Source organism: Marinobacterium halophilum (assembly GCF_003014615.1).
Lineage (GTDB): Bacteria > Pseudomonadota > Gammaproteobacteria > Pseudomonadales > Balneatricaceae > Marinobacterium > Marinobacterium halophilum.
The window spans coordinates 1-55,561 of sequence record NZ_PYGI01000010.1 but is presented as its reverse complement, the minus strand read 5'-3'; the positions used below and the strand labels follow the sequence as shown (position 1 = coordinate 55,561).

Below are 55,561 nucleotides of genomic sequence, written 5' to 3'. Positions count from 1 at the left end.
CGGCTCCCTGCGCGGTGGTCTGGGCATTTCCGTAACACTGGTCGGCATGCTGCTGGCGGCAAGCACCGGTATCGTCGGCGCGACCGTTGTGACCATGGGTTTGCTGTCCCTGCCGACCATGCTCAAGCGCGGTTACGACCCGGCCGTGGCGACCGGCACCATTTGCGCATCGGGCACACTGGGGCAGATCATTCCGCCCTCCATCGTGCTGGTGCTGCTCGGCGATGTCATCTCCTCGGCCTATCAGCAATCACAGATCGATCAGGGCATGTTCTCGCCGGAAACGGTCACCGTGGGTGACCTGTTCCTCGGTGCGCTGATCCCGGGCCTGCTGCTGGTCGTGGCCTACATCGGTTACATGGTGTTCGTCGCCGTAACCCGCCCGCATGCGGTACCGGCCATTCCCGAGGAGGAGCTGAATGCCATCACCAACCTCTGGCTACGGGCACTGAAGGCGCTGGTGCCGCCAGTGCTGCTGATCGGGCTGGTGCTGGGCTCGATTCTGGGTGGTTTTGCCACTCCAACCGAGGCGGCGTCGGTCGGTGCCGTGGGCGCTATCGGGCTGGCGCTGATGCGCCGTGCGTTCAGCCTGAAAACCCTGAATGAGGTCATGCGCTCCACCACTCAGGTCAGTTCCATGGTGTTCATCATTCTGGTCGGCGCGTCGATCTTTTCGCTGGTGTTCCGTGGCTACGGCGGCGACGATCTGGTACGCGACTTCCTGCACGATCTGCCCGGTGGCGTGGTCGGTGCCATGGCGATCGTGATGCTGATCGTGTTCCTGCTCGGTTTTTTCCTCGACTTCATCGAGATCACCTTCGTGGTGGTACCGATCGTGGCACCGATCCTGCTCGGCATGGGGCTGGATCCGGTCTGGCTCGGGGTAATGCTGGCGCTGAACCTGCAGACCTCATTTCTGACCCCGCCGTTCGGCTTCGCCCTGTTTTACCTGCGCGGTGTCGCCCCGGCCCACATCTCCACGGGACAAATCTACAAGGGCGTTATCCCGTTCATCCTGATCCAGCTGGCCATGCTGGCGCTGCTGGCCTGGCAAACAGGTCTGGCAACCTGGCTGCCGGAGCTGGTATATGGCTAAATAATGAACAAATGATGATTTCATCATCGATGATATTTACAAACGGAGTTTTGTAAACCAAGCTGATAAACGCCTGTTTAATGACCAACCGGTTTGACACAGGAATAAAGGACTAATCGTATGTTGGCAGATGAATTATTTGAATTCAGGCCACCGCTGGCCCCCACAGCTTCACAAGAACCACCATGGAAGGTGCTGAGCGTTGAAGATGACCCGACCTACCAGGCATCGCTGGTTCACGCCCTGGCACAGATTAAAGTGGATGGACGCTCCCTTGAGGTGATCTGTGCACGGTCCGCGGTTGAAGCCGCCCGCCTGCTTCCCGAACACCAGGATATCGGCATTATCATGCTCGATGTGGTGATGGAAGACGACGACTCCGGCTTGCGCCTGGTACGCACCATTCGTGATGTGATCTGTAACAATCAGGTCCGCATCGTCCTGCTCACCGGCCAGCCGGGCATGGCTCCACAGCCTGATGTTCTGCGTCAGTTCGATATCGACGACTACTGGTGCAAATCCGAACTGACCCACGAACACCTGACCTCGGTCATTACCGGTAATCTGCGCACCTGGGATCGCACCACCCAACTCGAGCGTGCCCGCCAGGGGCTGCAGCTGATCGTCGATGCCTCGCAGGCGCTGAGCAAACGCCGCGATCTGGCGAGCTACACCCATACCGTGCTCAGTACCCTGTCCGTGCTGCTCCGGGTCGATCACGGCGGTATCCTGTGCATATTAAGCCCCCCTGGTCAGCCCCTGTCGGCAAGCCGGGTACTGGCCGCCAGTGGCTGTTTCAAGCACTGCAAGGACCGCACCCTGGACAGCCCGGAAATCGAGGCCCTGCACCCGCTGTTTGCAGAGGCACTTGCGACCCGACATCACCTCTACAACGAACACTATACAGTGCTGCATTTCGCGCCTGATCAGGTAGAGGCGCCCGCCTATTTGACGTTGATTAAAACCGATCGGAAACCAACACCGGCCGAAACCAATCTGCTGGAAGTGTTCTGCGAAAATATCAGTACCGGCTTTACCAACCTGTCCCTCTACAACCGCATGTCTCAGCTGGCCTACCGTGACCCGCTGCTGGACATGCCCAACCGCAATTACCTGAAACGCACCCTGCGTAGCCTGAGCACGCGGGAACTGCACCAGCATCTGCTCTGGGTCATCAAGTTCGATGAACTGAACGAAACCGCCCTGCACTTTGGCGAGCCCTTCTGTGACAGCGTATTGCATAGCGTCCAGCACCGCCTGCAAACCCGTATTCAGGGACACTTGCTGCTCGCCCGTATCGACCGCAGCACATTTGCCCTGCTGCTGCCGGCCGACACGGCACCCTCAAAACAACAGGTCGCTGCGTTGCTGGCCGAGCCTCTGACGATTGATGGCAGTGAGCACCAGATCCCTTCAGTCGCCGCCGTACTGCCACTGAGCAGCAGTGACAACCATGAACCGGAACATATGCTGCGTCTGGCCGAGTTGACTGTAGAAGCCGCCAAGCGCAATGGCCTGCGCTTTGTCGAATATGATCGCTCACAGGAACAACAGATGCGTGAGCGTTACATCCTGCTCAATGAGTTGCGTCAGGCCCTGCAGACCGATGCGCTGCATATCGTGTTGCAACCGAAAGTCGAACTGATATCAGGGCGTGCGGTCGGGTTTGAAGCACTGGTACGCTGGCAACATGCCGATGGCCACATCATCAACCCTGACCAGTTCATTCCGGTTGCGGAAACCGCCGGGCTGATCAGCGAACTGGACCTCAATGTTCTGGGCCAGACCTTATCGGTGGCGCGCAGTTTCCAGCAACAGGGCATTACCCTGCCGATCTCCTTTAACACCTCCTCGATCGATCTGCTGCTGCCCGGCTATTTCGACGAAATGCTGAGCATGATCCGGGCCTCCGGCCTGCCTCCCGAGCTGCTGGAGCTGGAAGTGACCGAATCCCAGGCCATGGTCGAGTACCGCAACATTTCACTACAGCTACGGCAGCTGCTGGAATATGGCATCGGGGTCAGTATTGATGATTTCGGCACCGGCTATTCATCACTGGCACATATCACTGATCTGGCGGCTTCCGTGCTGAAAATCGACCGCACCTTTATCTCCCGGCTCGGCGAGTCCGAGAATGCCGACCATATCGTCGACATGATCCTGCGCCTGGGTGACCGCTTCGGTTTTCAGGTCATTGCCGAAGGCGTCGAGACGGAGCAACAGCGCCAGCTGCTTATCGACAAGGGCTGCCTGTACGCACAGGGCTACCTGTTTGCCCGCCCCATGAAACCTGAACAGGCACTGGAGTGGGTACGTAACCGACGTTGACTGCGGCAGGAGGCTGCAATGGAATATGATCCCGATATTGCCAGGGCGGCATACCAGCGGCGCGCCTTGAGCATTTGGTTACTGCTCATGCTGCCACTTCTGCTCACGGTCATGATCTCGGCCTGGGTCGCCTATAACGAGTTGTACCGACTCAAGGTGGATCCGATCATCACTCGCCATGGTGAACTGCTCGACCAGATCAGTCATCAGCTGAGCCAGAAGCTCGGCTACTTCGGACAACTGACGCTGCTGCTCAAGCGCAGCTATGCGCTCTCCAATAGCCTGCACCAAGACGCTCCGCCACAGTTGCACCAACTGGCGCAGCATTTCGAGCGCGTCAGTCGTTCATCCGGCCTGATGTCGCAACTGCGCTGGCTGGACAACAGCGGTCGAGAGCAGGTCCGCACCAACGTCATCCAGGGCAAGCCTCAACAGGTTGCCTCCGCCGAACTGCAGGACAAAAGCCAGCGCTATTATGTGCGCGCTGCCCGACTGCTGGCGGCTGATCATATCTACTACTCGCCGCTGGATTTGAACACCGAGCATGGGCGTATTGCCACTCCGCTGGATCCCACACTGCGCACCGTCATTCGTACCGGCAGCGATAACCTGCATCCCGGCATGCTGGTGCTCAACTTCAGCTTGCAGACGTTTTTCCAACAACTGCGCCAACAGAGCAGCACTCAGACCCAGCCCGGTATGGTCAATGCGAACGGCTACTGGCTACTGCATCAAGACCCTGCTCAGGAGTGGGGGTTTTTACGGCAACAGCCAGACCTGACCGTGCAACAGCAGTACCCGCAGCTGTGGCAACGCATGCAAGACAGCCCCAGCGGCCGAGGTATAAACCTCTACGGCCAGCTCTGGAGCTATACGCAGATCCAGCCCGACACCACCGCTGCCGCGGATACCGACACTTCCAGATGGTACCTCCTGCTGTCAACACCGCCCGGCATGATCACGACCCTGCGCCAGTCACTGCTGTTGCCGGTGACGCTGGGCAGCGTGCTGGTGCTCTTGCTGGGCGGCCTCGTCATCTATCGTGTCGCACGTATCGAAGCCCAGCGCGTCGAACTGCTGCACCAGCTCAGCTACGAGCGCAGCGAGCTGCAAAGTGCGAATGTGCAGTTGAAGCAATCCTTGCACCACCAGCAGGTACTGCAGGATGAACTGGTTGAAACCCGCAAGCTGTCGGCGCTGGGGATGACCGTGGCTGGCGTGGCTCATGAGCTCAACACCCCCACCGGTGGGGCGCTGATGACCCTGAGTACGCTGGAAAATGACCGGCATCAACTGCAGACAGCCGTGGATGATGGCTATCTGACACGGGCCGGGCTCGCTGATTATCTGGCTCGGACACTCTCGGGCATCGCGTTGATCCGGCACCACCTCGACAAGGCGACGGCACTGATCCGCAGTTTCAAACGTCTGGCACTGGAGCGCAATCTGGAGGCGCCGGTCAGCTTTACCCTGCAGGCCTGTGTCGATGATCTGCTGCATAGCCTGCAGGTATCGCTGAAGCAATCGTCCGTGACTCTGGAACAGGTGTTGCCCGATTGCACCCTGTACAGCCATCCGGGCATTTTATCGCAGGTACTGCAAAACCTGATCGACAATGCGCTGCAGCATGCATTTGACGAGGGTAGCCGTGGCCATATCCGCCTCAGCGGCCAACTGACCGCGTCAGGGCAGCTGGAATTGCAGGTCAGTGACAACGGCCACGGCATCCCGGCAGAGATCCTGCCGACCCTGTTCGACCCCTTCATCACCAGCGGACGCGGGCAGGGGCATACCGGCCTGGGCCTGCATCTGGTGCATCAGTGGGTCACCCAAACCCTGCACGGCAACATTCAGGTTGAGAGTTCAGCCCAGGGCAGCTGTTTCACCCTGACCCTGCCACTGGATCTCAGAGATCATCCAGCAGCCCCTTGAGGCCATTGAGTGTAGCCCGGCCTCGGGCGCGGTTCTGTTCAGGGCGATCATCGCCGCGACCCTCGTGTTCGATGTCATCTGCCGGTAGCTCTTCCAGAAAACGGCTGGGCGTACACTCCAGCCACTCGCCAAATTGCCGACGCTGCTTGGCCAGCGTCATGGTCAGGGTTTTTTGTGCGCGGGTGATACCCACATAGGCCAACCGACGCTCCTCCTCAATGGTATCCATCTCGATACTGTTGCGGTGCGGCAGCAGTTCCTCCTCCATACCCAGCAGGAATACATGTGGAAACTCCAGCCCTTTGGAGGCATGCAACGTCATCAACTGCACGCGGTCAGAGTCATCTTCCTCTTCCTGGCGGTTGAGCATGTCGATCAGTACCAGGCGAGCAATGGCATCTTCAATGCCGGTATCCTCGTCCTCCTCCTGCAACCGCTCCAGTGTCGATTGCAGGGATTCAATCAGGAAGTAGACGTTCTGCATCCGCTTTTCGGCCACCACATCGCTGGACGCATTCTGGCGAATCCAGCCGGGGTAATCGATCTCGTCAATCAGCTCATGGATGGCGGCGATAGGGTCGCCATCACGACAGCGGTCATAGAGTCGATCAATCAGGTGGCAGAACCGACGCAGCCGATCCACCGCCTGTGCCGACAGAACCTGCTCCAGCCCCAGCTCGCCACACGCCTCGAACAGGCTGATTTCACGGCCGGACGCATACTCGCCGAGCGCATGCAGGGTACTGGGACCGATCTCACGTCGTGGCAGGTTGATAATGCGCAGAAAAGCGTTGTCGTCGTCACGGTTGATCAACACCTTCAAATAGCTCATCAGGTCCTTGATCTCGGCGCGGGCAAAGAAGGAGGTACCACCGCTGAGCTTGTATGGCACCTGATAGTGCTGCAGCTTCATTTCGATCAGCCGCGACTGGTGATTGCCACGGTACAGTACGGCGAAGTCGCGAAAAGCGATACGCTCACGCAGATGGCGGTCGAGGATATCGGTGGCCACTCGCTCCGCTTCGGCGTCATCGTTGCGTGCATGAATCACCCGCAACGGGTCGCCATAGCCCATCTCGCTCCACAGCGTCTTTTCGAACACATGTGGATTGTTGGCGATCAGCGTATTGGCAGCTTTGAGGATACGGCTGGTGGAACGGTAGTTCTGCTCCAGCTTGACCACTTTCAGGCTGGGGAAGTCGGTCTGCAGCTGCACCATATTTTCCGGCCGCGCGCCGCGCCAGGCATAGATCGACTGGTCGTCATCACCCACCACGGTCAGACCGCTGCGATGGCCAACCAACAAACGTACCAGCTTGTACTGCGACAGGTTGGTATCCTGATACTCGTCCACCAGCAGGTAACGAATGCGACGTTGCCAGCGTTCCAACACATCCGCATGCTCGATAAACAGCTGTACCGGCAACAGGATGAGATCATCGAAATCAACCGCATTGTAGGCGCGCAGATGGCGGTTGTAGGCCTCGTAGGCCCGTGCGGCGAGGATATCCTGCGGCAACTCGGCTTCGGCCAAGGCCTGATCCGGGGTCAACAGGTCGTTTTTCCAGTTGGATATGCGATGTTGAACGTCGTTTATCTGGTCGGTATCTTCGTCGTTCTGCAACATAAGATCACGCAGCAACGCCTTGCTGTCCTGATCATCAAACAATGAAAAACCGGCCTTCAATCCCAGGTGTTTGCGTTCGCGGCGGATGATCGACAAGCCCAGCGTATGGAACGTGGAGATCGTCAGCCCGCGTCCTTCCTTGCCCTGCAGCAACTGGCCGACACGCTCCTTCATCTCCCGCGCAGCCTTGTTGGTAAAGGTTACGGCGGCAATGTGGCGTGCTTCCAGCCCCGCCTCCCTGATCATCCAGACGATTTTGCGGGTAATCACGCTGGTTTTGCCTGAACCGGCTCCGGCCAACACCAGCAGCGGACCACCGATGTAATGCACCGCTTCACGCTGGCGGGGATTCAATTTGCTCATAACACCTCAAAAACATTAAACCTGGCTCAAAACTGGCCGATACTCATTATATGGTCGCCACCGGAGTCGAGTTCAGCTCCTCCGCCCCCCGCCTGACCATACCGTTTTATGGACACTGATAAACCGTGGTAGTCTCACTGGGCGATAAATGTGCATCGCCTATTATGACATGGCCCCCTGATGAAATTCAGTTCCTGCCGAGCAGGATTTATTCAGGTGTGACGGGGAAGCAGCACCATGCTGGCAGATACAGTTCATACAGAATCGGAAGCAAACCGGTCACCACTGGTACTGATCAGTGTTTCAGAAACACTGGAGGCCTGTTGGCAAGACTGGCTGCAGCCCTGGTGGCACGGACGTTTTTGCCGCTGTCATTCCGTGGCGGCGGCACTGCCGGTGCTACAGCACCTGGGCTCGCCCATTGTCCTGCTGGACAGCACGACGCCTGAGCAGGCCACGGTGGCGTTAACCGCACTGCGAGCCCAGCTGCCCACTCTGCCCGTGGTGTTATTGTTGCACCACTCCCCGGAACAGCCTGAGTGGCAGCCGTTACTGGCCGACCTCCGCAATGACCATCTTTATTTGCCCGGCAGCAGTGTCGATACCATCCGCCGTATCCTGCGCTACTGCGAACAGCTGCAGCACCACAATCAGCACGATACTGCCCCCGTCACTGTCGCCGACGCCGTACCTGCAGGCGGCTACGACCCCGAGCTTTGGCGTGCCCTGCAGCGCGAAGAGTTCGAACTGTTCTACCAGCCCCGTATCGATCTGCGCCGCGGTGCCATCTGCGGTGCCGAGGCATTGATCCGCTGGCGTCACCCCGAGCGCGGACTGCAGCAGCCGAACAGTTTCATCCCCGCCTGCGAGGCCTCCGGGTTGATCGTGCCGCTGGGCTACTGGATTATTCAGGAAGTGGGCAAGCGGCTGCCAGCCATGCAGGAGGCGGGTCTGGATGGCCGTATCGGCGTCAATCTGTCCTTCCGTCAGTTCCAGGATCGCCATCTGGCTCCCACGATCGAACGGCTGATGCAGGAACACCGCATGGATACCCGCACGCTGGAGTTCGAGCTGACCGAAACCGCGCTGTGCAGTGATGAAGAGCATGTACGCTCCACCATCCGCCAGCTCAGTGATCAGGGCGTGGAGTTCTCACTGGACGATTTCGGCACCGGCTACTCCTCGTTCAGCCTGCTGCAGAAACTGCCGATCACCACGCTGAAGATCGACAAGTCCTTCGTCGACGGTATCCCCGGCAACATTGATGATGAAGAGATTGTGCGTGCCATCATCAACCTGGCGCACAACCTCAACAAGCAGGTGATCGCTGAGGGCGTGGAAACCCGTGCCCAGCTGGAATTCCTCATCCGCCATGACTGCGACCAGGTGCAGGGCTATTTTTTCAGTCGCCCGGTCTGCCTGGACCAGTTTCTCAACCTGCTCAGCACGAACCGCCGCCAGCAAGCCCTCTGAACGCCAGCGCCTCCAACAGCTGGCCACGCTCGACCCGTTCCTGACCGGCCAGGTCCGCCAGCGTGCGCGCAACGCGCAGCAGGCGATGACAGCCACGTGCCGACAGCTGACTCTGTTGCATCACCCGTACCAGCAAGGCCTCCGTTGCACCGTCCAGTGTACAGACCTGCTCCAGTTCACGACCGGACAGTTCACGGTTCATCCTGCCCTGACGCGCCAGCTGCAACGCCAGCGCCGCCATCACCCGTTCGCGTACCGTCGCACTGGTCTCGGCCACTGCACTGGACTGCAATAACGTGGCCGCCGGCAGGGCCGGCACCTGAACCTGCAGGTCAATGCGGTCCAGCAGAGGCCCGGAGATTTTCATCTGGTAGCGGCGGATCTGATCCGGCGTACACAGGCAGCGATCACTGCCGTCATCATGATACCCGCAAGGACAGGGGTTCATCGCCGCCACCAGCTGAAACCGGGCCGGATAACGGGTTTGACGGGCCGCCCGCGAGATCAGGATTTCGCCGGTTTCCAACGGTTCGCGCAGCACTTCCAGTACTCGCCGTGAAAATTCCGGCAACTCGTCCAGAAACAACACCCCCTGATGCGCCAGCGAAATTTCACCTGGGCGTGGATGACTGCCTCCGCCCACCAAGGCAATGGCTGACGCGGTATGGTGCGGATTGCGGAACGGTCGCATGCCCTGACAGGCAGGTGCCACGCTCTGCCCCGATACCGAGGCAATCGCCGCCACCTCCAGCCGTTGTTCGGTCGCCAGCGGCGGCAACAACCCTGGCAAGCGCGCGGCCAACATGCTTTTACCGCTGCCCGGCGGACCGGAAAACAACAGGTTATGCCCGCCGGCAGCGGCCACTTCCAGTGCCCGTCGCGCCTGCAGCTGGCCTTTGACATCGGCGAGGTCCGGCACCGTTGCCACGGCATCGTCGACATCACCGGGGACACAGGCAGGCAGCTGCTGCTGGCGCGTCAGGTGCGCCACCAACTCCAACAGATGACCGGCGGCAAATACTTCGGTCCCCTCTGCCATCATCGCTTCGTCGGCATTCTCTCGCGCCACCACCAGAGCACGCCCGACCTTACCGGCCGCGACTGCCGCCGGCAGAATGCCGCGTACGGGGCGAATATCGCCAGACAACGCGAGCTCGCCGAGCATTTCCACCGTCGGACTGGCCTTCCAGCCCTTGAGCTGACCGGATGCGGACAGAATACCGATGGCGATCGCCAGGTCGTAGCGCCCCCCTTCCTTGGGCAGATCGGCCGGAGCAAGATTGATGGTGACACGGCGCTGCGGAAACTCGAAACCAGCCGTAATTAGTGCACTGCGCACACGTTCACGGCTTTCCTTGACCGCCGTTTCGGGCAAGCCGACGATCGACATGGAGGGTAGGCCACCCGACAGGTGAACCTCAACGGCAACCGGAGGTGCCTGAATGCCGAGCTGGGCTCGGGTATGAATAACGGCAAGTGACATGGGCCATCCTTGGCTCTTATACAGGGGGTAGAGATCAGCTGTTGCGGGGCGCTTCCTCGGCATCGTCAGCCGCAGGCGTTTCCGCGGCGGCCATGCCCTCGGATTCCAGTGCCGCCAGCCGTGCCTCCAGCTGTTCCAGCGTCTCGCGCGTGCGCATCAGCACCGCCTGCTGGGCATCAAACTCGTCGCGGGTGACCAGATCCAGACGGGCAAAACTGCTCTGCAGCATGGCCCGAATCTGTGCCTGCAGCTCATGCTGTCCCGGCATTTCAGGGCGATTGCTCAGCAGCTGACTAAACTGGCCAGACAGGGTATCGATCAGTTTTTGATGAATCATCCAGTGCTCCACATACAAACAGGTATCAACCGTCACTATAAACCAGAACACCGTGCAGCGTCAGATCGAAACCTGCGCACCGCGATCGAGCATGCACCAATATGATGCACTGAAATCAACCGTGCATGCCCTGTTATCTGCCAACGAAAGGCCCTATCCGGTCACACTTACTCCGCAACTCCATGTTTTATAAACATAAAAAAAAACTGGCACAACCTTCGCTTAAGTCAAGACATACGGCCCGCCACCTCATCTCGCGGATGGCAGCCCGACGCACAGGGAATAGAGGACTTACGCCATGAAACTGATCTCAGCGATCATCAAGCCATTCAAACTCGACGATGTCCGCGAAGCACTGTCCGATATCGGCGTGCAGGGTATAACGGTTACCGAAGTCAAAGGTTTCGGACGCCAGAAAGGCCACACCGAGCTCTACCGTGGTGCCGAATATATCGTCGACTTCCTGCCCAAGGTCCGCATCGACGCTGCCGTCGCCGACGACATTGTTGACCAGGTACTGGATGCGATCAGCAGGACCTCCCATACCGGCAAGATCGGTGACGGCAAGATCTTCGTCACCCCGCTGGAACAGGTGGTCCGCATCCGTACCGGTGAAACCGGCCACGATGCACTCTGACCCCGACCGACTACCGCTTTCGTTTATCTCCTGAGGATAAAATTATGGATACATTGCTGAATTCGACAGCCGGGGATCTGGCCCAGCTGAAATATGCAGTCGATACCTTCTACTTCCTGATGTGTGGTGCATTGGTGATGTGGATGGCCGCCGGTTTCGCCATGCTGGAAGCCGGTCTGGTACGCGCCAAGAACACCACCGAGATCCTGACCAAGAACATCGCCCTCTACGCCATCGCCTGTACCATGTATCTGCTGTGTGGCTACTACATCATGTACAGCTCCGACGCTGGCGGTGTGATCCCGAGCTTCGGCGCACTGATCGGTGACGAAAATGCGACCGATGCGGTCCTTTCCGGAGGCGACGATGCGCCCTACTACTCGGCCCGTTCCGACTTCTTCTTCCAGGTCGTGTTCGTAGCGACCGCCATGTCCATCGTCTCCGGTGCCGTGGCCGAACGCATGAAACTGTGGGCGTTCCTGGCATTCGCCGTGGTCATGACCGGCTTCATCTACCCGACATCCGGCTACTGGACCTGGGGCGGTGGTTTCCTGAGCGAAGCCGGTTTCTCTGACTTCGCCGGTTCCGGTATCGTGCATCTGGCTGGCGCGTCAGCAGCCCTGGCAGCTGTGCTGGTACTGGGCGCCCGTAAAGGCAAATACGGCAAGAACGGCGAGATCAACGCGATCCCCGGTGCCAACCTGCCGCTGGCCACCCTGGGTACCTTCATTCTGTGGATGGGCTGGTTCGGTTTCAACGGCGGTTCCGAGCTGAAACTGTCTGATGTCGGTGAAGCCAATGCCGTTGCTGAAGTCTTCGTCAACACCAACGCGGCGGCGGCCGGTGGCGTCATTGCAGCCCTGATCGTGGCCCGCCTCTGGTTCCGCAAGGCGGATCTGACCATGGCACTGAACGGTGCACTGGCGGGTCTGGTTGCGATCACCGCAGACCCGCTGTCGCCCACCGCTCTGTCATCTACCCTGATCGGTGCCATCGGCGGTACTCTGGTCGTCATCGCCATCATCACGCTGGACAAGCTGCGTATCGATGATCCGGTGGGTGCCATCTCCGTCCATGGTGTGGTCGGCATCTGGGGTCTGCTGGCGGTACCGCTGAACAATGCCGACGCGACCTTCGGCGCTCAGCTGCTGGGCATCGTCTCAATCTTCGGCTGGGTCTTCGTCGCCAGCCTGATCGTCTGGCTGATCCTGAAGGCGGTCATGGGTGTGCGCGTCAGCGAAGAAGAAGAATATGAAGGGGTGGATCTGGCCGAATGCGGCATGGAAGCCTACCCGGAATTCGCCGGCGGCAAGAAATAATTCCACACAATACGTACAACTTTCCGGCTGCGCATATTATGCGCAGCCTTTTGATTATGGGTATACTGGCAGCCATGTTTTCTCCGCCGGCCTTCCGGCCGGAGCGAAGTGGGACTGCCACAGATCTATGAGGACTTGAATGATGAAACTCGTCTCCGCGGTGATCAAGCCGTTCAAGCTGGATGACGTTCGTGAAGCGCTGTCCGATATCGGGATTCAGGGCGTAACGGTAACGGAAGTAAAAGGCTTCGGCCGCCAGAAGGGCCATACCGAGCTCTATCGTGGCGCGGAATACGTGGTCGACTTTCTGCCCAAGGTGAAGATCGAGGTTGCCATCGACGATGACATGCTCGATCAGGTGATCGAGGCAATCAGCAAGACCGCCAATACCGGCAAGATCGGTGACGGCAAGATCTTCGTCATGCCGCTGGAGCAGGTGATCCGCATCCGTACCGGCGAAACCGGACCAGACGCACTCTGATTCACGCCTGATCTGCTCAGGCCGTATCCCGGGAAAAACGGGACTACGGCTTGGGCGTTGCCATCAGCGGTCAACTGTTCGCGTTGCGAGCCGCATCCCGAATCGCTTCCCCCGCCTTTTCCAGATCCTTGCCGGCACCTTCGATGGTGCTGCAGCCACTGACTGCCGTGCCTAATGACACGAGCACCAGCGTATTCAACAGCAGACTGATCAGTTTCTTGCGCATCATGTATTCCTCAATGACGGATCGTTGCCGATCATACCCCCAGGCAACATCGCATGTCATTATGCCACCCCTGCCTATACTGTAAGCTGAATCAATATTGGCAGGAGGCGGTATGCTGCGTGTACGTCCCATCACGGCTGCGGATAGCGGCCTGCTCGAAGCCATCGCCGTCGAGTCCGGCACCGGATTCACATCACTGCCCGATGATGCCGCGCTGCTCAAGCACAAGATCGAGCAATCGATCCATTATCTGCACCAGGCGGTCAGTACCCCCTCTCCCGTTACCTATCTGTTCGTGCTGGAAGACACCGAGAGCGGCGAGGTGCTCGGAACCTGTGGTATCACCTCGGCTGTAGGCCTGGATGCTCCCTGGTATCACTATCATGTCGGCACTATCGTCCATGCCTCCCATCAGCTGGGGATCTACAACGAATTCCGCACCCTGTACCTGTGCAATGACTACACCGGCAGCAGTGAACTCTGTTCGCTCTACCTGCGCCCGGCCCATCGTGGCGGGGGTGGCGGCGGCCTGTTGTCGCGCTCCCGTTTCCTGTTCATGGCCGAACATCGGCAGCGGTTTTCGGACCGCATCATCGCCGAGATGCGCGGCTTTACCGACCAGCACGACAGCAACCCGTTCTGGGAAGGGCTGGGACAGCACTTTTTTTCCATGCACTACCAGCAAGCCGATTTTCTGACCGGCTCCGGCAACAAAGTGGTGATCGCCGAGTTGATGCCCAAGCACCCGATCTATATCCACCTGCTACCCGCCGAAGCCCAGGCGGTGATCGGTCGTGTCCATCCCGATACCGAACCGGCATGTCGCCTGCTCAAGGCACAGGGGTTTCGCTATGAACACTACGTCGATATCTTCGATGCCGGACCGACCCTGGCAGCACGACCCGACGAAGTGGACGCGATCCGGCGCAGTCGTCGGGTAGAGGTGGTGATAGACGCCGTCCCCGCGCCCAAGGACGCACGCACCTATTTGGTCAGCAACACCGGATGTTCGGGGTTTCGCTGCATCCAGGCAGCTCTGCAGCCGACCCTGAACAAGGTCCGGCTGAGTGCGGAAATGGCCGCTGCGCTGGAGGTCAAGGCTGGAGACCCGGTGCGCCTGGTCAGCCTGCCCGGCACCTAGTCAAGTGGCAGGCGGATTATCAGCTCCAGCCCCCCTTGCGGATGGTTGTGTGCGTCAACCTGTCCACCCAGCTGGTCGATGGCGTTCAGGGCAATGCTCATGCCCAGACCAAAACCGTCCGCTGACGCCGCCTGCCCGCGCACAAAGGGCGTAAACAGCTGTGTCAGCAGATCAGGCGCCACCCCCGGCCCGTAATCACGCAAACGCAGTTCAACCGCGTCCGCCAGGCGACGAATGCTCAGCGTCAAGGCTACACCCGGATCCGTATGGCGGACCGCGTTTTCGATGCCGTTCTGCAACGCGCACAACAGCTGGCTGCGCCCGCGCGGGTAACAGAGCCCCTCATCTTCAAGCTGCACACTGAACGGGCGTTCCGGCTGGCGCAGGCGCAGATCCGCCATCAGCTCGTCCGCCACGCCCTGCAACGTAAAACTCTCGTCCGTTACCGCCTGCTGCCCGGCACGACTGTACGCCAGAATCTCACCAATCAAGCTGTTCAGGCGGTCGCACTCGCGTTCGATCCGCTGCAACAGCGGATCATCCCGCGTCAGCCGCTGTTCCAGCAGGCCCGCCGCTGCCTGCAGGCGTGCCAGCGGTGCCCGCAGTTCATGGGAGACATCCTGCAGCAGCTGCTGCCGGGCACTCAGCGTCTGTTCGACATAATCGGCCATGCGGTCGAATTCGCGGGTCAGCTCGCCAATCTCGTCGCGGCGCGCACTCAGACGCCGGTCCGCCCTCAGGCTCAGGTCGCGATGTTCGTGCAGGTCACGGACATGATCGCTCAAGCGCCGGATCGGCCGCACCACCAGCGCACTGAGCACACCACCCGACAGGGCCGAGACCAGCAGGATCAACACCATCTGCAATGAGAACAGGCGTTCCAGCAGATGTTCGGCATGGCGCTCATCCCGTGGCAGCGGTACCCGTGCCTGATAAACGCGCCCACTGGCGGTCGTCAGTTCAAAATCCAGCGTCGGTTCCGGTGGTGGCCGACGCCAATGCGTCAACTGCTCAGCACCGTCAGCCGAGTAGAGCCAGATGCGCAGCCGATGGCGCCCACCGTCGGCACGTTTCCATTCAGGATCCTGCTGCTCGTAGCGCTCCAGCATCAAACGGGCTTGTCCTTGTGCGCGAGCTTCCAGCACTTCCAGTTTATGTGCGCTGTCCAATCGGCTGTTGAGCAGCAGATAGACACTGCTCATGCCCGCCAGGCTCACCAGCCAGATCACCAGAAACATTTTCCAGTACAGCCCCTGATACACGCGCATCATTCACTCCTGACCAGTTGATAGCCCTGGCCACGCACGGTCTTGATCCAGTCGCGCTCACTGCCCAACGCCTGCGCCAGCTTCTGCCGCACCCGACTGACATGCACATCCAACGCGCGATCATAGGCCCCCAGCTCACGGTGCAGTACCCAGCGGGTCAGCTCGGCCTTGCCCAGCACCTGACCGGCATGCTGCATCAGATAGGCCAGCACATTGAATTCGGCGCTGGTCAGCACCAGCGGCTGGTCACCCACCCGGGCTTCCCGCATGCCGGGGTCCAGATAAATGCCACTCACCACCAGTGGCCGTCGGGGAAATACGCCATCCGGGGTGTCGGCCGGAATCTCGGCCTGACCGGCCACAGCAGGCAGGTCCGTGCTGCGACGCAGGATCGCGCGAATACGGGCCAGCAGCTCGCGCGGATTGCAGGGCTTGGCCAGATAGTCATCGGCTCCCATTTCCAGCCCGAGGATACGATCGATCGCCTCGCCACGACCGGTCAACATCAACACCGGCACCTGCCAGCGCGGCCGCAGCTGTTGCAGCAGTTCCAGCCCGCTCTGCCCCGGCATCATCACGTCCAGCACCATCAGCGCAGGAGTGTCCTGTTCGAGCCACTGCAAGGCGGCCTCGGCCGTGTATACGCTATCCACCGCATAGCCCTCATGGCGCAGGTAATCGGCCAGCAGCGCGCACAGCTCGATATCGTCATCGACCAGCAAGATCGGTTTTGTTGGCATGATTGCGTCCTCCTGAGGCCATCATAACGCCCTGCCATCACCGCTGGCGGGGGCTTTACCCAACTTTACGCTTTGTGCGCACAACTTTGCCCGGCCCAGCGCCATACTGGGGCCAACTGAATGCAACAAGCGGAGCAATACCATGAATACACGTCGTTTGATCAGCAGTCTGATTGCCGGTTCACTGGTGCTGGGTGGCAGTGCTGCCGTATTTGCCGGCCAGAAAGCCGGCTGCGATACCGATCATGAACAGCGAATGCAGCAGCGGCTGCAACGGATGAGCGAAACGCTCGCACTGACCCCAGACCAGCAGGAGGCCGTTCAAGCCCTGTGGCAACAGGATAAACCGAAGCGACAGCCGCAGCACGACCGTGGTCTAAAGGCATTGGACCCCAATGCCGCCGACTATCAGCAGCAGGTGCAGCAACATATTGCCAAGGCACAGCAACAACTGGCCGCACGACTGCAGGCCCGTGCCGACCACAAGGCCGCGCTATATGCGATTCTGACCCCGGAGCAGGAACAGACATTGGAACAGATGCGTGAACGTAAGCCTGAACATCGTGGCAAACACGGCGCTCAGCATCGGGGCACGAGTCCACTCTAAGCGGACTCGGCCGTTGCCTTTTGACGGCATCTGGCGTTCTGCGCCAACAGCGCGCGAGCCGTGCGCTCGCGCCGCTGGTTCAGCAGTGCCTGAGCGACCCCGGCTCCCATGATCAGGGCACAGCCGGATAACTGCAGCGTATTCAGGGCTTCACCGAACAGCACCCAACCGAAGGTCACCACCGCAATCGGCTCCATGTAAGCCAGCGTACCGAAGGTCGCCGCCGGCAGCTCCCGCAGCGCAATCACGGCAAACAGAATGGCCAGAAAACCGGGCAACAGACCGGCCAGCAACAGCCAGCCCCACTGTGCCGAGGCGATGCTTTCGCCCTGTTGCCACATCAACGGCAGCATGCACAGGGCTCCGGCCAGCAACTGGTACCAACAGCGGGTATAGGCATGCACACGGGCCGGCATGATCCGGTTCATCAGGATAAAACCGGCATACGCCAGCATCGCCAGTGCCGCATAGGCCATGCCAGTGGCATCACCGGCACTGTCAAAGCTGAGCTGGAATTCCATCATCATGGCAAAGCCGAACAGCGCCAGCAGAATCAAACCGACCCCTGCGCTGCTTAGCCGCTCGCCCAACAGGAAATGTGCAACCACTGACGCCGCCACCGGTGACAGGTAGACCATCATGATCGCATTGGCCATGCTGGTATACAGCATCGCCTGCACGTAACAGACAATGAAAGCCGCCAACAACGCGCCATTAGCCAGCACCCGCCAGGACGGCCAGATCAGCAACAGACGTGCCTGGCCCACCAGCAGCAGATAGCCCAGCATCAGCGCGGCACCGAAGCCGAGCCGATAGAAGGTCAGGGTTTCCGCACTGAGACCGACATACTTGGAGATCACGCCAATCGTGCCCATCAGTACGGCCGATGCCACCGCCATTAACAAAAAGGGGGCCGAAGTGCCCCCTTGTGTACTCATGTTCATCTACACACCATCAGGTTGCGCTAACACCCAGTGCGGCCAGCGCAGCTTCCGCACAGGCAATATCCTGTGCCTGAGACGCCCCGGATACACCGACGGCACCGATGCACTCGCCCGCCAGCAGGATCGGCAAACCGCCGCCAAGCATCAGCAGGTCAGGATGCGTATCCAGTGCCGCCAGCAGGTGAACATCATCCGCATTCCGGTCGCGGAAGAAACTGCTGGGCACTTTGAAACCCGCCGAGGTCCGCGCCTTGCGCAGCGCCAGCTGCTGCGTTTGCGGCGGCGCATTGTTGAGGCTCAGCTGGGCCAGCGGCTGGCCGCCCCGACCGACGACGGCAATGCTGACATTGACGCCCAGGGTCTCGGCCTGCTCGCTGGCAGCCGTCGCCGCTTTCAGGGCGGCACGGTAGTCCAGACTCTGCTGGGTTACGGCCAAAGATTCGCTCATCCGGTGCTCTCCTGTCAGCTGTTCAGTCTACGCGTTCAAACATCAGATCCCAGACGCCGTGACCAAGACGTTCGCCTCGCTGCTGGAACTTGGTGACCGGGCGCCATTCGGGCTGCGGTGAATACGCCCCTTCACCGGCATGGTTACGATAGCCTTCGGCGGCGCTCATCACTTCCATCATGTGCTCGGCATAGTTCTCCCAGTCGGTCGCCATGTGGAAACAGCCACCGATCATCAATTTCTGACGGATTTTCTGGGCGAATTCCGGCTGGACGATACGGCGCTTGTTATGACGCTTCTTGTGCCAGGGATCGGGGAAAAACAGCTGCAGTGTCTCCAGGCTGGCATCGGGGATGCACTGGGCCAATACCTCGACGGCATCATCACAATAGACCCGAATATTGGTCAGGCCGGCTTCGGCAGCACGTGACAGCAAACGGCCTACGCCTGGCGGATGTACTTCAATGCCGATGAAGTTCTTCTCCGGTGCCTGTCGGGCCATCTCGATCAGAGAGTCACCCATACCGAAACCGATCTCCAGCACCAGCGGTGCCGCACGCCCGAAGGCCTGGGCCGGATCGATCATGCCATCTTTCAATTCCAGGCCGTACTGCGGCCAGTTGTCGTCCAGCGCACGCTGCTGGCCTTCGGTCATACGCCCTGCGCGCACTACAAAGCTGCGGATCCGGCGCACCGGTTTCTGTTCGTCTGTCATCATCACATCTGTCTGTCGACGGGGCCTTGGCGACCCCGGAATTTGCATTTAGCGAGCGCTGATCACGCCATCCAACGGCGAGGAAGCACTGGCGTAGGCCTTGCGCGGCATGCGCACGGCACGGAAGGCTTCACGGCCAGCCACAACCGCTTTCTGCATCGCCTGCGCCATCAATACCGGATGCTGGGCACCAGCAATCGCCGAATTCACCAGCACGCCAGCACAGCCCATCTCCATCGCCATCGCGGCTTCAGAAGGCGTGCCGATACCGGCATCCACCAGAATTGGCACCTTGGCCTCTTCCATGATCAGGCGGATGTTGTGCGGGTTCTGGATGCCGAGACCGGAGCCGATCAGTGAGCCCAACGGCATCACCGCGACACAGCCGATCTCTTCCAGACGCTTGGCCACAATCGGGTCATCGTTGGTGTATACCATCACCTTGAAACCGTCCTTGACCAGCGTTTCAGCGGCCTTCACCGTTTCGATGATGTTGGGGTACAGGGTTTTCTGGTCGCCCAGGACTTCCAGTTTGACCAAATCGTGGCCATCCAGCAGTTCACGGGCCAGACGACAGGTACGCACGGCATCATCCGCGGTATAGCAGCCGGCAGTGTTCGGCAGCAGGGTGTAGCGGTCCGGGCTGATCACGTCGAGCAGGTTGGGCTCGTCCGGATTCTGGCCCAGATTGGTGCGACGCACGGCCATGGTAACGATCTCGGCACCGCTGGCTTCGATGGCAGCGCCGGTCTCGGCCATGTCCTTGTATTTGCCGGTACCCACCAGCAAGCGGGAGTTGAAGGACTGTCCGGCAATGATCAGCGGGTCGTGGTTCTCTAGCTCTGACATCATCTGTACCCTGATAGGAAATTGGTTATACGGTGCGCAACAGCAGGGTGGCCTCAGCCACCACCGATCGCGTGTACGATCTCGACCTGGTCACCGGCGTTGAGCCGGGTTCCCGTGTGTTCGCTGCGCGGGATGATCTCCAGGTTCAGCTCAATCGCGATGCGCTTGCCGGTCAGTTCGAGCTGTTCGATCAGCTCGGCAAGGGTGGCGTCTGCATTGATCTCCCGAGCCTCACCATTCACCTGAATCTGCATGTTATTTACCCTGTTGATAGATCGATACGGCCAGACTCAACCAGCCGATGATGAAAGCGATGCCACCCAGCGGCGTAATCGCGCCCACCCAGTGAATGCCGCTCAGCGCCAGCACATACAGGCTGCCACTGAAGACACAGATCCCGAGCATGAACGCCGCCGCACTCACCTGCAGGCCACGACTGTTACTGCGCTGCTGCAGCAGGCCTGTTACCAGCAAGGCACCCACATGCCAGAACTGATACTGGACGCCGGTCTGGAACACCTCCAGCAAACGTTCACTGAGCAATGTCCGCAGCCCGTGGGCGGCAAAGGCACCCAGCGCCACAGACAATGCGGCCAACAATGCAGCGGTTACCAACGTAAAGCGGGCAGACATCGGGCCTCCTGGGCAGACATTATAACGATTTTACCGGCTGTGCCGAAAATGAAAAAAGCCGCCCTGCGGCGGCTTCAGTCTTACGGTAACAACACTCCGGCTTACGCCGCCAGCATCGCTCCACGAATTTTTTTCATGGCGTTCTTTTCCAGCTGGCGGATACGTTCGGCAGACACATCGTACTCGGCGGCCAGCTCATGCAGTGTCGCCTTGTCCTCGGACAGCCAGCGACGGGCCAGAATGGTCCGGCTACGCTCATCCAGCGTTTCCATCGCGCTGAGCAGGCGCTGCTGGGAATCCTGCTCCCAGTTGGCGTCTTCCAGCTGCACGGCCGGATCGGCAGAGTGATCTTCCAGATACGCCGAGGGCGACAGGTAGGTACTCTCCTCGTCTTCACTGACCGGCGCATCAAACGCGGTATCGTTGGACGCCAAACGACCTTCCATCTGCCGCACAACCTTGGCATCAACACCGAGATCACCGGCCATGGCCTCAACCTCGTCGTTGGTCATCCAACCCAGACGCTTCTTCTGCGAGCGCAGATTGAAGAACAGTTTGCGCTGTGCTTTGGTCGTGGCGACTTTTACGATACGCCAGTTGCGCAGAATGAACTCATGCATCTCGGCCTTGATCCAGTGCACGGCAAAGGATACCAGCCGCACGCCCATGGTCGGGTCGAAGCGTTTGACCGCTTTCATCAGACCTACGTTGCCTTCCTGGATCAGGTCACCCAGCGGCAGTCCGTAACCGGAGTAGCTGCGGGCAATGTGTACAACAAAACGCAGGTGCGACATGACCAGCTGACGCGCCGCTTCAAGATCGCTCTGGAAATGCAGGCGGTCGGCCAGTTCCCGTTCCTCTTCAACCGTGAGGATGGGAATGGCACTCACAGTCTGAACATAGGCATCGACATTGCGACCCGGTGACAGATGTTCAATAACTTGCAAGCTTGTGCCCATTCAGGAATGACCTCGCAGAACTCTGGTACCCACGAAAGTGAGCACCGTAAATAAACTCAACAATGAGACGTCAGACCACCACAAAAGTTCATTGCGATAGGCCAGCACGTCACCAGCCGACTGAAAAACTTAACGTGAAATAGTCTGCAGGGCAAGTGTTGCAGACGCTTTACACCTCGCCAGGCTCAATCTCGCGCAAATGCCGCGACACCGCCAGCCATGAACCGGACAATCCCAGCAATGTCGCCGTTGCCAGCATGATCAACGATCCTTGAAACCCCAATCCCTGCAACACAAAATCGTTCAAATAGAGGCTGGCCAGCGTCTGTGCCGGTTCAGCCACCATCAGCAGCGCCAGCTGCACCAACACCCAGGCCAGCACACCGCCCAGTAGACCGAACCAGAAGCCACTATACAGGAAAGGACGGCGCACCCAGGCATCGGTAGCACCGACCAGCTTGCTGACCAGGATCTCGTCGCGGCGGCTTTCGATGGTCATGCGGACCGTGTTACCCACCACCAGCAGTACCGCCAGCGCCAACAGTCCTCCCAGCACGTAACTGCCACGCTGGGCGAGCGCAAGAACGGCATCCAGCCGCTGCACCCATTCCATATCCAGCTGGGCTTCATCGACACCGGGCAGTGCCGCCAGCTCGTTGCGTACCAGCGGCAGCTGCAGAGGGTCGGTATCCCGTGGCAACACCATGATCACCGCTGGCAACGGGTTGCTGTCGAAACGGTCGAGGAGGTCGGTAAAGGCGCTGTACTGGCGGAAATCTTCCAGCCCCTTTTGCCGACTGATCAGTTCCACTGAGCTGAGGTCGTCACGCAACAGCAGCTCACGACTGAAGCTGTCGATCGCCTGATCGCTCAGTTCCAGCTTCATATACAGCGCAATACGGGGCTGAGGGTCCCAACCATTGGTCAGACCCTGCACATTCCCCAATGCCGACAACAGGAATCCCGGCAACGCCAGTGCAATCGCCAGTACTGCCAGTGTCATCAGGGACGCCACCGGCGTCTGTTGCAAGCGTAGCAGCGCTTCCTTGGCCACGCTCAGGTGGTGCCGCCGCCAGCTGCGACGACGGTCGGCAGATTGGATACGGTGTTGCTCCGCACCGCGGCGCGGAGATGCCGGTTCTTTGCGTGCAGGCTTAGTCATCGGCCACCAGCCTCCCCTGTTTCAATGTCAGTCGGCGATGCCGCATGCGGTTGATCAGCGACAGATCATGACTGGCAATCAGTACGGTGGTACCAATGCTGTTGAACTGGCCAAACAGACGCATGATGTCTTCGGACAGCTGCGGGTCAAGGTTACCGGTCGGTTCATCCGCCAGCAGCAGTTTCGGCTTATGCACGATCGCCCGCGCGATACCGACCCGCTGCTGCTCCCCGGTGGACAGGGTAATCGGGTTCTGTTTTTCCCGGGTCAGCAGGCCGACCTTGTCCAGTGCCGCACGAGCTCGACGCGCCGCATCCGCCGGATCATAACCACTGATCTGCAGCGGCAACGCCACGTTGTCGAAGATCGAACGGTCGAACAGCAGCTGGTGGTTCTGGAACACCACCCCGATCTGGCGGCGCAGATGGGGGATCTGCGACCGGTGCAGACGGGACAGATCCTGCTGACCGATCCAGACCTGGCCACGACTGGGCCGCTCCATCAGCATGATCAGTTTCAGCAGGGTACTCTTGCCGGCGCCGGAATGACCAGTCAGGAATGCCATCTCACCCGATGCGAGTTCGAAGTCCACCCCCAGCAAGGCATCCTGGCCGCTGGCATAGCGTTTGAAGACATTACTGAACCGGATTGCGGCCATGATTTACCTCAGTCGAACAGTGCCTTGACGAATTCATCTGCCTCGAACGGGCGCAGATCATCCACCTGCTCGCCAACCCCGATGTAACGGATCGGCAGGTCGAACTGCTTGGCAATGGCAAAAATGATACCGCCCTTGGCGGTGCCATCGAGCTTGGTCAGGGTAATGCCGCTGACGCCAACCGATTCCTTGAACTGTTTTGCCTGACTGATCGCGTTCTGGCCGGTACCGGCATCCAGCACCAGCATCACTTCATGCGGCGCCTCCGGGTCCAGCTTCTGCATCACCCGCACCACCTTCTGCAGCTCCTGCATCAGGTTGTCCTTGTTCTGCAAGCGGCCGGCGGTGTCGGCAATGAGTACGTCAACGCCCTTGGACTGGGCGGATTGCAACGCATCAAAGATCACTGACGCCGAGTCGGCACCGGTGTGCTGGGCCACGACCGGGACGTTATTGCGCTCACCCCAGACCTGCAGCTGTTCAACCGCCGCGGCGCGGAAGGTATCACCGGCCGCCAACATGACCGATTTGCCTTCGCTCTGAAATTTCTTCGCCAGCTTGCCGATGGTGGTGGTTTTGCCAACACCATTGACGCCAACCATCAGGATCACCGCCGGTTTTTTCTCCGGCAGCTGCAGCTTGTGCTCCACACCGCCGAGCAAGGCCGCCAGTTCCTGCTGCAATGCTTCTTTCAGCGCATCGGCATCGGTCAGCTGCTTGCGTTCAACGCGTTCGGTCAGACGTTCGATGATCTCAGTGGTCGCTTCGACACCCACGTCCGCCATCAGCAGCGTGGTTTCGATCTCTTCCAACAGATCTTCGTCAATCTCCTTGACTCCCAGGAACAGATCGCCCAACTGCTCGGTCAGGTTGGCCTTGGTCCGGCTCAGGCCGCTCTTGATACGCGAAAAGAAACCGGCTTTCTTCTGTTCAGGTGAAACCTCTGCCGCTTTCGCAGCCGCTTCTTCGGCCGCCTTGCGCTCTGCAGCTGCCAGCGCCTGGCGTTCAGCCTCTTCCGCAGCGGCTTTTTCTGCCGCCAGACGGGCGGCTTCTGCCTCGGCCGCCGCTTTCTCCGCTGCCAAGCGCGCTGCTTCTTCTGCCGCTACACGAGCAGCTTCGGCATCGGCTTCCTCACGAGCCAGACGCTCACGCTCCGCCGCCTCTGCAGCCTGACGCTCAGCCTCTTCCCGGGCCTTGCGCTCCGCCTCTTCTACAGCCAGACGTTCCGCCTCCTCGGCCGCTTTGCGCGCAGCGGCTGCAGCCGCTTCGTCTGCGGCAGCTTTTTCGGCCGCTATGCGAGCCGCCTCGTCCACTGCCGCTTGCTCAGCGACACGGCGGGATTCAGCTTCGGCTGCAGCCCGTTCGGCTTGCTGACGTTCAGATTCTTCACGGGCACGGCGTTCTGCCGCTGCCGCCGCTTCATCCGCAGCCTGACGAGCGCTGGCTTCTGCGGCCGCAATGGCCTGCTGTTCTGCAGCCTGTTGCGCCTGTTCAGCGGCTGCCTCAGCCTGGACGTTGGCTTGAGCCTCGGCGGCTTCACGCGCATCACGCTCGGCGGCCTGGCGCTTGGCTTCAGCTTCAGCTTCAGCTTCAGCTTCGGCTTCGGCTTCGGCCTGAGCATCTGCTTGTGCGGCAGCCTCCTGTGCAGCCTTGGCATCACGCTCGGCCTGCTCACGTGCCTGACGTGCAGCAGCGGCGGCCTGTTCAGCCTGTTCAGCGGCTCTACGCGCCTCAGCTTCCTGTGCCTGACGTGCGGTTTCCGCTTCCGCAGCGGCTTGACGCTCAACTTCAGCCTGCTGCAGCGCTTTTTCTGCGGCGCGTTGCGCCTCGGCCTCGGCAGCTTCCTGCCGTGCAACCTGCTCTGCCGCTTCACGAGCGGCACGTTCGGCGGCCACTTTCTGTTCTGCATCGGCCTGCAGTCGAGCCTGCTCGGCTTCATGCTGTTCGGCTTTAAGGGCGGACTGGCGACGGCTGACCCGTACAATTACCAATAGCAGGAGTACTACGATCACACCCGCCATGTAGGGCAGGATTGCAGGGTCAAGGCCTTGTTCGGTCATCCAGGTGTAGAGCGCTTCCATAATCTGTAATATCCGCTGTAGAGAGCCCTGCATGGCGGGCATCTGGAGTTCAATACTTAATGGGGGGCTATCTTAGCACAGAGCCACCTCGGACAAACCCGGCGATCAATCAGGCGGAGCCCGGTCATGACCCAATCTTTCTTCAGCCGCCGCCAGCTCAGTCTGCTGATTCTGGTGCTGCCCGGCATTATTCTGCTGCTATCGCTGCTGGGCTCCGAGCCGGACCTTCCCGACTGGCAGGCCAGCGCAGACCGGCGGGTCTATCTGCATACTGTGCCCGCACAAACCGGGTACCGGATACACCTGCTGCTGCCGCAGTCTGTACCCACGTCGGCAACCGACGGGCTGCAGCAACAGTTGCTGTTCACCGCTCTGCGCCACCGCATCCAGACCCCGGATGAACTGGGACACTGGCTGCAGCAACAGGGATGGACGGTGCAGCTGGACACTCTGCCGAGCCATGTGCGGCTTATATTGCATAGTCAGCAGACTCCGAACGATCCGACGCTCACGACCCTGCTACAACGTCTGCAACACCCCCCAGAGGTCGACTGGGGCAGTCTGCTGCGCCGCGTTCAAGCCGAAAACTATCTGGCACGCCAACAGACGGATACCTGGCTGAGATTGTCTTTCCCGACCACGACACAACACTCGGCCACCGTGGATCCGCTCGTCGCCTACCGGCAATGGCTGCAACCGGCGCACTGGCGCATGACCCTGTCAGGAGCACAGCCGCCCGCGCTGACATTACCCCTGCCGACGCCCGCCACCACCGTCCCGGCCCCTGCACCCCTGACACTGGCCATCTTGCCGGTGCCAACACCACGGGTCACCCTACCGATCACACTGCACCGCTGGCAACTGCCCGTGCCGGACTCTGTTGACGCCCTGGCCATGACTCTGCTGGCGCGGGAAGCCATTCACCAGGGGCTGTCAGACTGGTTGGCACAGCGCCAAACCGACAGCCATTCGCCGGCAGGTTTCAGCCTCGGCTGGGAACCCGCCGGCAATGCCACGTTGATAATACAGGGCACACAACAGCCATCGGTACGGCCGTGGTTACCGTCACAGGTAACTGCCGCAAATCTGGAAGCGGCACGCCAGCAGGTGCAACAACTTGTGACCGACGCAGCAGGCCAGTCGTCATGGCTCGACCTGCTGGCGCGCCATCAGCTGCCCGCAGACACACTGCAGCGACTGCCGCTGCCACTGGAGCATATCGATAGCACACAGGTACAGCACTGGTTGCAGCAACAACTGGAGACTGATTACTATCACACCCTTTCCCTTCCCGCTTCACCGTAAGGACTGACCGCGATGCCACGCCGCAACAACCACCGCCCACGCCGCACGCCGGCTTCCGCCACCCCGTCAAGCGTTCGCATCATTGGTGGCGCATGGCGCGGGCGCAAACTGGAGTTTCCCGCCATTGAGGGGCTGCGTCCGACACCGGACCGTGTCCGTGAGACCCTGTTCAACTGGCTGCAGAATTACCTGCCCAGCGCCCGCTGTCTTGACCTGTTCAGTGGCAGTGGCGCGCTGGGACTGGAAGCCCTGTCGCGGGGAGCGGCATCAGTCACGTTCGTCGATCAGGCCCCGGAAGTGATCAACCAGCTGCGCAATAACCTGAATACGCTCAAGGCACAGAATGCCGAGCTGATCGGCCGCTCGGCACCGGAATGGCTGCAACAGCGCCCGGTCAATGAGGAGGTACGTTACGACCTGGTATTCATGGACCCACCATTCCGCAAGGGTCTGGCCGCCCCGGTCTGTACATTGCTTGAGCAACGTCAGATGCTTGCAGACGGCGCACTGATCTACCTGGAGACCGAAACGGAACTGCAGCTGGAACAGCTGCCGCAAAATTGGCAGCTATACCGGGAAAAGCAGGCAGGCCAGGTCGCCTACCGCCTATTTATACGGCAAGCCGTCGAGCAACAGGCGCAGTAATGCCCGCCCCTGTGCGACCAGGTCGAAGTCGCTGCCGGAGCGCAACCACTCCTGCAGCAAACCGTTGAGCGCAACCTGCAGGCTGAACGCCAGCGTCTGGGGACAGGCGCTCTTGCGTATCTGCTTCTGTTTGCGGGCCTGCTTGAGGAAAAATCTGAGCTGTTCCAGCCACAATGCCCGGTTGGCATCCAGCTCGACGTCCAGTTCAACCAGATCCGCCCCACTGATCGGGGCCAGATAAAACACCCGGTACAGTGCCTGCGTCTGCCGGTCGCGGGCAAACTCCGACAACACACCCGTGATGTACTGGCGCAACGCCTTCAAGGCATCCTGTTGCACCCCCTGACACTGTTCCAGATACTGGGCTTCGAAAGGCAGTTCATAGGCATGGTGGATCTGCACCAGCAGGTCTGCGCGGTTGCGGAAATGCCAATAGAGAGCACCATGGGTAACACCAGCCACCTGCGCAACCTGTTTCAGGGTCGTGGTATCAATGCCTTGCCGACTGAACAGATCCAAACCGGCAGCCAGCAGGGTCTGCCGCGTTCGGGCCGCTTCTTCACGGGTTCTACGTGCCATTGCGTGGGGGCGCTCCTTTATTAACATGGGCAAACGTATGTAAATAGTAGACCCTAGAACAGGTGATGAAACAGCTCAATGCTGACGGCTGAATTTTCATGGAATTGTCATATTCAATACCGGCTCAAATATAACATATTCAAATAAGGGTTATATTTTTAATAACCTTTTTAATACTTATCATTCCTCTAATCTATTTGTGCCCCTTACACAATTCGGCTACCATCGCGCTCAACAGTGTTGCCCATTAGCCCTAACAAGGTCTGCTGAACTGCTATGAATACGGCAATCTATCCCGGTACCTTCGACCCGATTACCAACGGTCACTCCGACCTGGTCGGGCGTGCAGCGCGCCTGTTCGACCGTGTTGTCGTTGCGGTCGCGGCAAGCCCCAAAAAGCAGCCGATGCTGCCGCTGGAGCAACGTGTCGAGCTGGCACAAACCGCCCTTGCTCATTTGCCCAATGTCGAGGTCATCGGTTTTGACTGTCTGCTGGCCAATCTGGTCAGTGAGCAGGATGCCAATATCATCCTGCGCGGATTGCGCGCCGTATCCGACTTCGAGTTCGAGTTCCAACTGGCGAACATGAACCGCAAGTTGGCACCTCAGGCAGAGAGTCTGTTCCTGACACCGGCCGAGCACCTGTCGTACATTTCGTCGACCCTGATCCGCGAAATTGCGACATTGGGAGGGGATATCGATCCGTTTGTTCATCCAGCCGTTGCCAGTGCGCTAAAGCAGCATCTACGCCAGAAATAAGAACCTGTCAGAGTGAGTGAGGTAGCCAATCATGGCATTGATGATTACTGACGAATGCATCAACTGTGATGTATGTGAACCGGAATGCCCGAACGAGGCGATCGCTCCGGGGGACGAAATCTATGAAATCGACCCGAACAAGTGTACCGAATGTGTCGGTCACTACGACACGCCGCAGTGTGTTGAGGTTTGCCCGGTCGATTGTATTCCGAAAGACCCTGATCATGTCGAAACCGAAGACATGCTGATGGTCAAGTACAAGACGCTGACCGGCAACTGAAGCCGACACTGCGCAGTACTGAAAACGGCGACCCATGGGTCGCCGTTTCTGTATTCAAAGCCGAATATCGAGTGCGCTCAGCGCAAATTCCTGCTCCAGGCGTTCACCAATGACATTGTCACCGTCCGCCAGCCAATGAGCGTACTGCATGTGCAAACAGCGCACCTTGTCCCATTGAGCAATGCCGCCAATCCCATAACGGTCAAACAGTTCACTGAAACCCAGCTGCTCGATTCGCTGCCGATTTTCGGCGCGCATCAACTGCCAGCGCTGCGCCACGTAGCGTTGCTGCTGGGCCAGATACGCAGCGCGTAACGCTGCATCATCCTGCAGCGTTTGTTCAATCTGCTTGACCCAACCACTGTTTTCGATCCCGCCAATCTTACGGCACAGATCACGGCAACAGAGCCAATAAAGCGTCGGAAAGGGGGTATCGTCCACTAACGTGCGCATCTGCAACACCAGCGGCAGGCCCTCTTGCGTGGCACAGGCCACCGCTTCTATCCCGCGGGGCTCACGTCCGATCTGCTGCTCGATCAGCTCCAGTTGCGTTGCCGTCGGCGCCTGACGCCGTGTATCAAACCTGTGCATAGACATCTCCACTGCCCAGCCAGCGCCGGATCAGAGCTTCATTCAAGGCCGGCAGCTGTTCCAGCTCACCCGCCAACTGGTGGATTTTAGGCAGCAGGTCAGCATCCCGCTTCAAATCGGCGATGCGGAACTGCATCATGCCGGTCTGACGGGTACCCAAGACTTCACCCGGCCCGCGCAACTCCAGATCCTTCTCGGCAATGCGGAAACCATCGGTCGTCTCGCGCATGACGGCCAGCCGCTCGCGCCCCTGCTTCGAAAGGGGCGCATGGTACATCAGCACGCAGAAGCTTTCGACACTGCCACGACCAACGCGGCCCCGTAGCTGATGCAGCTGGGCCAATCCCAGCCGCTCAGGGTTTTCGATAATCATCAGGCTGGCATTGGGTACATCCACGCCGACCTCAATCACCGTCGTGGCCACCAGCAGATCCAGCTCGGCGGCCTTGAATGCTGCCATGATTGCAGTCTTCTCGGCCGCTTTCATGCGTCCGTGTACGAGGCCGATGCGCAGATGCGGCAAGGCTGCCTTCAGCCCCTCCGCCGCCACTTCGGCGGCTTGGCACTGCAGTGCTTCCGACTCTTCAATCAGGGTACAGACCCAATAGGCCTGCCGCCCCTGCTCACAGGCCTGGCGCACCCGCTCTACCACCTGGTCACGCCGCGAATCGGCAATCACCACGGTCTGCACCGGTGTACGCCCCGGCGGCAACTCGTCGATGATCGAGCAATCCAGGTCGGCGTAGGCACTCATGGTCAGCGTACGCGGAATCGGGGTGGCGGTCATGATCAACTGGTGTGGACTGCGCTCGCCGTTACGCCCCTTCTCTTTCAAACTCAGGCGCTGGTGTACGCCGAAACGGTGCTGCTCGTCGATCACCACGACGCCAAGATCGGCGAATGTCACTTCGGCCTGGAACAGTGCATGGGTGCCCACCACAATCTGTGCCTCACCGCTGCGAATAAGCTCAAGCTGGCGCTCCCGGGCCTTGCCCTTGACCTTCCCCGCCAGCCAGGCCACTTGAATACCCAACGGCTCGAGCCATTGGGTGAAGTTGATATGGTGCTGCTCGGCAAGGATTTCAGTGGGTGCCATCACCGCCGCCTGCAGACCGTTTTCAACTGCCTGCAGTGCCGCCAATGCCGCCACCATGGTCTTGCCCGACCCCACATCTCCCTGTACCAGCCTCAACATGGGCACCGGTTTTTGCAGGTCACGTGCTACTTCACGGGCCACGCGCAGCTGCGCATTGGTCAACGTAAAGGGCAGCTGCGCCAGAAAGGGTCGGCTCCACTCGCCCGTCGCGCGCAGGGGCGGAGCGCCCTGTTGCTGGATCTGCTGGCGGATTTTCTGCAGCGACAGGTGGTGCGCCAGCAGCTCTTCCAGTGCCAGCCGACGTTGTGCCGGATGCTTACCTTCCAGAAGCAATGTCTGATCTGCATCCACAGGTGGATGGTGCAGATAGGATAGGGACGTCGCCAGATCCGGCAGCTGCCATTGCTGGCGCAAGGTATCTGGCAGCAGGTCGTCCAGACCCTCTTTCTGCATCCATTCCAAAGCCAATGTAATCAATGAACGAACGCGGCTCTGGGTCATGCCTTCCGTCAGCGGGTAGACCGGCGTCAGCTGTTCTGCCATCACTGCGGCCCCTTCGCCCTTCAGTGTCTTGTATTCGGGGTGAACCATCTCCAGTCCGCCGGGACCGGGGCGCGCCTCACCGAAACAAAGCAGCCGCTGCCCGGGTCGCAGGCTGTTCTTCTGTGCCGCGTTGAAATGGAAAAACCGCAGCGTCAGCATGCCACTGCCATCCTGTACCCGACACAGCAGGCTGCGCCGCCGCCCCTGCACGACGTCCGCGGCGCGAATGGTGGCATCAACGACGACCTCATCACCGGGCCGCAGGCTGCCGATCGGTACTACCCGGGTACGGTCCTGATAACGCAGCGGCAGATGCAGGATCAGGTCCTGCACGGTCGCCACCCCCAGCCGCTCCAGCTTGAGCTCCAGAGCTGTGCCGACCCCTTTCAAGGCCGTGACCGGGACACTACTGTCAGTGCTGCCCATCACCCCCGCCCGTATGCTTGATCTGACAATGGTTAATCGCGTCGACCAGTACATCGATCGCCTGAGGGCGGGGGAAGCTGGCGCGCCACGCGACCGCGACGGTGCGCATCGGCTGCGGTTGCTTGAACGGACGAATTTCGATCAGGTCGCTGGTCGGGTGATTGTCGATCGCCGACAACGGCAACACGCTGGTTCCCAACCCGGATGCGACCATCATCCGGATCGTCTCCAGCGAGCTGCCTTCGGTCACCGTATGCTGGTCATGAAACGACTTGTTCAACGTCGGACAGGCTTCCAGTACCTGATCACGGAAGCAATGCCCTTCGCCCAGCAACAACATGCGAATCTCGTTCATCTGGTGCAGTTCGATTTCCGCCTGTGCGGCCAACTCATGGCCCTTGGGCATCACCATCATGAAAGGTTCATCATAGAGCGGGCGGGTGAGCACATCGGCTTCATGAAACGGCAGCGCCACGATGATCGCATCGAGCTCGCCGTTACGGATCTTGGCACGCAGGTTCTCGGTGAAGTTTTCCTCGATATACAGCGGCATATCGGGTGCCAGGCGCTGGATTTGCGGAATCAGCTGCGGGAACAGGTAGGGCCCGATCGTATAGATGGCACCGATGCGTAACGGGCTGGCCAGCTGATCCTTGCCTTCACGCGCCAGCGCCTTGATCGCCTCGGCCTGCTCCAGCACGGTCTGTGCCTGACGCACCACCTTTTCGCCAACCGGGGTCACCCGTACGGCATTCTTGCTGCGTTCGAACAGGGCCACACCCAGCTCTTCTTCCAGCTTCTTGACCGCGATCGACAATGTCGGCTGGCTCACGAAGCAGCGTTCGGCAGCGTGGCCGAAGTGCTGCTCCCGGGCCAGGGTGACAATGTATCGAAGCTCCGTCAGCGTCATCGGGGCGTACCTCTGTTAGGATGGAGAAAACCAAGTGCAAAGGGGTGAACATGCGGGAACTACGAGTGCTGATCGCCGGCTGTGGCGATATCGGAACCCACCTGGGGCTCAGACTCAGTGCTGCCGGGGCACAGGTGTTCGGGCTTCGGCGTACTATAAACCAGCTGCCCGACAGCATCCATGGCATTGCCGCCGATCTGGGCGATCCGGCCACACTGAACAATCTGCCTGCCTGCGACTACCTGTTCTACACGGCGGCCGCCAAGAGTCGCGACCCCGAGGTGTACCGCCGTACCTATGTCGACGGCCTGCGCAACCTGCTGGCAGCTTTGCCCGAACCCCCGCGCCACCTGTTCCTGACCGGCAGCACCGGGGTCTACCACCAGCACGAACATGACTGGGTCGACGAACAGTCACCCACCCAGCCGGATACGGACAGTGGCAAGGTCCTGCTGGAAAGTGAACAACTGGCCCTGTCCTCGGGCATCCCCGCCACCGTCGTCCGCTTCAGTGGCATTTACGGTCCCGGCCGGGACCATCTGCAACGCCAGGTACTGGCAGGCATCGCCGCACCGGCCGAACCGTTGCACTATAGCAACCGCATTCATCGTGATGACTGTGTCGGTGTATTGCAGCATCTCATGCTGCGGGCGGAGGAAGGCGCGGCCCTGAAACCGCTGTACCTCGCCAGTGACGACTGCCCGACCCCGATTCATGAGGTTACGGAGTGGCTGGCCGAGCGGCTGGGGGTCGACATCACCACACGCCAACCGATCCGTCGTGGCGGCAGCAAACGTTGCAGCAACCGCCGGCTTCGCGCCAGCGGCTACCGCTTTATCTATCCGGACTATCGCAGCGGCTACGCCAGTATGCTGCCCTGATCAGGACACGCCGAGCTCACCCAGCAAGACCTGCTGGGCACTGAAACGCTCCTCGCCCTCGGCCGGCTGCACCAGAGTGTAGCTGCCGTCGGAGTGCAGCTCCCACGCTTGGGTGTTGTCATCCAGATAGTAGCCCAGCTCGCGGCGGATACGCTCGGCATGCTTGCCGAACAGCTCAAAGCCGGTTTCCACGCGATTGAGCATGTTGCGCTCCATCCAGTCGGCACTGGAGCCGATCACGACCGGTTTGCCGCCATCATTGGCAAACCAGTAGACACGGGTATGTTCAAGAAAACGGCCGATGATCGAACGCACACGGATGTTGTCCGACACGCCCTCCAGTCCCGGTCGCAGGCGGCACATGCCACGAATGATCAGGTCGATCTGCACACCGGCACGAGACGCGTCATACAGCGCACGAATCAGCTTCGGCTCGGTGAGACCGTTGACCTTGATGATAATGTGTCCCTTGCGCCCCGCCTTGACGTTACGCACCTCGTTCTGAATCAATTCCAGCATCTTCGCATGCAAGGTAAACGGGGCGTTATACAGTTTCTGCAGCTTCTGGATCTTGCCCATACCGGTCAGCTGCTGGAAGATTTTATGCACATCCTCGCCGACATCCGGCTCGGCCGTCATATAGCTGTAGTCGGTATACAGGCGCGCGGTACCTGAGTGGTAATTGCCGGTACCCAGGTGGCAGTAGCGCACCAGCTCACTGCCCTCGCGGCGCACGATCAGCATCATTTTGGCATGCGTTTTGTACCCCACCACCCCGTACACCACCAGACAGCCCGCCTCTTGCAGGCGGCTGGCCAGTTGCAGGTTGCTTTCCTCATCAAAGCGCGCGCGCAACTCGATCACCACGGTGACCTCTTTGCCATTGCGCGCGGCTTCGACCAGCGCATTGACGATGTCCGAGTTGACCCCGGTGCGGTACAGCGTCTGCTTGATCGCCATCACCTGCGGGTCCTTGGCCGCCTGGCGCAACAGGTCCACCACCGGCGTAAAGGACTGGAACGGGTGCTGTAGCAGCTGGTCATTCTTGCGCAGGGCGGCAAACAGGTCGTCGGTGTTCTTCAGCTTGTTCGGCAGCCCCGGGGTAAACGGCTTCCAGCGCAGTTCGGGGCGCTCGACCAGGTCACGCACGGCCATCAGCCGAGTCAGGTTGACCGGGCCGTTGACGCGGTAGACATGACTGTCCGGCAAACTGAATTCGGCCTGCAATACACCGATCAACGCCTCCGGCGTGCGGCTGTCCACTTCAAGACGCACGGCATCGCCGAATTTGCGCGAGTGCAGCTCGCCGCGCAGCGCACGGGCCAAGTCCTCGATCTCCTCGAAGTCGAAGCTGAGATCGGCGTTGCGGGTAATACGGAACTGGAAGCAGCCGTCCACGGTCATGCCCGGAAACAGCTCTTCGGCGAATTCATGGATGATCGAGGACAGGAAGATCAGGTTATCTCCCCCTTCGCACAACTCGTCCGGCAGACGGATCAGGCGCGGCAGCGAGCGCGGTGCCGGAATGATCGCCAATCCGGTTTCACGGCCGAACGCATCCTTGCCATCCAGTTCGACAATGAAGTTCAGACTCTTGTTGACCAGCCGCGGGAAGGGGTGCGAGGGGTCCAGCCCGATCGGGCTGATCACCGGCAGCAGCTGGTCTTCAAAGTATTCCTTGACCCAGGCACGCTGGGCATCGGTCCATTCGGCACGGCGGATGAAGCGGATGTTTTCCGCTTCCAGTGCCGGAAACATGATGTCGTTGAGAATTTTGTACTGGCGCTCGACGTTGATCGCGCAGATCTCGCTAATCCGGTCGAGCACCTTCTGCGGGTGCATGGCGTCCGGCCCGACGGCCTCACGGCCATACTTGAGCTGGCGCAGCTGGTCGGCAACGCGAATCTCGAAGAACTCATCCAGATTGCTGGAAAAGATCAGCAGAAACATCAGCCGCTCCAGCAGTGGATAGCTTTCGTCCAGCGCCTGCTCCAGCACCCGTACATTGAACTGCAGATGGCTCAGCTCACGGTTGATGTACAGTTCCGGTGCCTTGAGGTCGACCGGCACCTCCTCGATGGGGTCAATGGTGGGCAGTATTTCGCGACTTTCCAGTAGCGCGGCGGTCGCCTCGCTCTGTTCCAGACCCACGGTCGGCTCCAGTGTGGTGGTGCTCATGACATAACCTCCTGGTTCAAAACGGTCATCCATCCGAGTATATGCTCTATTTGCGGTTAAGTATCTGTGCCGCCTTGACCGCGAAATAGGTCAGGATGCCATCGGCCCCTGCACGCTTGAAGCTAAGCAGGCTTTCCATGATGATGGCCTCCTCGTCCAGCCAGCCGTTCTGGAAGGCCGCCACATGCATGGCGTACTCCCCGCTGACCTGGTAGACGAAGGTCGGCGCCTTCAATTCGGTTTTTACACGATGCACGATATCCAGGTAGGGCATGCCCGGCTTTACCATCACCATATCGGCACCTTCCGCCAGATCCATGGCGACTTCATGCAACGCTTCGTCACTGTTGGCCGGGTCCATCTGATAACTGTACTTGTTGCCGCCACCCAGATTGCCTGCAGAGCCGACCGCGTCACGGAAGGGGCCATAATAGGCACTCGCATACTTGGCGGAATACGCCATGATGCGGGTATTGACCAGACCGTGGCTTTCCAGCTCGTCGCGGATCACGCCGATACGGCCATCCATCATGTCGCTCGGGGCCACAATGTCGGCACCTGCCTGCGCATGCGACAACGCCTGCTTGATCAGCGTATCAACCGTGCGGTCGTTCAAGACATAGCCGTTTTCGTCGATGATGCCGTCCTGACCATGGGTCGTGAACGGGTCCAGCGCCACATCGGTCATGATCCCCAGCTCCGGCACCGCCGCCTTGAGCGCACGCACGGTGCGCTGTACCAGCCCGTCCGGGTTGTAGGACTCCTCGGCAAACTCGCTCTTGGCACTGGCCGGTGTCACCGGAAAAATGGCCAGTGCAGGAATCCCCAGCGCCGACCATTCGCGTGCCTTTTCCACCAGCAGATCAATACTGTAACGCTGTACCCCGGGCATTGAGGGCACATCTTCAATCTGACCCTCGCCTTCCAGCACAAAAACCGGATAGATCAGGTCATCGGTGGTCAGCACGTTTTCACGCATCAAGCGGCGAGAAAAGTCATCGGCACGCATGCGGCGCATACGGGTTTCCGGGTAGAAACGCTGGCTGTTGGTAAAGGCCACGGCTCACTTCCTTAATTTCGACTGTATTGGACGATAGAATTGTGACGCTTAGATGACAATCACCAGTGGTTTGTCTTAAGCATCACGGCTGCGTTTGATATTGATTTCCATCTTAACGTAATCTGTGACCACGTCGACATGACACATCACAACACCCATTCCACCTTTACCGGTCGGCAACCGAGGAGAAACGAGAGCATGAAAAATATTGCGGTGATCTTGTCCGGCAGCGGCGTCTTTGACGGCTCTGAAATCTACGAATCGGTGCTGACTTTCCTGCGCCTGGAGCATCACGGGGTCCGTTATCAGTGTTTTGCACCCAACATCGAACAACTGCATGTTATCAATCACCTGACCGGTGAAGTAGCCGCAGGCGAGAAACGCAATGTTCTGGTCGAGGCCGCCCGCCTGGCCCGCGGCGAAGTCAAAGACCTCGCCGCTGCTGATGCCGACGCTTTTGATGCGCTGATCATCCCCGGCGGTTTCGGTGCCGCCAAGAACCTGAGCGACTTCGCCGTCAATGGACCCGAGTGCACCATCAATGAAGACCTGCTGCGCTTCGCCCATGCCATCCGGCAAGCCGGCAAGCCGGTTGGACTGATCTGTATCGCTCCCGCCATGACCCCCAAACTGCTCGGCACCGGTATTCGTTGCACCATCGGTACAGACGAAGGCGTCGCTGGCGCGATCAACCATATGGGCGGTGAACATGTGAACTGTCCCGTGGACCAGATTGTCGTCGATGATCAGCACAACGTGATCAGCACGCCTGCCTATATGCTGGCCGGCTCCATTTCCGAGGCTGCATCCGGCATCAATCGCCTGGTCGATGAGGTCATAAAACGCGCCTGAGGACAAAATTAGGAAAAATTCCTATATCCAGAATTTTCCTGATGGGCATAATTACACATGTGGATCTCCTGTTCAGGGAACGAATACAAGGAAGGCCACGCAGCGGTACAGGGACATAAGGATATACACGGGCAGGATGCCTCTCGACCGCACGGATAGGACAGCCAGAGGAAGGAGTATGTTGACGGAACAATGTACTTCTTTCGCTTATCAGATGGCCCCCACCTTCGATTGACTGTCCACGTTTTTTACCATCTTCACACGGCTAATCGACCTGCTGCCAAAGCTCACGCGACAACGCAGTCAACGGCTGCTTGCGCCCCGTGATCAACCAGCTCGCCAATGCACTCGCCACATCCGGCCATGGCTTCGGCACACCAGACGATTGTGTCAGCCAGCGCTCGATCACGGTCACATCAAAGTCCGGCATAACCTCTGCCAGTCCCATCTGTTGCAACACTGCCGCATTGGATGTCTGCTCCTGTTGATGCCCCAACGGTTTCACCAACAGTTTTTTGCCAGCCTGCACCGCTTCGCTGCATAAACCGAATCCGGCATTGGCAATCACGCCAGCACAGGCGCACAGGTCCTGTTGAAAACGATCGCGCGAGAAAGGCTCCAGCGCCAACGAGCCAATGCGCTTCGGCTCGGCAATTGCACAGTACACCCGAAAGCGATACGCACTGAAGGCCGACAGCCAATAGATAATTTCTTCAAGTGATTCAAACGGCAGATAGACCAGAATGAATGCGTCCGCCGCAATAGGAGCCGCAACCGGCTCAACCATTGGCGGCAATATCGGTGCATTGAAATGATGCCAGTGCAAGCCGATCGGCTGATCAACCGGGGCAAACAGGCGCACACCCGCCTTCAGCCAGGGCAGCCGACCGACACCTGGCACCGGATGATGAAACGCGTACTGATGCGCCACGCCGACCGAGGGTATACCCTGGCACCGAGCTGCCCACGCCGTCAGTGGTTCAAAGTCACTCAGCACCAGATCATAGCCACCCAGATCCAGCGATCCGAGATCGCGCCGGAACTGCAGCAGGCTGTTCTCCAACAGGGTGCGCCCACGCCGTATCCGCCCGGCCTGCGTGATAAAGGTGAGGCCGCGACGCACTCGGTAGTCACCGAACGCTTCCATATTGAACAGCTGCTCTGGTGCGCGTCCGCTGAACAACATATCCACCTGGGCACCAGCGGCCTGAAGTGCGGGCAATAGCACCCTGGCACGGGTAATGTGACCGTTTCCGGTTGCCTGTACACCATAGAGAATCCGCATCAGTACAACGCCCAGAGTTGCAGCCCGAGCGTTGCCGTCGCCACGCCCAGCACCGCACCTGCCGCAATGTCGGTCGGGTAGTGTACCCCGAGCATCACCCTGGCCGCGCCCACCAGCGCAGCCAGCAGGAAACCGGGAATAATCAGCGCCGGATAGAACTCGGCAATCAGCATGGCGAATACGAAAGCGGCAGCGGTGTGCCCGGAGGGGAAGCTGAAGGTATCTGCAGGTTCAATCGCGGCTTGAAAGCCTGCGATACAGTGACAGGGACGGGCACGACGGATACTGTTTTTCAACAGCCGGTAGAGTGGCAGCTCAATGGCATATGCCAGCAGGCCCGCTTGCAGAAAGTCGATCCCGCGAGTCTCTTCCCACACCGCGAGGCCGATGCCCAGCAGCAAGTAGGCGCTGCCGTCGCCCAACCGCGAAAGCCAACGGCTACCGGTCAGGATCGGCACCGAACGGGCGTGCAAATTACACCAGTGGAAAGCACGGGTATCGAAAGCACCCAGTTGCTGCAGACGGTTCATGGCACCACCTCCGAATTGGCTTCAACCGCATTGTTGCCAGTTCAGGATGACGGGAGTGTGACCGATCGCTTACACCCCGGTGACAGTGTCCTGTAACCAGGCACTGATTTGCTGCACCAGCAGGTCAGGATTGTCCCAGGGCAACATGTGCCCCTCGCCAGGTACAGGCTGCAGGGCAAACGGATGCACCAGAGCTTCCTGCACTCGCCGTGAGTAGCTCAAGGGCAACACTTCATCCTGCTCGCCATGAATAATCAGACTGCGGAAATCATATGCCTGGCGTAACACGCCAAGGCGATGGGTAAACAAACTGGACAGGGTCTGCAGCGGATAATCGAACACGATCCGTGGATCGCTGTTGATCTCGTCACCGGCAGGATGCCCTGCCAGCAGGCGATCATAGTCGATGAAATTTTTCATCGGCATATGCATGCCCGGCATCAGCAAGGCGCTGCTCCAGATCCATGACCAGCCCAAGTGATGCAGCATATCCGGTGCTATCTCGGGCACCAGCAGAGTGCCACAAACCACCGCATCGACCCGCTCATCCTGCTCAGCGATCGCCACGGCCAGCAATGCACCAATCGAATATCCGTACAGATATACCGGACCGTCGATAGTCTGGCGATAGTGATCAATCACCTGCATGCTATCGGCAACGGCTTGCTTCACCGTATACAGGCCCCGGGTACCGCCGGAATAACCATGCCCGCGCAGATCAACGCCCACCACGTTAAAGCCCTGCGCACAAAAACCGGCCAGCAGCTCGGCGTACAGTTCGCAGTACGTACCGATGCCCGGCAGAAACAATAACAGAGGTGCCTCGGCACCGTGGTGATAGTATTCGGTATGCAGCGGCAGCTCACCGACAGATATACACTGCCGCTGTTGCAACTGCGACTCAATGCCCAGCTGTCGACGCAGCGTCAGGCGTTTCAGTTCGATTTCGATATTGTCATCACGCTTTCGACTCATTGCATATCCCGGCTAGCGCTGACACTGACGGCAAAATACCGTGCTGCGCTGGCTCAACTTGACTTCTGAAAGCGGCGTACCGCACTGATGGCAGGGTTCACCGCCACGCCCGTAGACATGCAGCTCCTGCTTGAAATATCCGGGCTTGCCGTCACCACCGACAAAGTCGCGCAGCGTGGTTCCGCCCTGTTCGATCGCAGCCGCCAGCACCTGCTTGATTGCGGTGACCAGCGGCCCCAAACGGGCGGCCGCGATGCGCCCGGCAGCCCGACGTGGATCTATGCCAGCATGATACAACGCTTCGTTAGCGTAAATATTACCCACTCCCACGACAATGCTGGCGTTCATGATCAACGCCTTGATCGAGGTTTTGCGCCCGGCACAACACTGCTGTAAATACGCGATACTGAACGCCTCATCCAGTGGCTCAGGCCCCAGCGAGGCCAGTAGACTGTGTTGCGTGCCATTATCCTGCCAGAGCACGGCACCGAAGCGACGTGGGTCGGTCAAGCGCAGCAGGTGCCCCGAGTCCAGCACCAGATCCACATGGTCGTGTTTGCCGGGAGGCGTGTCGGCGGCCAATATACGCAAACTGCCCGACATCCCCAGATGTACGATCATCGTCCCGCGGCTGAAACGGAACAACAGATATTTGGCCCGACGTTCGATCCGCTGTACCCGGTCACCACTGATCCAGTCGCCCAGCTGCTCAGGTATCGGCCAGCGCAACCGGGGCTGACGTACATGCAACGCCAGCACGCGCTGCTGCTCCACATGCGGCGCAATACCGCGCCGGGTGGTTTCAACTTCAGGCAACTCGGGCATTTCTACTCCTTCAACAACAAACGCCGGCAGATTACGACAATTCAGCCGGGTGGACGCACGCGCAACACCAGATACACACCCGCTACCGCCAGCACCATGCCACCCAGCGCCATCACTGACAACTGCTCACCGAACAGCCACCAGGCCTCCAGCGCAGTCACTGGCGGCACCAGGTAAAAATAGCTGGCCACGCGCGCCACCTCACCTTCGCGGATCATCAGCATCAGCAGCAGAATGGCGCTGATCGACAAGCCAAACACCAGCCAGAGCAGGGACCCAATCAGTTCGGGATGCCACTCGACATGCTGCTGCTCCACACTATACGTAAGTACGGCCATCATTAGAGCGGTCGACAGATATTGATAGAACGAACCGGTCAGCAGATCGGTACCCGCGCCGAAGCGCTTCTGGTACAGCGTCCCCACGGAAATGCCCACCAGCGCCAGCATGGCTGCCAATACCGCTTCGATACGCAGCTCGAACTGCCCCGGCTGCAGACCCGTGGCCAACACCAGCACAACACCGGCCAGACCCAGCAGTAAACCGATCCACTGCATCCGTCTCAGGCCCTGTCCCCAACAGGCCCACACCATGACTGCTGTCAGTACCGGTTGCAGCCCAACCAGAATCGACGTCACGCCCGCGGGCAACTGCCACTTGATCGCGGCAAACACCCCGCCCAAATAGCAACCATGCACCAGCGCACCCGTCACCATTTGGTGCAACGCCTGGCGCGGCGCAGGCCAGGGTGAACGAAACACCACGATCAAACCGGCAAACACCACCAGCGTCAGCAGCATGCGCAGCAGCAGCAGATAAAACGGTTCGATATACGGCAGCCCGTAGCGGGCACCGATAAAACCGGTGCTCCAGAGCAGTACGAATGCCAATGGCACAAAGCGGATCAAGCCGGGAGGTAATGTCATGTCAGGGGCCCGTGCAGAACTGTAATGAACATTATCCTATACGACCCGCCCCCTTCACCGCCAGACAATAAAAAACCCCGCAATACACAAGGTATGGCGGGGTTTCGGGATCCTGGCAGCAAAATCAATTACTTGATTTTGGCTTCCTTGTAGATCACGTGCTTGCGAACAACCGGGTCGTATTTCTTGAATTCGAACTTATCCGGGGTGTTACGCTTGTTCTTGTCGGTCGTGTAGAAGTGACCGGTACCAGCAGAGGATACCAGACGGATCTTCTCGCGTGCGCCTTTAGCCATGGTTCAATCTCCTCAGACTTTTTCGCCACGAGCACGCAGTTCAGTCAGAACTGAATCGATGCCCTTCTTGTCGATGATACGCATGCCCTTGGAGGAAACACGCAGACGTACGAAACGGTTTTCGCTTTCTACCCAAAAACGGTGCCAATGCAGGTTCGGCAGGAAACGACGACGCGTTCTACGCTTTGAGTGAGAAACGTTGTTACCGGTTACCGGGCCTTTGCCCGTTACCATGCAAACTCGAGACATAATTAAAAACCTTTCTTACAAGGATTAGGTAACCTCTGTTCGATGTTTATTGGCCACGCAACAATGCGGCCTCAGGCGGAGCGTCCCATTCGAATTCGGACAGAATACCGTACCATTAAGGAACAGAAGGCCGCATATCATACAGAAACGCAGGCACAAACACCAGACAGCTGTTGCTTTTTTCACCAGCGAACTAAAGCAGGCCACGTTCGGCGAAGGATGCCGACTCACCGTCCCCTATTACAATGTGATCCAGCACCCGTATATCCACCAGCCCCAGCGCCTGAACCAGGCGATCAGTGATCTGCCGATCGGCCTGTGAAGGCTCCGCCACGCCCGAGGGATGGTTGTGCGCCAGGATCAATGCCGCCGCATTATGTGCCAGCGCCAGCTTGACCACTTCCCGCGGATGTACACTGGCCGCATTGATGGTGCCGTAGAACAGCGCTTCATAACGGATCACCCGGTGCCGGTTATCCAGCAGCAGACAGGCAAACACTTCTCGCGGTTCATGGCGTAATTGGCTCGCCAGATACTGACGCACTGCGGCTGGGCTCTCCAGAGCCGATTCACGTACCAGACGCGCGGCCAGATGACGCCGTGACATCTCCAAGACCGCCTGCAACTGCACATATTTTGCGGGTCCCAGGCCGTGCGCGGCACAGAATGCCGCCTCCTCACATTCCAGCAGCGGCCGCAGACCACCAAAATGTTCCAACAGCTGTCGTGCCAGATCAACCGCACTGCAACCCTGCACTCCGGTGCGCAAAAAAATCGCCAACAGCTCGGCATCCGATAACGCCGACGCCCCGCGCGCCAGCAGCTTTTCCCGTGGCCGCTCTTCAGCCGGCCAGTCCTTGATGGTCATCCTCACCTCCATGTGAGTGTTAATCCGTGCTGAACCCGCTACGTTTTATTCAGCCGAAGTGGTATCTTAACGCCCAGTTCCCAGATGAGAAACTATCGGATATCCAGGGTATGCACAGACTTACTAACCGGCGCATTCTGCTCGGTATCACCGGCGGTATCGCGGCCTACAAAAGCGCCGAACTGACCCGCCTGCTCAAGGGTGCCGGTGCCGACGTGCGCATCGTCATGACTTCCGCCGCCACCGAATTCATCACCCCACTGACTTTACAGGCATTGTCCGGTCATTCCGTGCACTTGCAGCTGCTCGATTCGGAAGCAGAAGCCGGCATGGGCCATATCGAACTGGCCAAGTGGGCCGACCTGATCCTCATCGCCCCGGCCAGTGCCGATTTCATCGCCCGCTTCAGTGCCGGCATGGGCAATGACCTGTTGACTACCCTGTGCCTGGCCAGTGATGCTCCCATCTGCCTGGCCCCGGCGATGAACCAGGCGATGTGGCGTGACCCCCGCACCCAGGACAACGTTCGCCGCCTGAGTGCCCAGGGTGTGACCCTGTTCGGACCCGGCGTCGGTGCCCAGGCCTGTGGTGACACGGGTCCCGGCCGCATGCTGGAACCGGAAGAGCTGGCCGAACTCACCGCCGAGCAATTCCAGCACGGCGCTCTCGCCGGCAAGCGTGTTTTCATCACCGCAGGCCCCACCCGTGAGCCGCTGGATCCGGTACGCTACATCTCCAATCACAGTTCCGGCAAGATGGGCTATGCACTGGCAGAAGCCGCGATTGATGCCGGTGCCAGCGTCAAACTGATCAGTGGCCCGGTCACGCTGGCACCACCGGCCAGAGCCGAATGTGTGCAGGTGGAAACCGCTGAGCAGATGCTGGCCGCATCCATGGACGGCATCGACAGCTGCGACCTGTTCATTGCCGCCGCCGCCGTCGCCGACTATCGGCCGGTGGCGATTGCCGAGCATAAGATCAAGAAGGGCAGCGAAGAAATCATGGAGCTGCGCCTGGTCAAAAATCCGGACATCGTCGCCACGGTCGCGGGCCTGGCCACGTCGCGCCCTTTCACCGTCGGCTTCGCCGCCGAGACGCGCGATGTCATTGGGTATGCTCGCAGCAAACTGGCCCGCAAGCAGTTGGACCTGATTGTCGCCAATGACGTCTCCAATCCGGAGATCGGCTTCAACAGCGACGACAACGCAGTCACGCTGGTCAGCGCCCAGGAGGAGATCAACCTGGCACAAGCCTCCAAGCGCCAACTGGCCCGTCAGCTGATCGAACAGATCGCCCTGTACATTTCACGCAACGATTCGAGCACCACATGAAAGCACTGCAAGTCAAAATCCTGAACGAGCGCATTGGTCGCGACATCCCCCTGCCCGCCTACGCCACCGAAGGCTCCGCCGGTCTCGACCTGCGTGCCTGCCTTGACGAGGCCCTGACCCTGACACCGGGCCAGACCGAACTGATCCCGACCGGGCTGGCAATTCATATCGAAGACCCGAGCCTGTGCGCGATGATCCTGCCGCGCTCTGGCCTGGGCCACAAGCACGGCATCGTGCTGGGCAACCTGGTCGGCCTGATCGACTCCGATTATCAGGGCCAGCTGTTTGTCTCCTGCTGGAACCGCGGCCAGACCACCTTTACCGTCGAACCGGGCGAGCGCATCGCACAGATGGTATTGGTGCCCGTGGTACAGGCCGAATTCGAAATCGTCGATGAGTTCGGTGACTCCGATCGCGGTGCCGGCGGCTTCGGTTCTTCCGGCCGCCACTGATCCTGATATAAAGACTCACTGACCCCAAGGAAGACCGCTGATGCCCTATTCGCTTGAGCAGTTCGATCGTGACATTTTCCGTGCCTATGACATTCGCGGCATTGTTGGCCAGTCGCTGACCGATGCCACCGTGTATCATATTGGTCGCGCCTTTGCCGCCGAAGCGGCTACCCGCAACATTACCGAAGTCGTTGTGGCTGCGGATGGCCGCCTGTCCGGCCCACAGTTGAAGGCGATCCTGATCCAGGGGCTGACCGACAGCGGTTGCCAGGTGCTGGATATCGGCTACGTACCGACGCCGACGCTCTACTTTGCCGCTCATCAGCGTGCTGACCAGACCGGCATCATGATCACCGGCAGCCACAACCCGTCCGACTATAACGGCTTCAAGATGATGCTGGGCGGCGAAACCCTGTCAGGTGACCAGATCCAGGCCTTGGCTGATCGCATCGCGACAGCCGCTTATGTCGACGGTCAGGGCCGCTCCGAAGCATGGGAGGTCGAGCAGGCCTATACCCAGCGCATCCTCGACGATGTTCAGCTCAGCCGTGGCATGAAGATAGTGGTCGACTGCGGTAACGGCATCCCCGGCAAGCTGGCTCCAGCGTTACTGGAACAGCTCGGCTGCGAGGTGATCCCGCTGTACTGCGATGTGGACGGCACCTTCCCCAACCACCATCCTGACCCGGGCAAGCTGGCCAATCTAACGGACGCCATCGCCGCCGTTGCCGAACACCAGGCCGATCTGGGGCTCGCGTTTGACGGTGACGGCGATCGCGTCGGCGTGATTACCCCGAGCGGCCACGTCATCTATCCGGACCGCGTCATGATGCTGTTCGCTGAAGATGTATTGAGCCGCAATCCGGGTGCCGAGATCCTGTTCGACGTGAAATGCTCGCGCCTGCTGCCGCAGGTGATCGAGCAGGCGGGCGGCAAGGCCACCATGTGGAAAACCGGCCACTCGCTGATCAAGCGCCAGATGAAGGCCTGCGGGGCGCAACTGGCCGGTGAAATGAGCGGTCACATCTTCTTCAAGGAGCGCTGGTACGGCTTTGATGACGGCCTCTATAGCGCCGCCCGTCTGCTGGAAATCCTGTCTGCGCGTACGGAAGATGCCGATGCCATCTTCGCCGCGTACCCGGAAGATATCAGCACCCCCGAGATCAACATCGAAGTGCGCGAGGACAATAAATTTGTCCTGGTTGATGCCCTGCAGCAGGCTAAATTCCCCGGTGGCAACGTCAGCCATATCGACGGTGTCCGCGTCGACTATGCTGATGGCTGGGGCCTGATGCGTGCCTCCAATACCACCCCGGTACTGGTGCTGCGTTTTGAAGCGGAAAGCCGGACTGCACTCAATCGAATCAAGACCGAGTTCCAGACACGTCTGAGCGCCATTGATGCCGCGCTCGTGATCCCAGATGCCTGAACCCGCAACGAACACTCAAGGAGAGATTATGCCTCTGTCCCGTGCACAAGCGATGTCCACCGCCCAGGTTCTGTCCGAGGCGATGCCCTATATCCAGCGTTTCGTCGGCAAGACGATCGTCATCAAGTACGGCGGCAACGCCATGATCGACGAGACACTGAAAGCCAGTTTCGCCCGTGATGTGGTGATGATGAAACTGATCGGCCTGAACCCGATCGTGGTCCACGGTGGTGGTCCGCAGATCGGCAATCTGCTGGAACAGCTGAAGATCGAGTCCCACTTCATCAACGGCATGCGGGTCACCGACTCCAAGACCATGGACGTGGTCGAGATGGTGCTCGGCGGCATGGTCAACAAGGAGATTGTGGGCCTGATTAACACGGCGGGCGGCAAGGCGATTGGCCTGACCGGCAAGGATGGCGAACTGCTGCGTGCGCGCAAACTCAAGGTGAAACACAAGACGCCGGAGATGGAAGCGCCGGAAATCATCGATATCGGCCACGTGGGCGAAGTGGAGAAGGTCAACGTCAAGGTATTGGACATGCTGGTCAACTCCGACTTCATTCCGGTGATTGCGCCGATTGGCGTCGGTGAAGACGGCCATTCCTACAACATCAATGCCGACCTCGTAGCAGGCAAGGTGGCCGAAGTGATGCAGGCCGAAAAGCTGATGTTGCTGACCAATATCGCCGGTCTGATGGATAAGGAAGGGACCGTGCTGACCGGCCTGACTACAGCGCAGGTGGATGCCCTGATCGAAGACGGCACCATCTACGGCGGTATGCTGCCGAAGATCGACTGTGCGCTGAGCGCGGTGAAAAGCGGCGTGCGCAGCGCCCATATCATCGATGGGCGCGTTGAGCACGCCTGTATGCTGGAGATCTTTACCGATGAAGGCGTGGGCACACTGATCACCAACAATAGCGAATTGAATCCCGCAGCATGAGCGACAAGGCACAGAAAATATCCCGCCGCGAGCAGATCCTGCAGGCGCTGGCACACATGCTGGAGAGTAACCCGGGACAACGGATTACCACGGCTGCGCTGGCCCGGGAGGTTGGTGTTTCCGAAGCGGCGCTGTACCGCCACTTTCCCAGCAAGGCACGGATGTTTGAAGGGTTGATCGGTTTTATTGAAGAGACGCTGTTCTCGCGTATCACCCTGATCACCGGTTCGGACGTGCCGGCGGCCCGCCAATGCGAGCAGATTCTGACGCTGCTGCTGGCCTTCGTGGACAAGAACCCGGGCATGGCCCGGATCCTGACCGGCGATGCACTGTCCGGTGAGACCGAGCGCTTACGGGTACGGGTCAACCAGCTGTTTGAACGTCTGGAAACTCAGCTCAAGCAGGTCATGCGCGAGGCCGAGGTACGGGAAGGTCTGCGTACCGAAATGCCGGCAGGCCCTACCGCCAACCTGATGCTGGCGGCGGCGGAAGGCCGCATCCGTCAGTTCGTGCGCTCCGAGTTCAAGCGGCGCCCGGTGACCCACTGGCCCGAACAGTGGGCCCGACTCAGCAGCGGACTGTTTCGCCCGGCATAACCACCCACAGCTACAACTGACAAGGGGCCCACCGGGCCCCTTTCTATCAGAGTGTCATGTCGCTGGAGACGTGCGCTGTAGCACCTGCATCGCTTTCAACAGATTCAAGGCTTCATACAGCTGGAAATCCCGTGCCGTCCGCTCAGAACCACCCCCTTGGGCAGGGTCTGCCTCTTCGGTACCGTTTTCCAGATGCCCCGCCAGATCCCGTTCCTTGATCCGCTCACCCGCATCCACCGGTGTCAATGTGGCATCATCCACACGCAGGTCGGGACGAATGCCTTGCGCCTGAATGGAACGGCCACTGGGCGTGTAGTAGCGCGCGGTCGTCAGTTTGATGGCCCGGTCCTCACCCAAAGGTAGCACGGTCTGCACCGAGCCCTTGCCAAAGCTGTCGGTTCCCATGAGTACGGCACGCTGATGGTCCTGCAGGGCTCCCGCAACGATTTCAGCCGCAGAGGCACTGCCGCCGTTGATCAGGACGATCAGCGGTATATCTGCCGCTACGGTCTCTGGACTGGCATTGAAACGCAGCTCGGAGTTGGGCAGTCGCCCTTCGGTATACACAATCAGCCCTTCATCCAGGAAGGCATTGCTGACTTCAACCGCAGCCTGTAGCACTCCGCCCGGGTTGTTGCGCAGATCCAGCACCAGTCCCTTTAACGGCCCGTTTTCCTGCAGCGTATTGATTGCTGAGATCAGGTCGTCGCCGGTATGGGCCTGGAACTGGGAGATGCGCAGATAGCCGTAACCCGTCTCCAGCAATTCATGCCGCACACTGTGGACCTTGATCACGTCTCGCAGGATTTCCAGCTCCAGCGGCTGATCGCGGCCGTCACGCATGATGGTCAGCCGAATCGGTGTGCCCACCGCACCGCGCATCATATCCACCGCTTCATTGAGATCCAGTCCCTGTACCGGCGTGTCATCCAGTTTGATGATCAGATCGCCGGCGCGCACACCCGCACGCTGAGCCGGGGTATCGTCGATCGGTGCAATCACGCGGATGAAACCATCTTCCAGTCCGACTTCAATCCCCAGCCCGCCGAACTCGCCACGGGTGTGAACCTGCAGGCTTTCAAACGCCTCCGGTTCCAGATAAGCGGAATGCGGATCCAGCCCGGCCAACATGCCACGGATCGCATCCTCCAGCAGCTGGCGATCATCCACGGGTTCGACATATGCCTGCTTGATGCGGTCGAATACATCGGCAAACATGCGTAGTTCGGTCAGCGGCAAGGTGTTCTGGTTGTCGGCCATGTCCTCGGCCATTGCCGCATACGGCAGGCTGAGGGTACAGCTCAAGAGGGCTACGGCAAGCGGTGTACGACTGAAAAGCTTCATGATCGGATTCCCTGCAAGTAAGTTAGCGCCGTTCCAACCAGACGATCGGATCGGTGGAGCGGCCCTGATATCGGAGGGCAAAATAGAGCCCGGGTTCCGTACTGCCGCCACTGCTGCCGGCCAATGCCAGGGTTTCCCCTGTCCCGACCCATTCACCGGGCTCGCGCAGCAGGCTGTCATTATGCCCGTACAGCGACAGATAACCGCTGCCATGGTCCAGAATCAGTACCAGGCCATAACCGCGCAGCCAGTCCGCAAAAACCACACGGCCGTGATGCACCGCCTTGACCGGCGTGCCGGCATCGGCGGCAATCAGCAAGCCTTCATAATTGACATTATCAACACGGCTGCCGAAAGCCCGTTTAACCTTGCCAGTCACCGGCCAGTCAAGCTTGCCCTTGCGCTGACTGAATTTAAGCCCATCCTGCTTCAGCCGAATCTGTTCCAGCGAGCGGCGGATTTCCGTCAGCACCGCTTCCAGTTCGGTCTTGTCAGCCTGTAAGCGACCCAGGCGCGTATTGTCCTGTTGGTGTGCCTGTTTCAGGGTAGCCAAAGTGCGAGCCTGACCTTCCCGGGCCTGAGCCAGTATGCCGTGCTGCTGCTGTAATCGGGTACGTGTCGCCAGCAATTCTCCGTCCGTGGTCGATATGGCGGTCTGTGTGGCTGTCAGCTGTTGCAGCCGGCTCCGGTAGTCTTCAAGTTCGGAGCCCAGGCGTGAGGTCAGGCTGTCATAGTAGTGCAACATCCGCGACAGCTGCTGCGGATCCTGTTGTGATAATAGCAGCTCGATGCCAGGCTGGCGGCCAAGCTTGTATTGCTCTCGCAGCAGGTCACGAATCAGGGCTTCACGCTGCCGCAGTTCTGCTGTCAGCCGCGCTTCATCATCACCCAGATCACCACGCTGCTGTTGCAGCTGCTGTTTCTGGCCGTTGAGCTGACGCAGCTCCGCCGTCACCATACCGATACGTTTGTCGAAATCGCGCAGTTCCGCTTCGGCCTTGGCCAACACCCGCCGCCGCTTTTCCAGCGCTGTTTGCAAACGGCTGATCTGCTGCTGGACCTGCTTGAGTTGCTGCTCGGTAGCGGCGGGATCCTGCGCTGCCTGTGCCCAGGGTATAAGGCTCAGGCAGAGCAGGCCCGCAAACCGGTGACGGAAGCGCATGCTCAGGTTCAGGACAGCGTGGCGAGCGAGTGACCCGTCATCTCGGCCGGTGCCTCAAGCCCCATCAGCGACAGCAGTGTCGGTGCCAGATCACAGAGTGCACCGTCCGCCAGCTGGAGCTGCCCGGCGCGCGGACCCGCGTAAATCAAGGCTACCGGCCAGGTGGTGTGCGCCGTATGCGGCTGGCCGCTATTGGGATCACGCATCAGCTCAACGTTACCGTGATCCGCCGTGATCAGAGCTTCACCCTGAACCTCGGCCAAAGCCTCCAGCACTTGAGTCAGGCTCTCGTCCACAACCTCTACCGCCTTGACGGCAGCATCGAAATTGCCGGTATGACCCACCATGTCGCCATTGGCAAAGTTGCATACGATCAGGTCATACTTGCCACTGCGAATCGCGTCACACAGTTTTTCGGTCACTTCCGGAGCGCTCATCTCCGGCTGCAAGTCGTAGGTCGCAACCTGCGGCGACGGTACCAGAATCCGGTCTTCACCCGGGTAAACCGCTTCCTGGCCACCATTGAAGAAAAAGGTCACATGGGCATATTTTTCGGTTTCAGAAATACGTAACTGGGTTTTGCCCAGCCCCGACAGGTATTCACCCAGGTCGTTGTGGATACGCGCAGGCGGATAGGCAACCGGTGCCGGAATATCGGCGGCATATTCGGTCAACATCACGTAGCCTCCCAGTGCAGGGCAGACCTGCCGTTCGAAGCCATCAAACTCGGCTTCAACAAAGCAACGGGTGATCTCACGGGCACGATCGGGACGGAAATTGGCGCAGATGAGGGTATCACCGTCCTGCACGGAGCCCACTGGCTGGCCCGTTGCGTCGGTGATGACGGTGGCCGCCACAAATTCGTCGTTTTCATCACGTGCATAGGCAGCATCCAATGCCGCCTGTGCGGATGTTGCCTGCTGCGCAGCCTGCCCCTGTGTCATCGCATTGTAGGCCTGTTCGACCCGGTCCCAGCGATTATCACGGTCCATTGCATAGTACCGACCCACCACGGTGGCGATTGCACCGGTTCCCAAGCGTGCAAAGGTCGCTTCAGCGGCCCGGAGCGAGGGCTCTGCAGAGCGGGGAGGCATATCACGACCATCCAGAATCGCATGCAGGTACACGTCTTGAGCACCACGCTTGACCGCCATTTCCAGCAACGCAAAGATGTGTTCCTCGTGGCTGTGTACACCGCCGGGAGACAACAAACCCATTACATGCACGGCACGACCGGCTGCTATGGCCGTATCCATCGCCGTACACAGCGCAGCGTTCTCGAAGAAGTCACCATCGGCGATCGACTTGGAGATGCGGGTGAAGTTCTGATACACCGTGCGGCCAGCACCGATGTTCATGTGTCCCACTTCTGAATTGCCCATCTGCCCGTCCGGCAGGCCGACCGCCATGCCGGATGTCTGGATACGGGAGTTGGGGTGCTGCGACAGCAGTCGGTCCCAAGTGGGCGTGTAGGCAGCATCCACTGCGGAAGAGGGCGTGGACTCCACGCCGAAGCCATCAAGAATAATCAGGGCTTTGGTTGCACGTGCATCAGTCATGGGTGCTATGTCTGTCCAGTCGATTAAAAAACAGGCAACCATTTTACTGTCTTGGCGCAGGATTAGCTAACCGCCCGGCCCAGCTTTTCACGGCATGCCCTTATCGCTGTCACGGTGGCATTGTATACTTGTTGGCTTTCTCTCCGTCCCTTTGACCGGAATTACTATGGAACGCCTGATCGAATTCGCAACACAGCATTACTATCTGGTCGGTGCCTGGGTACTGACGCTTCTCATCCTGCTGGCTACCGAAAAGCGCAAAGCCGGGAAATCGGTCACGCCTGCGGAGGCGACCCGCCTGATCAATAAGGAGTCGGGTGTGGTCCTGGATATCCGCACCCGCAAGGAATGGGATACCGGACGCATTACCGGCGCACATCACATCCCGCTGGCCAATCTGGAAAGCCGCCTGAGTGAACTGGACAAGTTCAAGGACAAGCCGGTTATTGTGGTCTGCAACCTGGGCCAGGCTGCCGGTACCGCCGCCAAGCAACTGAAGGCCGCCGGATTCGAACATGTCGTGCGCTTAAGCGGTGGCATGACCGAATGGAAAGGCCAGAACATGCCGATCGTCAAGTGAGCCCTATGACCGACGTAACGATTTACCTGAACCGCTGGTGCCCTTTCTGTACACGCGCTCTGGCGCTGCTCGACAGCAAAGGTGTGGATTATACAGCATTCGATATTGAAGCCGATCCGAGCCTGCGTCAGGAAATGATGCAGCGCAGCCAGAGACGGACAGTACCCCAGATCTTCATCGGCCAGACCCATGTCGGCGGCTGTGACGAACTGTACGCACTGGAACGCCAGGGACAGCTCGATACACTGCTCGCTTCCTGATGCGACAACAACAAGACCTCACCTAAGGATTAACACATGTCTGAAACAGCAAATCAGCCCCAATTCGCCCTGCAGCGCGTGTTTGTAAAGGACGCTTCACTGGAAACACCTGCCGGTGCCAAAGCGTTCACACAGCCTTGGCAGCCCGAGATCAATCTAGAGATGAACACCCGCACCACCACTCTGGATGAGAAGCACTACGAAGTGGTCCTGACCCTGACCGTGACCGCCAAGAATGCCGACGAGACCGCTTTCCTGGTCGAAGTGCAGCAGGCGGGTATCTTCCTGATTGCCGGTATCGAAGGCCCAGAGCTGCACCACACCCTGGGTGCGTTCTGTCCTAACCTGCTGTTCCCCTATGCGCGTGAAGCCGTCGACAACTTTGTGACCAAAGCCAGCTTCCCTCCGCTGATGTTGGCACCGGTCAACTTCGACGCCCTTTATGCCCAGCAGATGCAGCAGTCCGCCGAGCAGCCGGCGACTGAAGAAACTCACTGATCCCAGTGATACGGGAGCTTATTCGGGCTCCCGTCCTGCCCAGCGCCTGCGCGTTGCAATATACCCGCTGTTGAAGCGCTCGAAGTATTCTTCCAGATGTGTAGCTGCCGCTACGTCACCCACCTGCTCAAGCAAAGCGACTGCCACCTCAGCCGTACACAGATGATGATCTATCTTGGAACGCCGTAACTGGTAGCGGCTCAGACGGTCTGTCTTCGGCTCGATCACCGGAATATCCTGCAGGTAACGGCTGTGCCGGAACATTCTGCGTGCCTGCCGCCATGTCCCATCGAGGATGATGAACACGGGAATACGGCTGTCACTGCTCAGGCTATCGACCATGCGGTGCTGATAATCCTCTCCTGCCGGGAACACCAAACAGGGGGTATAACGCTCATCCGCCAGAGCTGTCAGCAATTCGGATGATGGCTCGGTACGTGACCATTCGAAAACCCGTGTATGCGCTATCGAATCAACAATCAAACGCCCTGTATTCGTCGGCTTGTAGAATTCGTAGCGATGGGTCAACAGCCAGAACTGGCAGCGTGCCGGAACCGTAGTGCGCCATTCACAGATACAGACTTCCTGTGGCAAACGGCAGCCTTCACACCGCCGCACACCCGCGCCTCTAGCGACAAAGGGCTTTCTCGGTGGATTATCAAGTTTCACGATATGACCTGCTGAATCCGAAAGTGTGCGGCACTATACTGGTGGCAATCAGGGCAAGCAAGTCACGCTTGCAGTCGAACACTTATCCGGTTTTCAGTATGCATCAAACGTCGTTCAACTCTCTCATCCCCCCACAGCCAGAAATTCTGGTGCAACTGAACAAACAGTGCAAACTGGCACATCCTGAGCTGGGAGTGATTGCTGCATTGATCAAGAATGATGTCGCCATCTATGCTGCCATTCTGAAATCAATCAACAGTCCCTATTACGGTTTGGCAGTACGGATTACCTCCATTGAGCACGCCATAAACCTGCTTGGATTTGAGCGTGTGCTCAACCTCATCCGTCTGATCATCATGCACAACACACTGAAGAAAACAGGCCGTATGGAGCGTTTTTGGGATACTGCCCGGGATGTATCCAAACTATCCGTATCCTTGGCAGAGAGCCTGTGTCTGGGCATCAATACTGATGACCAGCAGGCACTCGGCATGCTCCATGACTGCGGCCTTCCCCTCATGATTCAGGCGTTTAAGGATTACCGGGATTTCCTGCGCGACCACCCTGGTTGCAACTCGAACACACTGGAACAGGCCGAACTGACGTGCTTTGGTCTCTCGCACTACCAGGTCGGCGCACGAATGGCTGAACGCTGGTACTTGCCTGCACATATCGCTGAGAGTATTCGCCTGCAACCGCAACGCCTGGACGTGCTTACAGACCGTATAGATGCTGATGAGCGTAGCCGTCACTTACTGGCAATACTTACCTTGGCTCAGGATATCAGTACCGAATACCGCTACTACTGGCGCATTTCATCAACCGAACATGTAGAAGCAGTCAAAGCCGCACAGGCCTTTCTCGGCATATTGGAATACGACTATTTGAATATCAAGGAAGGTCTGATTGAGACGATGGCTCAGGATGAGTGATAGATAAGCAAACCCTTCCGTGCCTTGGATCGGTCTGGAGGGTTGCAGATGGGTCGGCCCCTTGAGGCATGGAGGGTCGCGGAAGGGGCTGCGATGTATGGGGGGTGTGGAGTGCTTACGCCCCACAAGCAAAAACCCCGGTCTCAACGAGACCGGGGTTTTCATATTAAGTGCCTGGCGATGACCTACTCTCACATGGGGAAACCCCACACTACCATCGGCGATGACGCGTTTCAC

General features: G+C 59.3%; 58 protein-coding genes (1 of these 58 cut by a window edge). 24 read left to right on the top strand and 34 right to left on the bottom strand.

The genetic code is table 11. The annotated features are described in order from the left end of the window. The 3 genes from CLV44_RS08350 to CLV44_RS08340 form a co-directional block, all read left to right on the top strand. Positions 1–1,096, top strand: the 3' portion of a protein-coding gene (locus CLV44_RS08350; RefSeq protein WP_106591664.1) for a TRAP transporter large permease. The gene continues 284 nt to the left of window position 1, outside the view; only the last 1,096 of its 1,380 coding nucleotides appear in the window; its start codon lies off the left edge, out of view; the stop codon is at positions 1,094–1,096. Between the two features lie 120 nt (positions 1,097–1,216). Next, entirely contained in the window at positions 1,217–3,424 is a 2,208-nt protein-coding gene (locus tag CLV44_RS08345) for an EAL domain-containing response regulator (protein ID WP_106591663.1), read from the top strand. A gap of 18 nt (positions 3,425–3,442) precedes the next feature. Then, entirely contained in the window at positions 3,443–5,356 is a 1,914-nt protein-coding gene (locus tag CLV44_RS08340) for a sensor histidine kinase (RefSeq protein WP_106591662.1), read from the top strand. On the opposite strand, the gene rep is transcribed toward CLV44_RS08340, so the two are convergent. Continuing rightward, positions 5,331–7,346, bottom strand: a complete 2,016-nt coding sequence (gene rep / locus CLV44_RS08335) for a DNA helicase Rep (protein WP_106591661.1) — start codon at positions 7,344–7,346, stop codon at positions 5,331–5,333. The genes CLV44_RS08340 and rep overlap by 26 nt on opposite strands. A gap of 237 nt (positions 7,347–7,583) precedes the next feature. Between rep and CLV44_RS08330 the strand changes: the two genes are divergently transcribed. Beyond that, positions 7,584–8,819, top strand: a complete 1,236-nt coding sequence (locus CLV44_RS08330; protein WP_106591660.1) for a putative bifunctional diguanylate cyclase/phosphodiesterase — start codon at positions 7,584–7,586, stop codon at positions 8,817–8,819. Here the strand turns inward: CLV44_RS08330 and CLV44_RS08325 are convergent. Both CLV44_RS08325 and CLV44_RS08320 read right to left on the bottom strand, forming a co-directional pair. After that, positions 8,788–10,302: a YifB family Mg chelatase-like AAA ATPase gene (locus tag CLV44_RS08325; RefSeq protein WP_106591659.1), complete on the bottom strand. Its 1,515-nt coding sequence runs from the start codon at positions 10,300–10,302 to the stop codon at positions 8,788–8,790. The genes CLV44_RS08330 and CLV44_RS08325 overlap by 32 nt on opposite strands. 34 nt (positions 10,303–10,336) lie before the next feature. Beyond that, the gene (locus CLV44_RS08320) at positions 10,337–10,639 is read right to left on the bottom strand and encodes an accessory factor UbiK family protein (RefSeq protein ID WP_106591658.1); all 303 of its coding nucleotides are present in this window, start codon (positions 10,637–10,639) and stop codon (positions 10,337–10,339) included. 298 nt (positions 10,640–10,937) lie between these two features. On the opposite strand from CLV44_RS08320, the gene glnK (CLV44_RS08315) reads away from it, so the two are divergent. The 3 genes from glnK (CLV44_RS08315) (at position 10,938) to glnK (CLV44_RS08305) (ending at position 13,076) form a co-directional block, all read left to right on the top strand. Then, positions 10,938–11,276 carry a P-II family nitrogen regulator gene (glnK, locus tag CLV44_RS08315; RefSeq protein ID WP_106591657.1) on the top strand — a complete coding sequence of 113 codons (339 nt, stop codon included), beginning with the start codon at positions 10,938–10,940 and terminating at the stop codon, positions 11,274–11,276. Between the two features lie 44 nt (positions 11,277–11,320). Beyond that, positions 11,321–12,595: an ammonium transporter gene (locus CLV44_RS08310; protein WP_106591656.1), complete on the top strand. Its 1,275-nt coding sequence runs from the start codon at positions 11,321–11,323 to the stop codon at positions 12,593–12,595. A 142-nt stretch (positions 12,596–12,737) separates the two neighbouring features. Beyond that, positions 12,738–13,076: a P-II family nitrogen regulator gene (glnK, locus tag CLV44_RS08305; protein WP_106591655.1), complete on the top strand. Its 339-nt coding sequence runs from the start codon at positions 12,738–12,740 to the stop codon at positions 13,074–13,076. Positions 13,077–13,146: 70 nt separating this feature from the next. Here the strand turns inward: glnK (CLV44_RS08305) and CLV44_RS08300 are convergent, their stop codons facing one another. Further along, the gene (locus tag CLV44_RS08300) at positions 13,147–13,362 is read right to left on the bottom strand and encodes an entericidin A/B family lipoprotein (RefSeq protein ID WP_245912644.1); all 216 of its coding nucleotides are present in this window, start codon (positions 13,360–13,362) and stop codon (positions 13,147–13,149) included. Between the two features lie 52 nt (positions 13,363–13,414). On the opposite strand from CLV44_RS08300, the gene astA reads away from it, so the two are divergent. After that, positions 13,415–14,443: an arginine N-succinyltransferase gene (gene astA / locus CLV44_RS08295; RefSeq protein WP_106591654.1), complete on the top strand. Its 1,029-nt coding sequence runs from the start codon at positions 13,415–13,417 to the stop codon at positions 14,441–14,443. On the opposite strand, the gene CLV44_RS08290 is transcribed toward astA, so the two are convergent. Together CLV44_RS08290 and CLV44_RS08285 are read right to left on the bottom strand one after the other, a co-directional pair. Then, positions 14,440–15,711 carry a sensor histidine kinase gene (locus tag CLV44_RS08290; protein ID WP_211298101.1) on the bottom strand — a complete coding sequence of 424 codons (1,272 nt, stop codon included), beginning with the start codon at positions 15,709–15,711 and terminating at the stop codon, positions 14,440–14,442. The two genes, astA and CLV44_RS08290, sit on opposite strands and share 4 nt — an antisense overlap. Continuing rightward, positions 15,711–16,451, bottom strand: a complete 741-nt coding sequence (locus CLV44_RS08285) for a response regulator transcription factor (RefSeq protein ID WP_106591652.1) — start codon at positions 16,449–16,451, stop codon at positions 15,711–15,713. Before CLV44_RS08285 ends, CLV44_RS08290 begins: the two co-directional genes overlap by 1 nt. Positions 16,452–16,593: 142 nt before the next feature. Between CLV44_RS08285 and CLV44_RS08280 the strand changes: the two genes are divergently transcribed. Beyond that, complete coding sequence (locus CLV44_RS08280; protein WP_106591651.1) at positions 16,594–17,058, top strand: Spy/CpxP family protein refolding chaperone; 465 nt, start codon at positions 16,594–16,596, stop codon at positions 17,056–17,058. Here the strand turns inward: CLV44_RS08280 and CLV44_RS08275 are convergent. The 10 genes from CLV44_RS08275 to ftsY all read right to left on the bottom strand — a co-directional run bounded on the left by CLV44_RS08275 (position 17,055) and on the right by ftsY (position 24,739). Continuing rightward, positions 17,055–17,996, bottom strand: coding sequence for a DMT family transporter (locus tag CLV44_RS08275; protein WP_106591737.1), 942 nt, complete (start codon positions 17,994–17,996; stop codon positions 17,055–17,057). The two genes, CLV44_RS08280 and CLV44_RS08275, sit on opposite strands and share 4 nt — an antisense overlap. 16 nt (positions 17,997–18,012) lie before the next feature. After that, positions 18,013–18,450: a GlcG/HbpS family heme-binding protein gene (locus tag CLV44_RS08270; protein ID WP_106591650.1), complete on the bottom strand. Its 438-nt coding sequence runs from the start codon at positions 18,448–18,450 to the stop codon at positions 18,013–18,015. Positions 18,451–18,472: 22 nt separating this feature from the next. Further along, complete coding sequence (gene trmB / locus CLV44_RS08265) at positions 18,473–19,165, bottom strand: tRNA (guanosine(46)-N7)-methyltransferase TrmB (protein WP_106591649.1); 693 nt, start codon at positions 19,163–19,165, stop codon at positions 18,473–18,475. 48 nt (positions 19,166–19,213) lie between these two features. Next, positions 19,214–20,014 (bottom strand): thiazole synthase, encoded by an 801-nt coding sequence (locus CLV44_RS08260; RefSeq protein ID WP_106591648.1) that lies wholly within the window; start codon positions 20,012–20,014, stop codon positions 19,214–19,216. A 53-nt stretch (positions 20,015–20,067) separates the two neighbouring features. Next, the gene (gene thiS / locus CLV44_RS08255; RefSeq protein WP_106591647.1) at positions 20,068–20,268 is read right to left on the bottom strand and encodes a sulfur carrier protein ThiS; all 201 of its coding nucleotides are present in this window, start codon (positions 20,266–20,268) and stop codon (positions 20,068–20,070) included. A gap of 1 nt (position 20,269) precedes the next feature. Beyond that, a complete protein-coding gene (locus CLV44_RS08250; protein WP_106591646.1) occupies positions 20,270–20,647 on the bottom strand; it encodes a DUF423 domain-containing protein in 378 nt (125 codons plus the stop codon). A 101-nt stretch (positions 20,648–20,748) separates the two neighbouring features. After that, positions 20,749–21,606, bottom strand: a complete 858-nt coding sequence (gene rpoH, locus CLV44_RS08245) for an RNA polymerase sigma factor RpoH (protein WP_106591645.1) — start codon at positions 21,604–21,606, stop codon at positions 20,749–20,751. A gap of 169 nt (positions 21,607–21,775) precedes the next feature. Next, on the bottom strand, positions 21,776–22,768 hold the full coding sequence (ftsX, locus tag CLV44_RS08240) for a permease-like cell division protein FtsX (protein ID WP_106591644.1): 993 nt from the start codon (positions 22,766–22,768) through the stop codon (positions 21,776–21,778). After that, entirely contained in the window at positions 22,761–23,426 is a 666-nt protein-coding gene (ftsE, locus tag CLV44_RS08235) for a cell division ATP-binding protein FtsE (protein WP_106591643.1), read from the bottom strand. The genes ftsX and ftsE overlap by 8 nt, the downstream gene beginning before the upstream one ends. A gap of 8 nt (positions 23,427–23,434) precedes the next feature. After that, on the bottom strand, positions 23,435–24,739 hold the full coding sequence (ftsY, locus tag CLV44_RS17405; RefSeq protein WP_245912648.1) for a signal recognition particle-docking protein FtsY: 1,305 nt from the start codon (positions 24,737–24,739) through the stop codon (positions 23,435–23,437). 894 nt (positions 24,740–25,633) lie between these two features. Between ftsY and CLV44_RS08225 the strand changes: the two genes are divergently transcribed. Both CLV44_RS08225 and rsmD read left to right on the top strand, forming a co-directional pair. Then, complete coding sequence (locus CLV44_RS08225; RefSeq protein ID WP_106591642.1) at positions 25,634–26,812, top strand: hypothetical protein; 1,179 nt, start codon at positions 25,634–25,636, stop codon at positions 26,810–26,812. 12 nt (positions 26,813–26,824) lie between these two features. After that, positions 26,825–27,457: a 16S rRNA (guanine(966)-N(2))-methyltransferase RsmD gene (gene rsmD / locus CLV44_RS08220; RefSeq protein ID WP_106591641.1), complete on the top strand. Its 633-nt coding sequence runs from the start codon at positions 26,825–26,827 to the stop codon at positions 27,455–27,457. On the opposite strand, the gene CLV44_RS08215 is transcribed toward rsmD, so the two are convergent. After that, positions 27,419–28,036: a TetR family transcriptional regulator gene (locus CLV44_RS08215; RefSeq protein WP_170069300.1), complete on the bottom strand. Its 618-nt coding sequence runs from the start codon at positions 28,034–28,036 to the stop codon at positions 27,419–27,421. The two genes, rsmD and CLV44_RS08215, sit on opposite strands and share 39 nt — an antisense overlap. 276 nt (positions 28,037–28,312) lie before the next feature. On the opposite strand from CLV44_RS08215, the gene coaD reads away from it, so the two are divergent. Both coaD and CLV44_RS08205 read left to right on the top strand, forming a co-directional pair. Next, entirely contained in the window at positions 28,313–28,795 is a 483-nt protein-coding gene (gene coaD, locus CLV44_RS08210; RefSeq protein WP_106591639.1) for a pantetheine-phosphate adenylyltransferase, read from the top strand. Between the two features lie 31 nt (positions 28,796–28,826). Continuing rightward, positions 28,827–29,075, top strand: coding sequence for a YfhL family 4Fe-4S dicluster ferredoxin (locus CLV44_RS08205; RefSeq protein ID WP_106591638.1), 249 nt, complete (start codon positions 28,827–28,829; stop codon positions 29,073–29,075). Between the two features lie 54 nt (positions 29,076–29,129). On the opposite strand, the gene CLV44_RS08200 is transcribed toward CLV44_RS08205, so the two are convergent. Genes CLV44_RS08200 through CLV44_RS08190 form a run of 3 tightly spaced genes read right to left on the bottom strand, consistent with a single transcriptional unit; the run spans position 29,130 to position 32,641 of the window. Then, on the bottom strand, positions 29,130–29,666 hold the full coding sequence (locus CLV44_RS08200) for a DUF501 domain-containing protein (protein WP_106591637.1): 537 nt from the start codon (positions 29,664–29,666) through the stop codon (positions 29,130–29,132). Next, entirely contained in the window at positions 29,653–31,731 is a 2,079-nt protein-coding gene (gene recG, locus CLV44_RS08195; RefSeq protein ID WP_106591636.1) for an ATP-dependent DNA helicase RecG, read from the bottom strand. The genes CLV44_RS08200 and recG overlap by 14 nt, the downstream gene beginning before the upstream one ends. Beyond that, the gene (locus tag CLV44_RS08190) at positions 31,718–32,641 is read right to left on the bottom strand and encodes a hydrogen peroxide-inducible genes activator (RefSeq protein WP_106591635.1); all 924 of its coding nucleotides are present in this window, start codon (positions 32,639–32,641) and stop codon (positions 31,718–31,720) included. The genes recG and CLV44_RS08190 overlap by 14 nt, the downstream gene beginning before the upstream one ends. Positions 32,642–32,691: 50 nt before the next feature. On the opposite strand from CLV44_RS08190, the gene CLV44_RS08185 reads away from it, so the two are divergent. Then, positions 32,692–33,522, top strand: coding sequence for an SDR family oxidoreductase (locus CLV44_RS08185; RefSeq protein WP_106591634.1), 831 nt, complete (start codon positions 32,692–32,694; stop codon positions 33,520–33,522). On the opposite strand, the gene ppk1 is transcribed toward CLV44_RS08185, so the two are convergent. Together ppk1 and hemB are read right to left on the bottom strand one after the other, a co-directional pair. Beyond that, positions 33,523–35,700 carry a polyphosphate kinase 1 gene (gene ppk1, locus CLV44_RS08180; protein WP_106591633.1) on the bottom strand — a complete coding sequence of 726 codons (2,178 nt, stop codon included), beginning with the start codon at positions 35,698–35,700 and terminating at the stop codon, positions 33,523–33,525. 46 nt (positions 35,701–35,746) lie between these two features. Then, positions 35,747–36,760 (bottom strand): porphobilinogen synthase, encoded by a 1,014-nt coding sequence (gene hemB / locus CLV44_RS08175; RefSeq protein WP_106591632.1) that lies wholly within the window; start codon positions 36,758–36,760, stop codon positions 35,747–35,749. Between the two features lie 198 nt (positions 36,761–36,958). On the opposite strand from hemB, the gene elbB reads away from it, so the two are divergent. Then, positions 36,959–37,612, top strand: coding sequence for an isoprenoid biosynthesis glyoxalase ElbB (gene elbB / locus CLV44_RS08170; RefSeq protein WP_106591631.1), 654 nt, complete (start codon positions 36,959–36,961; stop codon positions 37,610–37,612). 265 nt (positions 37,613–37,877) lie between these two features. On the opposite strand, the gene CLV44_RS08165 is transcribed toward elbB, so the two are convergent. From CLV44_RS08165 to radC, 8 genes are all read right to left on the bottom strand, one after another. Further along, the gene (locus CLV44_RS08165; RefSeq protein ID WP_106591630.1) at positions 37,878–38,897 is read right to left on the bottom strand and encodes an MJ1255/VC2487 family glycosyltransferase; all 1,020 of its coding nucleotides are present in this window, start codon (positions 38,895–38,897) and stop codon (positions 37,878–37,880) included. Beyond that, a complete protein-coding gene (locus CLV44_RS08160; protein WP_106591629.1) occupies positions 38,897–39,427 on the bottom strand; it encodes a phosphatase PAP2 family protein in 531 nt (176 codons plus the stop codon). Before CLV44_RS08160 ends, CLV44_RS08165 begins: the two co-directional genes overlap by 1 nt. Before the next feature lie 69 nt (positions 39,428–39,496). Next, the gene (locus CLV44_RS08155; RefSeq protein WP_106591628.1) at positions 39,497–40,402 is read right to left on the bottom strand and encodes an alpha/beta hydrolase; all 906 of its coding nucleotides are present in this window, start codon (positions 40,400–40,402) and stop codon (positions 39,497–39,499) included. A gap of 12 nt (positions 40,403–40,414) precedes the next feature. Then, positions 40,415–41,227 carry a bifunctional DNA-formamidopyrimidine glycosylase/DNA-(apurinic or apyrimidinic site) lyase gene (gene mutM / locus CLV44_RS08150; RefSeq protein WP_106591627.1) on the bottom strand — a complete coding sequence of 271 codons (813 nt, stop codon included), beginning with the start codon at positions 41,225–41,227 and terminating at the stop codon, positions 40,415–40,417. Between the two features lie 41 nt (positions 41,228–41,268). Further along, entirely contained in the window at positions 41,269–42,153 is an 885-nt protein-coding gene (locus CLV44_RS08145) for a DMT family transporter (protein WP_106591626.1), read from the bottom strand. Positions 42,154–42,281: 128 nt separating this feature from the next. Next, entirely contained in the window at positions 42,282–42,449 is a 168-nt protein-coding gene (gene rpmG / locus CLV44_RS08140; RefSeq protein ID WP_027854336.1) for a 50S ribosomal protein L33, read from the bottom strand. A 12-nt stretch (positions 42,450–42,461) separates the two neighbouring features. Further along, positions 42,462–42,698, bottom strand: a complete 237-nt coding sequence (gene rpmB, locus CLV44_RS08135; protein ID WP_106591625.1) for a 50S ribosomal protein L28 — start codon at positions 42,696–42,698, stop codon at positions 42,462–42,464. Positions 42,699–42,891: 193 nt separating this feature from the next. Next, entirely contained in the window at positions 42,892–43,566 is a 675-nt protein-coding gene (gene radC, locus CLV44_RS08130; RefSeq protein ID WP_106591624.1) for a RadC family protein, read from the bottom strand. Between the two features lie 110 nt (positions 43,567–43,676). Here radC and coaBC point away from each other — a divergent pair, with 110 nt between their 5' ends. The 5 genes from coaBC to slmA are packed head-to-tail and all read left to right on the top strand — an operon-like array spanning position 43,677 to position 48,320. Then, positions 43,677–44,897, top strand: coding sequence for a bifunctional phosphopantothenoylcysteine decarboxylase/phosphopantothenate--cysteine ligase CoaBC (coaBC, locus tag CLV44_RS08125; protein ID WP_106591623.1), 1,221 nt, complete (start codon positions 43,677–43,679; stop codon positions 44,895–44,897). Further along, positions 44,894–45,349, top strand: a complete 456-nt coding sequence (dut, locus tag CLV44_RS08120) for a dUTP diphosphatase (protein WP_106591622.1) — start codon at positions 44,894–44,896, stop codon at positions 45,347–45,349. The genes coaBC and dut overlap by 4 nt, the downstream gene beginning before the upstream one ends. 40 nt (positions 45,350–45,389) lie before the next feature. Beyond that, positions 45,390–46,778 carry a phosphomannomutase/phosphoglucomutase gene (locus tag CLV44_RS08115; RefSeq protein WP_106591621.1) on the top strand — a complete coding sequence of 463 codons (1,389 nt, stop codon included), beginning with the start codon at positions 45,390–45,392 and terminating at the stop codon, positions 46,776–46,778. Between the two features lie 28 nt (positions 46,779–46,806). Beyond that, on the top strand, positions 46,807–47,724 hold the full coding sequence (gene argB / locus CLV44_RS08110) for an acetylglutamate kinase (RefSeq protein ID WP_106591620.1): 918 nt from the start codon (positions 46,807–46,809) through the stop codon (positions 47,722–47,724). Next, a complete protein-coding gene (gene slmA / locus CLV44_RS08105) occupies positions 47,721–48,320 on the top strand; it encodes a nucleoid occlusion factor SlmA (protein WP_106591619.1) in 600 nt (199 codons plus the stop codon). The genes argB and slmA overlap by 4 nt, the downstream gene beginning before the upstream one ends. Positions 48,321–48,374: 54 nt before the next feature. Here the strand turns inward: slmA and CLV44_RS08100 are convergent, their stop codons facing one another. Genes CLV44_RS08100 through gpmI form a run of 3 tightly spaced genes read right to left on the bottom strand, consistent with a single transcriptional unit; the run spans position 48,375 to position 52,385 of the window. Continuing rightward, complete coding sequence (locus CLV44_RS08100; RefSeq protein ID WP_106591618.1) at positions 48,375–49,664, bottom strand: S41 family peptidase; 1,290 nt, start codon at positions 49,662–49,664, stop codon at positions 48,375–48,377. A gap of 22 nt (positions 49,665–49,686) precedes the next feature. Continuing rightward, positions 49,687–50,826 (bottom strand): murein hydrolase activator EnvC family protein, encoded by a 1,140-nt coding sequence (locus CLV44_RS08095; RefSeq protein WP_106591617.1) that lies wholly within the window; start codon positions 50,824–50,826, stop codon positions 49,687–49,689. 8 nt (positions 50,827–50,834) lie between these two features. Next, positions 50,835–52,385: a 2,3-bisphosphoglycerate-independent phosphoglycerate mutase gene (gpmI, locus tag CLV44_RS08090; protein WP_106591616.1), complete on the bottom strand. Its 1,551-nt coding sequence runs from the start codon at positions 52,383–52,385 to the stop codon at positions 50,835–50,837. Between the two features lie 166 nt (positions 52,386–52,551). Here gpmI and CLV44_RS08085 point away from each other — a divergent pair, with 166 nt between their 5' ends. Genes CLV44_RS08085 through secB form a run of 3 tightly spaced genes read left to right on the top strand, consistent with a single transcriptional unit; the run spans position 52,552 to position 53,723 of the window. Then, the gene (locus tag CLV44_RS08085; protein ID WP_106591615.1) at positions 52,552–52,965 is read left to right on the top strand and encodes a rhodanese-like domain-containing protein; all 414 of its coding nucleotides are present in this window, start codon (positions 52,552–52,554) and stop codon (positions 52,963–52,965) included. 5 nt (positions 52,966–52,970) lie between these two features. Then, the gene (gene grxC / locus CLV44_RS08080; RefSeq protein ID WP_106591614.1) at positions 52,971–53,225 is read left to right on the top strand and encodes a glutaredoxin 3; all 255 of its coding nucleotides are present in this window, start codon (positions 52,971–52,973) and stop codon (positions 53,223–53,225) included. 36 nt (positions 53,226–53,261) lie between these two features. After that, on the top strand, positions 53,262–53,723 hold the full coding sequence (gene secB / locus CLV44_RS08075; protein WP_106591613.1) for a protein-export chaperone SecB: 462 nt from the start codon (positions 53,262–53,264) through the stop codon (positions 53,721–53,723). An 18-nt stretch (positions 53,724–53,741) separates the two neighbouring features. Here secB and CLV44_RS08070 read toward each other — a convergent pair whose 3' ends face one another. Continuing rightward, entirely contained in the window at positions 53,742–54,392 is a 651-nt protein-coding gene (locus CLV44_RS08070; protein WP_106591612.1) for a tRNA-uridine aminocarboxypropyltransferase, read from the bottom strand. A gap of 98 nt (positions 54,393–54,490) precedes the next feature. On the opposite strand from CLV44_RS08070, the gene CLV44_RS08065 reads away from it, so the two are divergent. After that, a complete protein-coding gene (locus CLV44_RS08065) occupies positions 54,491–55,324 on the top strand; it encodes an HDOD domain-containing protein (RefSeq protein WP_106591611.1) in 834 nt (277 codons plus the stop codon). Positions 55,325–55,561: the final 237 nt, after the last annotated feature.

Excerpts from the sequence above, each read along its gene's own strand:
- CLV44_RS08345 (WP_106591663.1), top strand. The coding sequence starts at position 1,217 with ATGTTGGCAGATGAATTATTTGAATTCAGGCCACCGCTGGCCCCCACA.
- CLV44_RS08340 (WP_106591662.1), top strand. The coding sequence starts at position 3,443 with ATGGAATATGATCCCGATATTGCCAGGGCGGCATACCAGCGGCGCGCC.
- rep (WP_106591661.1), bottom strand. The coding sequence starts at position 7,346 with ATGAGCAAATTGAATCCCCGCCAGCGTGAAGCGGTGCATTACATCGGT.
- CLV44_RS08330 (WP_106591660.1), top strand. The coding sequence starts at position 7,584 with ATGCTGGCAGATACAGTTCATACAGAATCGGAAGCAAACCGGTCACCA.
- CLV44_RS08325 (WP_106591659.1), bottom strand. The coding sequence starts at position 10,302 with ATGTCACTTGCCGTTATTCATACCCGAGCCCAGCTCGGCATTCAGGCA.
- CLV44_RS08320 (WP_106591658.1), bottom strand. The coding sequence starts at position 10,639 with ATGATTCATCAAAAACTGATCGATACCCTGTCTGGCCAGTTTAGTCAG.
- glnK (WP_106591657.1), top strand. The coding sequence starts at position 10,938 with ATGAAACTGATCTCAGCGATCATCAAGCCATTCAAACTCGACGATGTC.
- CLV44_RS08310 (WP_106591656.1), top strand. The coding sequence starts at position 11,321 with ATGGATACATTGCTGAATTCGACAGCCGGGGATCTGGCCCAGCTGAAA.
- glnK (WP_106591655.1), top strand. The coding sequence starts at position 12,738 with ATGAAACTCGTCTCCGCGGTGATCAAGCCGTTCAAGCTGGATGACGTT.
- CLV44_RS08300 (WP_245912644.1), bottom strand. The coding sequence starts at position 13,362 with ATGACATGCGATGTTGCCTGGGGGTATGATCGGCAACGATCCGTCATT.
- astA (WP_106591654.1), top strand. The coding sequence starts at position 13,415 with ATGCTGCGTGTACGTCCCATCACGGCTGCGGATAGCGGCCTGCTCGAA.
- CLV44_RS08290 (WP_211298101.1), bottom strand. The coding sequence starts at position 15,711 with ATGCGCGTGTATCAGGGGCTGTACTGGAAAATGTTTCTGGTGATCTGG.
- CLV44_RS08285 (WP_106591652.1), bottom strand. The coding sequence starts at position 16,451 with ATGCCAACAAAACCGATCTTGCTGGTCGATGACGATATCGAGCTGTGC.
- CLV44_RS08280 (WP_106591651.1), top strand. The coding sequence starts at position 16,594 with ATGAATACACGTCGTTTGATCAGCAGTCTGATTGCCGGTTCACTGGTG.
- CLV44_RS08275 (WP_106591737.1), bottom strand. The coding sequence starts at position 17,996 with ATGAGTACACAAGGGGGCACTTCGGCCCCCTTTTTGTTAATGGCGGTG.
- CLV44_RS08270 (WP_106591650.1), bottom strand. The coding sequence starts at position 18,450 with ATGAGCGAATCTTTGGCCGTAACCCAGCAGAGTCTGGACTACCGTGCC.
- trmB (WP_106591649.1), bottom strand. The coding sequence starts at position 19,165 with ATGACAGACGAACAGAAACCGGTGCGCCGGATCCGCAGCTTTGTAGTG.
- CLV44_RS08260 (WP_106591648.1), bottom strand. The coding sequence starts at position 20,014 with ATGTCAGAGCTAGAGAACCACGACCCGCTGATCATTGCCGGACAGTCC.
- thiS (WP_106591647.1), bottom strand. The coding sequence starts at position 20,268 with ATGCAGATTCAGGTGAATGGTGAGGCTCGGGAGATCAATGCAGACGCC.
- CLV44_RS08250 (WP_106591646.1), bottom strand. The coding sequence starts at position 20,647 with ATGTCTGCCCGCTTTACGTTGGTAACCGCTGCATTGTTGGCCGCATTG.
- rpoH (WP_106591645.1), bottom strand. The coding sequence starts at position 21,606 with ATGGGCACAAGCTTGCAAGTTATTGAACATCTGTCACCGGGTCGCAAT.
- ftsX (WP_106591644.1), bottom strand. The coding sequence starts at position 22,768 with ATGACTAAGCCTGCACGCAAAGAACCGGCATCTCCGCGCCGCGGTGCG.
- ftsE (WP_106591643.1), bottom strand. The coding sequence starts at position 23,426 with ATGGCCGCAATCCGGTTCAGTAATGTCTTCAAACGCTATGCCAGCGGC.
- CLV44_RS08225 (WP_106591642.1), top strand. The coding sequence starts at position 25,634 with ATGACCCAATCTTTCTTCAGCCGCCGCCAGCTCAGTCTGCTGATTCTG.
- rsmD (WP_106591641.1), top strand. The coding sequence starts at position 26,825 with ATGCCACGCCGCAACAACCACCGCCCACGCCGCACGCCGGCTTCCGCC.
- CLV44_RS08215 (WP_170069300.1), bottom strand. The coding sequence starts at position 28,036 with ATGGCACGTAGAACCCGTGAAGAAGCGGCCCGAACGCGGCAGACCCTG.
- coaD (WP_106591639.1), top strand. The coding sequence starts at position 28,313 with ATGAATACGGCAATCTATCCCGGTACCTTCGACCCGATTACCAACGGT.
- CLV44_RS08205 (WP_106591638.1), top strand. The coding sequence starts at position 28,827 with ATGGCATTGATGATTACTGACGAATGCATCAACTGTGATGTATGTGAA.
- CLV44_RS08200 (WP_106591637.1), bottom strand. The coding sequence starts at position 29,666 with ATGCACAGGTTTGATACACGGCGTCAGGCGCCGACGGCAACGCAACTG.
- recG (WP_106591636.1), bottom strand. The coding sequence starts at position 31,731 with ATGGGCAGCACTGACAGTAGTGTCCCGGTCACGGCCTTGAAAGGGGTC.
- CLV44_RS08190 (WP_106591635.1), bottom strand. The coding sequence starts at position 32,641 with ATGACGCTGACGGAGCTTCGATACATTGTCACCCTGGCCCGGGAGCAG.
- CLV44_RS08185 (WP_106591634.1), top strand. The coding sequence starts at position 32,692 with ATGCGGGAACTACGAGTGCTGATCGCCGGCTGTGGCGATATCGGAACC.
- ppk1 (WP_106591633.1), bottom strand. The coding sequence starts at position 35,700 with ATGAGCACCACCACACTGGAGCCGACCGTGGGTCTGGAACAGAGCGAG.
- elbB (WP_106591631.1), top strand. The coding sequence starts at position 36,959 with ATGAAAAATATTGCGGTGATCTTGTCCGGCAGCGGCGTCTTTGACGGC.
- CLV44_RS08165 (WP_106591630.1), bottom strand. The coding sequence starts at position 38,897 with ATGCGGATTCTCTATGGTGTACAGGCAACCGGAAACGGTCACATTACC.
- CLV44_RS08160 (WP_106591629.1), bottom strand. The coding sequence starts at position 39,427 with ATGAACCGTCTGCAGCAACTGGGTGCTTTCGATACCCGTGCTTTCCAC.
- CLV44_RS08155 (WP_106591628.1), bottom strand. The coding sequence starts at position 40,402 with ATGAGTCGAAAGCGTGATGACAATATCGAAATCGAACTGAAACGCCTG.
- mutM (WP_106591627.1), bottom strand. The coding sequence starts at position 41,227 with ATGCCCGAGTTGCCTGAAGTTGAAACCACCCGGCGCGGTATTGCGCCG.
- CLV44_RS08145 (WP_106591626.1), bottom strand. The coding sequence starts at position 42,153 with ATGACATTACCTCCCGGCTTGATCCGCTTTGTGCCATTGGCATTCGTA.
- rpmG (WP_027854336.1), bottom strand. The coding sequence starts at position 42,449 with ATGGCTAAAGGCGCACGCGAGAAGATCCGTCTGGTATCCTCTGCTGGT.
- rpmB (WP_106591625.1), bottom strand. The coding sequence starts at position 42,698 with ATGTCTCGAGTTTGCATGGTAACGGGCAAAGGCCCGGTAACCGGTAAC.
- radC (WP_106591624.1), bottom strand. The coding sequence starts at position 43,566 with ATGACCATCAAGGACTGGCCGGCTGAAGAGCGGCCACGGGAAAAGCTG.
- coaBC (WP_106591623.1), top strand. The coding sequence starts at position 43,677 with ATGCACAGACTTACTAACCGGCGCATTCTGCTCGGTATCACCGGCGGT.
- dut (WP_106591622.1), top strand. The coding sequence starts at position 44,894 with ATGAAAGCACTGCAAGTCAAAATCCTGAACGAGCGCATTGGTCGCGAC.
- CLV44_RS08115 (WP_106591621.1), top strand. The coding sequence starts at position 45,390 with ATGCCCTATTCGCTTGAGCAGTTCGATCGTGACATTTTCCGTGCCTAT.
- argB (WP_106591620.1), top strand. The coding sequence starts at position 46,807 with ATGCCTCTGTCCCGTGCACAAGCGATGTCCACCGCCCAGGTTCTGTCC.
- slmA (WP_106591619.1), top strand. The coding sequence starts at position 47,721 with ATGAGCGACAAGGCACAGAAAATATCCCGCCGCGAGCAGATCCTGCAG.
- CLV44_RS08100 (WP_106591618.1), bottom strand. The coding sequence starts at position 49,664 with ATGAAGCTTTTCAGTCGTACACCGCTTGCCGTAGCCCTCTTGAGCTGT.
- CLV44_RS08095 (WP_106591617.1), bottom strand. The coding sequence starts at position 50,826 with ATGCGCTTCCGTCACCGGTTTGCGGGCCTGCTCTGCCTGAGCCTTATA.
- gpmI (WP_106591616.1), bottom strand. The coding sequence starts at position 52,385 with ATGACTGATGCACGTGCAACCAAAGCCCTGATTATTCTTGATGGCTTC.
- CLV44_RS08085 (WP_106591615.1), top strand. The coding sequence starts at position 52,552 with ATGGAACGCCTGATCGAATTCGCAACACAGCATTACTATCTGGTCGGT.
- grxC (WP_106591614.1), top strand. The coding sequence starts at position 52,971 with ATGACCGACGTAACGATTTACCTGAACCGCTGGTGCCCTTTCTGTACA.
- secB (WP_106591613.1), top strand. The coding sequence starts at position 53,262 with ATGTCTGAAACAGCAAATCAGCCCCAATTCGCCCTGCAGCGCGTGTTT.
- CLV44_RS08065 (WP_106591611.1), top strand. The coding sequence starts at position 54,491 with ATGCATCAAACGTCGTTCAACTCTCTCATCCCCCCACAGCCAGAAATT.